Raw genomic sequence first — 54,380 nt, forward strand, 5'->3', positions numbered from 1 at the left:
CGTCGACGAGCTGGTGCGCAAGGGGTACGTCGAGCGCCGGCCGCATCCCGAGGACGCGCGTGCCCGGCTGGTCGTCCTGACCGAACGGGGCTGGGTACCGCCGGTGTCAGGACGTCGTGCAGGTGCTGCCGTTGAGGGTGAAGGCGGTCGGGGACGGGTTGGTCGTGCCCTTCGTGCCGGTGAAGCCGATCGTGACCGAGCCGCCGGCCGGGATCGTGCTCGTGTACGACGCCGGGGCGACCTTCACCGCGCCGCCCGTCTGGGACGGCACCCCGCCCCACATGTTGGTGACCGTCTGGCCGGCCGTGAAGGAGAAGGCCAGCGTCCAGCCGTTGACCGCGGCCGTGCCCGTGTTGCGGACGGTCACGTCGGCCTGGAAGCCGCCCGGCCACTCGTTGACGGTCCGGTAGGCGACCGCGCAGGTCCCGGTGGGCGGGTTGGACGTCGTGAGCGTCACCGTCGCGGAGCGGGGCGAGCGGTTGCCCGCCGCGTCCTTGGCGTAGACGGCGAGGGTGTACGCCGTGTTCGGGGTCAGGGAGGTCAGGGCGGCCGAGGTGGTGGTGGAGGCGGCGAGCGTGGTCTCCGTGGAGCCGCTGACCCGAACCACCTCGTACGCCGTCACGCCGACGTTGTCGGTGGCGGCGGGCCAGGTCAGCTGGGCCGAGGTCGAGGTCACCGCGGAGGCCGTCGGGGTGCCGGGGGCCGTCGGGGCCTGCGTGTCGGAACCGCCGCCGCCGAAGACGGTGGCCTCCTTCGAGGTCTGGGCGATGCCGTTGGCGCCGTGGAAGATGCGCTGGCCCCAGGAGCTGAGCTGGTTGGGGTCGAAGCCGATCGACAGGTCCAGGATCGGGTCCGTGTTGCCGCTCCAGGACCAGGCGAGGTAGCCGAGGTCGAGGTTCTGTGCCGCGGCCATCATGGTGTCCTCGTCCGGGTCGCCCCACTGGTCCGCGGGTCCGCCGAACTCGCCGATGAGGATGGGCAGTCGGGCCGCGACGAAGGCGTTGAGGTAGTCGGTGATCTCCGCCGCGGTGTCGAACACGCTGTACATGTGGATCGAGAAGATGAGGTTGCCGGTGGTGTCCGCCGCGTACACCGACTGGGCGTTGGCGCGCATCACGCCCTGCCAGTCCTGGCCCCAGTTCGGGGCGTCCACCATGATCGTGTGCTCCAGGCCGGCCGACCGCAGCTTCTTGATCGCGGCGATCGTCGGGGCGGTCCAGCCCGCCGGATCGGTGTTGCCCCAGGGCTCGTTGCCGATGTTGACGATGACGTAGTCCTCCTGGCCGGCCAGGACGTCCTTCAGGCCGATCCAGTAGTCCGCCGCCGAGTCGAGCGTGGCGGCCGCGGCCTCCTCGCCGTAGCCCGTGGTGTCGTGCACCTCCAGTACGCAGATCAGGCGGTTCGCCTTGCACGAGGTGATGACGGCGGCCACGTCCTGGGCGCTGTTCTTCGTCCAGCGGTGGCCGTTGGACAGGACCACCCGGACGCTGTTCGCGCCGAGGGCCTTGATGTCGGTCAGGGACTGGGTCTCGCCGGGGTACCAGGTGTGGGCGTGGTTGACGCCGCGCATCACGAAGTCGTTGCCGTTCGCCTCCAGCAGACGGCCGTCGCTGATGTGCAGGCCCGCCGCCTGGGCGGCGGGTTCCTCGGCGGCCTGGACGGGGGTCGCGCCCAGGACGAGCAGGCCCAATAGGGTGGCCAGCGCGGTCAGCAGCCTCGCCGGCACCGAGCTCATGGGTGTTCTCACTGCGACTCCAGAGAAATGAGACACGGGAAAGCTTCGGGAGATGAGCATGGGAGCGCTCCCACACAGCGCCACCCTCCATGAACCCATCCCGCCAGGGACACGTCAAGACACTGGGCGTCGCTCGATTCCCACGGGTACCGGTGCGGTGCGCAGTCCTCGGGCGAGAACCGCCGTCACAGCCAGGGACGACACCGCCATGACCGTCATCGCCCGAGCGGGGGTGGTGAGTTGGGCCACCGAGCCCGCGAGCGCCGCGCCCACGCCCTGAAAGGCCAGCATCCCGGCGGAGTGCAACCCCAGTGCGTGGCCGCTCAGTTCGTCCGGGGTCAGGGCCATCAGCCGCTCCTGCTGCACCAGGCTCGCCCCGAACCCCACGGAGGCCAGCGCCGCCGCGGCCCCGGCGAGCGGCACGGACGGGCCGAGCGCGAAGAAGGCGTACGGCGTCGCCAGGAGCACCAGCAGCGGCACCCCCAGCCGGGTGCGGGGGCCCGGTGGGAGCAGGCGGCCCACGGTCACGTCCCCGGCCAGCATGCCCAGCGCCGCGCAGGCGAACAGGGTGCCCGCGGACTCGGGGGCGTAGGAGACGAAGAGCGACTCGCAGCCCACCACCAGGCCGTTGGGGACCCACAGGGCGAGGAGGACCGTACGGCGGGGCCGCGAGGACCACAGCAGGGCGTTGGCCCGCCAGGTCTCCGCGACCGAGGGTCGGCCCGCGGCGCGCGGGGCGCGGGCGGTCAGGCCGAGGCGGACGCCGGCCGCGGCGGTCGCGTACAGCAGCGCCGACAGGGCCAGGCAGATCCGCGGGGACAGGGTCGCGACCAGGGCGCCGCCCATCGCGAAACCGGCGATCTGGGTGGTCCCGCCCATCATGTTGAACAGCGAACGCCCGCGCAGATAGCCGTCCTTGGCGAGGATCTCGTTGAGCAGGCCCCAGCGCACTCCCCCGCCCAACGAGGCGATCAGGCCCTGGGCGAGCAGCACCGCGAAGACCGACCAGATCGGCAGGCCGGGTGCGGCGAGCAGGGCCGTGGTCGCGGCGAAGGCCAGTGAGAGGCCTGTCAGGGCCGCCCTCGGGGGCAGGCGGTCGGCGCCGGAGAGGAAGAGGGAGGCGCCGAGCACCTGGGCGAGGGACGGGCCGAACATGCTCACCGCGGAGAGCAAGGGGGACTCGGTGGCGCGGTAGACGAGGGTGGCGAGGGCCAGGCCGCCCATGGTCTGGGCGGCTGTGTGGGCCGCGGAGGAGAGGAGGAGGGGGGTGAATTCGGGGGTTCGGAGGAGGGAGCGGTAGGTGGTGGCGTTCTCTGCGGGTGTGGTGGCGGATGTGGTGACGGGTGTGGTGACGGGTTCGGGGGCGGGTTCGGTTTCGTGCATGGGCGGAGTCTTGGGTGGGGTTTCGGTGGGGGGTTAATGTTTCGCGCTGACGCGAAAGGTGGGGCGGGGTTTTGGGGTGGTGGCAGGTCGACGCGGACACGCTCGCGCGCAGTCGGTTCGTGTTGTCGCCGTTCGCCGAGACCTTCGCGAGTCTGAAGCTGCTGCACGCCGGGGTGGGCGCCCATCCCGGGGAGCGGGACTGGCTGCGTGCGCACCTGCCCGGGTACCGGGCCCTGCTGGCCGCCGACCCCGTGACCGCGCTGATCGTGCGCTCCGGACTCGGGCCGGAGTGGATCGCCGACTTCCTCACGCCCACGCCGCTGGACGGGGAGAGCTTCGAGGACGGGGTCGCCCGGGTGGGCTCGGCCTCTCCCGAGGCCGCGCGCGCTCATCTCGCCATGTCCCTCGGCGGTCCGCTGCCGGCGGGGCTCGACCGGGACGATCTGCCCCGGCGGGCGGCCGGGCTGCTTCGGTACGTCTGGGAGGAGACCGTGCGCCCGGACTGGGAACGGCGGCGGCGAATCCTGGAGGCGGACGTGGTGGCCCGGACCGTGCAGGTGTCGCGGAGCGGGTGGGCGGCTGTGCTGGACTCCTTGCGGCCGGGGACCCGGTGGCTCGGGGAGAGCCGGTTCCAGGTGAACCGGCAGGAGTATCCGCCGCGGGAGATCTCGGGGGCGGAGTTGGTGTTCGTACCGGTTACGCCCAGGACGGGGTGGGTGTCCTGGGAGGAGCGGGAGCGGTACGCCGTGGTGTACCCCTGCACCGGGGTGCTCGCGGAGTCCTCCGGGAGGTTGGGTGGGCGAGGGGTGCCATCCGGGCTCGGGGCGTTGGTGGGGGGTGCTCGGGCGGGGGTGTTGGTTTTGTTGGGGGCGCCCATGAGTACGAGTCAGCTGGTCGCTGTTACCGGGCAGGGGTTGGGGTCTGTGGGGCGGCATCTTCGGGTGTTGTTGGATGCGGGGCTGGTGGAGCGGGGGCGGGCTGGGCGGGCGGTTCTGTACGTGCGGACTGCTGCGGGGGATGTGTTGGTGGAGGCGGCGGGGGCGGGGTCGGTCGGGCGGTGACCTGGGGTTCGGGTGCGGGTCGGTCGGGCGGGCGGTCACCCGGGGTCCGGGTGCGGGTCGGTCGGGCTGTGGCCCGGGGTCCGGGCGAGGTGGGGTGGGTCGCGCAGCCCGGCGCTTGCGGGGTGCCGCTGCGCCCACCCGTGCCGCCCCAGCGGCACGACTGCCCGCAGCTATGTGGGAAGCAGAGGCGGCCGCTGCCCACAGCTATGTGGGAAGCAGAGGGCCGCCGCCCGCAGCTATGTGGAAGCAGAGGGCCGCCGCCCGCAGGTATGTGGAAAGCAGAGGGCCGCCGCCCGCAGCTATGTGGGAGCAGGGGGCGGGCTAGCATCGCCGTATGACTGTAGACAGCAGCAATGGTGTTCCTCTGGAGGTCGAGATCGGGGCCCTTCAGGGGGGTTCCGCGGAGCTCGGGCAGTACGGCGGGCAGGTTGTGCTCGTGGTGAATGTGGCTTCCCGGTGTGGGCTCACGCCTCAGTACTCGGGGCTTGAGCGGCTGCACGCGAAGTACGCGGAGCGTGGGTTCACCGTGCTCGGGGTGCCGTGCAACCAGTTCCTCGGGCAGGAGCCGGGCAGCGCCGAGGAGATCGCCGAGTTCTGTTCGGCGACGTACGGCGTGTCCTTCCCGATGACCGAGAAGGTCGAGGTGAACGGCGAGGGCCGGCACCCGCTGTACGAGCGTCTGGTGGGCTTCGCCGACGCCGAGGGGCACAGCGGCGACATCCGCTGGAACTTCGAGAAGTTCCTGATCGGCCGGGACGGCCGGGTCGTCGCCCGGTTCTCGCCGCAGACCGAGCCGGACGCGGCCGAGATCGTCGCCGAGCTGGAGCGTCAGCTCGCCGCTTGACCTTCCCCCTGGGGCAGACCCGAGCTTCCTGTCACCGGGCGGACCGCGCCCGGCGACGGAGGATGGCGGCGTGGACACGGGCGAGGAACTTCTCACCATCGGGGCGTTCGCCGCGCGGGCGCGGCTGTCGACCAAGGCGCTGCGGCTGTACGACCGGCTGGGGCTGCTGGCCCCGGCACTGGTCGACGAGGTCAGCGGGTACCGCTACTACCGCTCCGGCCAGGCCGAGCGGGCCCGGCTCGTGGCGCTGCTGCGTCAGCTCGACATGCCGCTCGCGCGGATCGCCGAGGTGATCGACGCGGCGGACGGGAGCGCGGCGGCCGAGCGGCTCGACGCGTACTGGTCGGGCGTGGAGGCCAGGATCGCGGCCCAGAGGACGCTCGCCGAGTACCTCCGTGGACGACTGTCGGGGAGGAGCTCCGAGATGTACGAGAAGTTCGCGGTGGAGACGGTGGACGTACCGGCGCGGGTGGTGATCGCCGAGAAGCGGCACACCCTGGCGGACGAGCTGCCGGCGTGGATCGGGGCGTCGCTGGAGCGTCTGACGACGGCCGCCGGGGAGTGCGGCGGGGTCACGGCCCCGCCGTTCGTCGTGTACCACTCCGAGGTGTCGGCGGAGAGCGACGGACCCGCCGAGTCCTGTGTGCCGGTGGCGGACGAGGCGGCGGCCCGGGCCTGGGCTGCCGGGCGCGGGCGGAGCTGGGAGACGGTCGTACGGGTGGAGCCGGCCCGGCGGCTGGCGTACACCCGGATCGTCAAGGCCCAGGTGAGGTACCCGCAGATCCTCGCCGCGTTCGAGGCGGTGGAGGAGTGGGTCCGGCGCGAGGGTCTCGCCCTCGACGGGCCGTGCCGTGAGGTGTACTTCGCCGACTGGGCCGCGGCGGGCGCCGACGACCCGGTGTGCGACATCGCCTTCCCCGTGCGGCCCGTGGAGTGAACGACCGTGCCCGGCGGCCTCGTCACGGGGGCGCCGGGCACAGCCGAGCCCCCTCGGCAAGGACGGCGAGCTGGTCGAGAGGGCTCTTGCTTGCTGCTTGTGTAGTTGTCGGTCGTCTTCGGCCGTGGCTCAGGGAAGCTGCCCCCTCACGCCTTGACCGAGGACACGAAGGCGTTCCAGGCGTCGGTGGGGAACGCCAGTACGGGACCGTCGAGGACCTTGGAGTCCCGGACGGCCATTGCCGACACGACAGGGGACTTGATCTCGACGCATGCGCCATTGCCCTGCGAGTACGAGGACTTGACCCATGTGTCCGTGACACCCTGCTTGATTGCCATTTTCGCTCCGGTGACCAGTTGCTGAGTTGCTGTCCGCGTGCCGCGCGGGTGGCTTGAACTTCGCACGGCACGTTTGCGCCAACGCTGTTGCTCGGTGGCGTGATCGACGCTACTCGCCAACTTCGGTGTCCGGAGCGACTATTCACCCGACCGGGTGGCATATTCCATTGGCGGCTTCCGCAGGGACTGGTCGACGGTGTATCTTCCGGCGCCACACTCAGCGTGCGTAGTCCTTGGCGGCGTTCGCGATGAACTCCCGGCTCTGGTCGACGTTGTGGGCCTGCGCCCGCAGGTGCTCGTACATCACGCTGTACTTCTGCACGTCCTGCGCCTTCTCCAGGTACAGGTCGCTGGTCACGCCCTCGATGTAGACGACGCTGGAGTCGGCGGCGTCGGGGAACTCCAGGATCGCGTACTGGCCGCTGACACCGGGATGGGCTCCCATGGTGAACGGGATGACCTGCACGGTGACATGGGGCAGCCGGGACATCTCGATGAGGTGCTCCAGCTGCTCGATCATGACGTGCCGGCTGCCGACCTCGCGGCGCAGCGCGGCCTCGTCCAGCACGGCCCACAGCCGAAGCGGGTTGTCGGGGGCAGAGATACGTTCCTGTCGGCGCAGGCGCACCTGGACGCGCTTGTCGATGTCGCCCGGCGCCACCTCGGGCAGGGCGCCCTGGATCAGCGCCTCGGCGTAGCTCTTGGTCTGGAGCAGCCCGGGCACCACCTGGGGGTCGTACACCCGCAGGCTGGCCGCGTCGGTCTCCAGGCCGATGTAGACGCTGTACGGGATGTCGCCGAAGGAGTGCCACCAGCCCTGCTGGCGGGAGTCCTTGGCCATCTGCATCAGGGAGTCGACGATCCGGACGTCCTCGACCTCGTAGACCCCGCACAGGTCGCGCACGTCGCGCTGGCTGATGCTGCGGCGGCCGTTCTCCAGGCGGCTGATCTTCGACTGGGAGACCAGCAGCCGCTCCGCCACCTCCTCGGCCGTCATGCCCTTGAGCTCGCGGAGCCGGCGCAGCTCCTGGCCGAGTCGGCGTCGCCTGACAGTGGGATTGACATTGGACGCCACGGGACGTGCACCTCCGGCTGCGTACTGCTTGCGACTTTGCGTATCTGCTGTTGAGCAGATTGCCACCAAGGTGCTTTCTACCGCTGGGAAACGGTGGATATGCGCTGCATACACGCCAGTTCGGGCCGTAACTTCACGGGGTCCGCACATGCGGCCGCGCGGGGCGGCGGGACCGTGTCGTCGTCCGGACACATACGATCCCGCCACCCCGCGCGGACCAGCGGCTCCCGAACCGGGCCTTGGGGTGGTGCGCTGCCTTGCCGCGGCCGCGTCGTGGAACTGCGGCTCAGTGAGCCACGACGCGTGCCATCGAGCCTCGGCGTGGTTGCATCGGAACGCCTCGAGCGGGTTCCGGTGCCGCCCTGCCACCCGGGGCCGGCTGGCGGCCCGCCGGGGCGGGGCTGCGTCGCGGCTGCGCCGCGACACCGTTCTGGACGTCCATCACCGCGTGCGCGACGAGGCCGCCCATGGGGTCGTGCCTGATCAGGTCCCGCAACCGGGAGCGTGAGGAGCGACCCTCGTTGCCCGGGTACAGGTGCTTGCCGAGACCGACCGCGTGCGCCAGTGCGGCGAGCGCCGCGGTCCGCGGGTCCGGCGGTACGCCGGTGCGGATCGCGGAGTCCAGCCGGGCCCTGATCTCCCGGCTGATGTCGGTGTCCGTCGCCTGGTAGCGAGTCGTCGGCAGCACCCCGCACATCTGTCCCGGAACGGCGGCGACCATGCCGCACCGCTCCAGATGCGAGAGGTACGTCTGACGCAACCCCAGCCGGGGCCCGCCGATCCAGTGGACCGCCCGTACGGGAGCGCCACGCCTGCGCAGCAACTCCAACGCACAGTCCAAAGTCGGATCTCCTGTCGGCCGTGGTGCCACCACGGCGATACGATCCCCGTCTGGGGCTATCCGTCCGGCCAGCGCCAGCTCCACTAGCTGCGCTCCGGCCAGACCGAGGTCGAGCGACTGCGGCTGTGCAGTGGTACCCGTGGCCGGGTCCAGTGCCAGCAGCAGAAGCTCCTCCGGAATTGTTCTGCGGCTCCTGCCCATCCATGCCTCCCCGCGTGGATGAAAGACAGGGTGACCCCTCTCACATTGGTCTGTCGAGGGTGCGTGACCTGTTCGTAGTGGAACCAGTAGGTATGTCGTTCTCGTCTACCGCATCAGCCGGGGCCGCACACAGGACACTGGTACATGGTTCGGACAGTGCCGGGAAGCGGTGTCCGATGCGGCGGCGGTTCAGACGGATCACGGATCAGACGGTTTAGGAGGCATCGGTGGCGGGCGAGTCCCCCGACAGTTCGAAGCAGCGCGAGTCGTCGGCAGAAACGACGTCGGGGAGCGCGGGTCCGGTTCCGGAAGCCAGGAACGAATCCTCCGACCCCCGTCTGGCCATGTCCCGCGGTGGCGCGTCCCGCGGGGGCGTGGACACGGCGACCCGGGTGCTGTCGGCGCGTGATCTGGCGGACGCCAGGGCCGTTCCGGAGCCGTCGGGGGCGTCGGACGAGTCCGAGGAGCCCGAGGAGTCGAAGAAGCCTGTGGCCGAGGGCGGCCCCGCGAGCGACTCCGGGCCCGTGAGCGGCTCCGAGCCCGCATCCGATTCCGAGACCGACGCGGGCGCCGAGGACGAGGCCGACCCGGATTCCGGCGGCGAGCCGGCCGTACCCAAGGCCGGGAACGACCGTCTGCGGGCCGCTGTGGCCGCCTGGGTGGCGACGGGCGACGAGAAGGAGCCGCCGACCGCCGGGGAGGCCCCTGAAGCCGCGGACGGGCCTGAGAGCGGCTCTGAGGCCACGGACGGGCCCGCGGACGGTCCAAAGGACGCCGAGGCGGAGCCGGAGGCCCTGGAGGGCTCCGAGGACGCCGAGGCGAGCGAGCCCGGCGCGCGGGCGACCGAGGCGGACGCCGACGACGACGCGCCCGCCGACGACGAGGCTCCGGAGGACAGCGCGTCCACCGGCGGGGAGGTGGAGGACGACACCGACACCGAGACCGACACCCGGAGTGACGCAGCGGCCGAGCCCGAGGTTGAGGCCGAGCCGGAATCCGACGCGGACGCCTCGGACACCGAGCCGGACGAGAACGCCCCCAAAGCCCCGGCCACCGCCGACGCGGACACAGGCGCGGACACGGACGCGGACACGGACGCCGACAAGGTCACCGACACCGGTGACACCGACGCGCCCGCCCCCGCCCCCCGCGCCAAGGTCGTGGACCAGCCGACCACCGCCATCCGCCTCCGCCCGTCCGCGGACCGGACCGGCACGGCCGAGCCCGGCACGGACAAGCCCGGCCCGGGCAAGGGCACCGCGGACAGGCCCGCCGCCGACGAGCCGGCCGCAGGCAAGTCCACCGCGGCCGAGCCGGCCGCGCCCAAGCCCCCCAAGCCCTCCGCCCCCGCGACCCCGCCCCCCGCCGGCCCGCCCCCCGTGGACCGCGCCACCAGCCGCTTCGTCGCGCTCAAGCCCGACGTCACCGCGCACGTCCCGCAGGTCGGGCCCGAGCGCACCACCCAGCAGCCGCTGCCGCCCAAGCCGCCGCTGGACCTGCTCGCGGAGCTGACCAACACCCCGCCGCCGCCGGAGACCCCGGTCCGCACTCTGGTCAGGCGGGTCAAGATCTGGACGCCGCTGGTGCTGCTGCTGGTGATCGTCTTCGCGATCGCGCAGGCCGTGCGCCCGGTGCCGACGCCCACCCTGGAGCTGACCGCGAAGTCGTCGTTCACCTTCGAGGGCTCGAAGGTGGACATCCCCTGGCCCGCCGACGGCCAGGCCGCGCTCGATGTGCAGGGCATCGGTTCGTTCGGCTCCTCCGGTGAGCAGAAGCCCGTCCCGATCGCCAGTGTCGCCAAGGTCATGACCGCCTATGTGATCCTGCGCGACCACCCGCTCAAGAGCGGCGCCGAGGGTCCGAAGATCCAGATCGACCAGACCGCGGAGGAGCAGTCCGACGCCGGTCAGGAGTCGACCGTGGACGTCACCGCAGGTGACGCCATCACCGAGCGGGAGGCGCTGGAGAGCATCCTGATCGCGTCCGCGAACAACGTCGCCCGGCTGCTCGCCCGCTGGGACGCCGGCTCGGAGAAGGCGTTCGTGGCGAAGATGAACGCCGCCGCCGAGGACCTCGGCATGAGCGACACGACGTACACGGACCCCTCGGGGCTGAACGACACGACGGTCTCCACGGCCGTGGACCAGGTGAAGCTGGCCAAGGCCGCGATGGAGCAGCCGGTCTTCCGCGAGGTCGCCGCGATGATGTCGTACGACGACTACAAGGGCCAGAACCACGGCAACTGGAACCAGCTCGTCGGCAGCAACAACGTGGTCGGCATCAAGACCGGCACCACCACCTCCGCCCTCGGCAACCTGGTGTTCGCCGCGAAGAAGGAGGTCGACGGGGAGATGCGGACCATCGTCGGGGCCGTGGTGCGCCAGCCGGACTCGGGCAGCGGCATCCTGGCCGCCGCGCTGAACTCCGGCGACCAGCTGATCCGGGCCGCGCAGGGCGCGCTGGAGTCGGCGACGCTGCTGAAGAAGGGCGACGTCGTCGGATACGTCGACGACGGTCTCGGCGGCCGTACCGCGGTCGTGGCGACCGAGGACGTCAAGGCGGCCGGCTGGGCGGGTCTGAAGGTGGAGCTGGACTTCACCGCGGACGCCGTGCCGCACGAGGCGAAGGCCGGCACCAAGGTCGGCACGCTCACCGTCGGCGACGGCGGTACCGCGGGTGCCGTCAAGGTGCCGGTGGCCCTGCAGAGCGATCTCGTCGAGCCCGGGTTCACCGCGAAGCTGACCCGCATCACCTGAGCGGCACCTCCTCGCAGCCCGCCGTCGGCCGCCCCACCCCGGGAGCCGCGCGGCGGGCTGCGTGCTAGCGTCACGAACCGGGTCGGCCGCCGCTCACAAGGCACGGCCAGGAAAACCTCAGGGACACGGCCGACAACACGCGGGAAACAGCGCGCGGCCGGAACAGAAGACCGGACACCACGGGAGAGCCTCAACAGTGGCCGCTGCGGAGCCCACACGCGCCGACGACGCCGATCCGGAACCGGGGAACGGCCCGCGAATACGCGTGCCCGCGCCGCGTTACGAGGAGCCCTCCGGCTCCCCCGACGAGGACCCGCCCACCGGGGCGAAGGCCCTGCTGCTCACCGTGCGTGAGCGGCTGCTGCGCCACCCGGTGCTGTCCGTCACGGCGCTGGCCGGGGTCCTGCACATCGTCTGGTTCTTCACCTTCGCCAACAGCGGCGGCGACCTCGCGGCGCAGGACGCCTGGGCCGAGTTCGTCGGCCGGCACCCCGACTCGGCGTACAACCTGGCCTGGTACGGCGGGATGCACCCGGTGTCGTACAGCGTGGTCTCGCCGTATCTGATGTCGGTGCTCGGTGTGCGGACCACGATGATGATCGCCGGGACCGTCTCCGCCGGGCTGCTCACCCTGGTGCTGCTGCGCGGGCGGGCCGTCCGCAATCCGCTGTGGGCCTCGCTGGCCGGGGTGTTCGCGCTGCTGTGCAACGCGGCCTCGGGGCGGGTCACCTTCGGGCTCGGCATGATGTTCGCGCTCGGCACGGTGGCGGTCGTGTTCTGCTGGCCGTACCGCTGGCGCTACAAGCGGTGGGCGAAGGCGCTGTGCGCCGCGCCGCTGGCCACGCTCGCGACGATGGCCTCGCCGGTCGCCGGACTGTTCGTGGGTCTGGTCGCGGTGGCGATGTTCCTGCAGAAGCGGCGCCCGGGCGCCTGGGCGCTGGGGCTCGCGCCGGCCGCGGTGGTCGGCGTGTCGGCGTGGCTGTTCCCCTTCTCCGGCACGCAGCCGATGACGGTCGCCTCGGCGCTGCTGCCGTTCCTCTCCGCGGTCCTGGTCGCCGTCCTCGTCCCCAAGGAGTGGACGACGGTCCGGCTGACCTCGGCGGTGTACGCGCTGTCGGTGCTGCTGGTGTGGCTGATCAGTTCGCAGATCGGCTCCAACATCACCCGGCTGTCGATGCTGTTCGCGGGGGTGGCGCTGGTGGCGGCGCTGCCGTTCACGGTGCCGCGCTCGCGCAAGTGGTACGCGACGGTGCTGGCCGTGGTCGGGTTCACGGTGTGGATCGGGGTGAAGTCGGTGGTCGACATCGTGCACACCACCCCGGCCGCCTCCTGGGCCCGTGAGCTGGCGCCGCTGGTCAACGAGCTCCAGGAGGTCGGCGCCGAGAAGGGCCGGGTGGAGGTCGTACCGGCCCGCTCGCACCGTGAGGCGTCCGCGCTGGCGCCGTACGTGAACCTGGCCCGCGGCTGGAACCGGCAGGCGGACATGGAGCGCAACCCGCTCTTCTACGACGACACCCTGAACTCGGCGAACTATCTGGAGTGGCTCAGGCGCTGGGCCGTGCACTACGTGGTGGTGCCCCAGGACGAGCCGGACGGGGGCGGCGAGCGCGAGCGGGAGCTGGTGCAGCGCGGGATGCCGTATCTGAAGCAGGTGTGGGGCGACGCCAACTGGCAGCTGTTCGAGGTGATCGACCCGACGCCGCTGGCCGAGCCGAACACGGTGGTGGAGCGGGCCGAGCAGGGCGAGTGGACGATGCGGGTGAGCGAGCCGGGGCGGGTGCTGATCCGTATCCCGTACTCGCCGTGGCTGAGCATCGTCGACGCCGAGGGCAGGAAGCTCGACCCGCCGGAGGAGACCGAGGCGTCCAAGGACCGGTCCGACGGGGAACCGAGGACGTACGACAACGTCAACGGCTGCCTGATGGAGACCGAGGAGGACGCGCTCGGGGACCGGTGGACGATGCTGGTGGCCCCCGAGGCGGGGACGTACCGGCTGGCGGCGCCCTACGACGTGCCGCGCGGCACGCCCTGCCCGGACGAGCTGAAGTAGCTCCTCCCCCGTCTGACCCGCCTCCCTGGGCCGGCCGGGTCAGCGCAGCCGGTCCACGTACCGGTCGGTGCCGGGGACCGTGGGGATGAAGGGGGCGAGCAGTTCGACGCGGCCGAGGCCCTCGGTGCTCTCGGGGCCGAGGTCCGTGAAGTGCGGGTCCCAGCACTCCCCCGGCTCCTCCTCCAGGAACCACAGCAGGGTCAGCCGGGTGTCGACGCCCTCGACCTGCTTGACGTAGGTCATCCGGTCGCCGGGCAGAGGGGTGGGCCGGAAGACGGTCACCATGGCGGCCGGGGAGCCCGCGAGGCGCTTGGGCAGGTGCCGCGTGCGCAGCCACTCCAGCAGTTCGGCGCGCTGCCCGGCCGACTCCGCGTCGATCACCTCCAGCACCAGGCCCCGGTAGGGGTGGTCCAGTGCGTGGAGGTCGCGGGGGCCCGCCGCCCCGTCCCGGTAGACGGTCGTCTCGTGGTCCTGGAACGCGGTGAAGACGTGGGTGCGCTCGCGGTGGACGCGGGCGTCGCGGTTGAGACGCTTGTTGATCGCGACGGTCCACCTCATGTGGTCGTCGTAGCGGCCGGCGGTGATCCAGTAGGTGGAGAGGTAGCAGCCGGCGGTGACGGGCCGGGCGACGGCGGAGTCCTCGGGCCGGCGCAGCAGCTGGAGCTCGCGGGTGGCGACCCAGCGGCGGCCGGCGTACATCCACGGCATGGCCATGGCCCCGGCGTAGTAGTGGTCGTCCTCGTACCAGCGGTTGTAGGCGTACTCATGGCCCGGGTGGGGTTCGACCATGGTGATCAGGGCGTGGCCCGGGTGGACTCCGTACGGGCCGACGGAGGCCAGCTCGGCGTAGACCTCGCTGCGGGTGTCGTCGCTCATGCGGTTCCCCTTTCCTGCGGTCGCCCATACTCTGACGGACCGTCAGATTCAGCGCCAGGGTCGGGAGGGGTCGGGATGTCACCGTTGGCGGGCAGGACCGTGGTCGTGTCGGGGGTCGGGCCGGGGCTGGGGCACCAGGTGGCGGCTGCGGTGGTGCGGGACGGGGGGAACGCGGTGCTCGGGGCACGGACCGGGGCCGCGCTGGCCAGGAGCGCGCGGGCGATCGACCCGGACGGGGCGCACACCGCGTACCGGACGACGGACATCACCGACGAGGGGCGGTGCGAGGAGTTGGCGGGGCTGGCGGTGGAGCGGTTCGGGCGGATCGACGCGGTGGTGCACGTGGCCGCGCTGGACAGCCACTTCGGGGGGCTGGCGGACGCGGACTTCGCCACCTGGCAGTCGGTGCTCGACGTCAACCTGCTGGGGTCGCTGCGGATGACCCGGGCCTGTCTGCCGGCGCTGAGGGAGCGGGGCGGCTCGGTGGTGTTCATCGGCACGCAGTCGGCGGTGGCGGCGCCCTCGCAGGTGCGGCAGGCCGCGTACGCCGCCTCCAAGGGGGCGCTGACCAGCGCCATGTACTCGCTGGCGCGGGAGCTCGGGCCGCACCGGATCCGGGTCAACACCGTGCTGCCGGGGTGGATGTGGGGGCCGCCGGTGCAGGCGTACGTGCGGTTCACCGCGGAGTCGGAGGGGGTCGACCCGGCGGTGGTCCGCAAGCGGCTCTCGGACCGGATGGCGCTGCCGGAGCTGGCCACGGACGCGGATGTGGCCGACGCGGCCGCGTTCCTGGTGTCGGACCGCTCGAAATCGATCACCGGACAGTCGTTGCTGGTCAACGCGGGGGAGCTGATGCGATGAGTTCACATACATAAACCAGAACCATCATCGCGAATACTTTTACCTCCCTTTGACCTTACGCCAGCTTGTCGTGTCCACGAGGCAGCGCCCACGATGAGCGCCGGGCTGAACCCTGGGAGGGCGCACATGAACGGTCTCGACTGGGCCGTGCTCATCGGCTATTTCGGCGTGATGGTGGCGATCGGCATCTGGTCGCACAAACGCGTCGACAACGTGAGCGACTTCTTCACCGCCGGCGGGAAGATGCCCTGGTGGCTCTCCGGCATCTCGCACCACATGTCCGGCTACAGCGCGGTGATGTTCACGGGCTACGCGGGCATCGCCTACACCTACGGCGTGACCTCGTTCGTCACCTGGTCGTTCCCGATCGCCCTGGGCATCGCCATCGGGTCGAAGCTGTTCGCCCCGCGGATCAACCGGCTGCGCTCCCGGCTGCACGTCGCCTCGCCGCTGGAGTACCTGAAGAACCGGTACGACCTGAAGACGCAGCAGGCGCTGGCCTGGTCCGGGATGCTGCTGAAGATCGTGGACGTGGGCGCGAAGTGGGCGGCGATCGCCACGCTGCTGTCGGTGTTCACCGGGATCTCCCTGAACCAGGGCATCCTGATCACCGGTTCCATCACGGCCGTCTACTGCACGATCGGCGGACTGTGGGCGGACGCGCTCACCGAGCTGGGCCAGTTCGTGATCCAACTGCTCGCCGGTGTCGCGATGTTCGTCGCCGTGGTCGTGGAACTGGACGACAAGGGCATCGGGTTCTTCGGCGCCTGGGACGAGCCGGAGCTCCAGGGGCACGGCGAACCGCTGGTGGGGCCGTACGGCACGGTCTTCCTGCTGGCGTTCCTGTTCATCAAGCTGTTCGAGTACAACGGCGGCATGCTCAACCAGGCGCAGCGCTACATGGCGACCCCGAACGCCAAGGAGGCGGAGCGGTCGGCGCGGCTGTCGGCGGCGCTGTGGCTGATCTGGCCGCTGGTGCTGTTCTTCCCGATGTGGATGTCGCCGCTGCTGGTCGAGTCGCAGAAGCCGGACGGCTCGGACTCCTACGGCCTGATGACGGAACAGCTGCTGCCGCACGGTCTGCTGGGCCTGGTCATCGTCGGCTTCTTCTCCCACACCATGGCGATGTGCTCCTCCGACGCCAACGCCATCGCGGCCGTCTTCACCCGGGACTGCGCCCCGGTGATCTGGCGCCGGGCACGGGCCTGGAGCGAGGGGCAGGGGCTGCGGGTGGCGCGGGTCGCCACGGTGGTCTTCCTCGGCCTGTCGATGGCGGCGGCGACCCAGGTCAACTCGCCGACCTTCGGAGACATCATCACCGTGGTGATCAAGTGGGTGGCCGGTCTGATGGGCCCGATGGCGATCCCGATGATGCTGGGCCTGCTGCGGCCCTTCCGCCGCTCCGGTCCGACCGCGGCGCTCACCAGCTGGTCGATGGGTCTGCTGGCCTTCTGGCTGGTGAACTACCCGATCCACTGGAACGTCGACGCCGGGGTGCCGCTGCAGTACCAGGTGTCGGTGCCGCTGGCCGTGTCGCTGGTCCTCTACATCCTGATCGGCTTCCTGAAGCCGGAGGACACCCCGGAGCGGCTGGCGATCATCGACCGGATCAACTCCGACGACGACGGCGCGGCCGCCGCGGTGCCGGTGCCGCGGCCGGCGGACGGGACGGAGGACGTGGTGGTGACGCGGGTCAAGGACTGAGGCAACGGGCTGTCCGCGTACGGCGATGGCCCCGCTTCCCCGGCTTCACGGGGTCGCGGGGCCATCGCCGTGGCCGTCCGGGTCAGCCGCGCAGCACGCGGCCCTGCTTGTCGGTGCGGTCGTTGCTGGTGAGGAAGATGATGCCGTCGATCAGCGCCCAGATGCCGAGGCCGCCGCAGGTGAGGAGCTGGGCCACGCCCACGCCGACGGAACCGACGTAGAAACGTCCTATGCCGAGGGTGCCGAGGAAGATCTGGAGAAGCCCCGCCACGACCTTGGACTTGTCGGAGTAGGGGCGGCCGAGCGGGTCGACGCCGTAAGGGGCCTGGGGAGTGGGGACGGTCATGAGTACTGCTCCTGATGCTTTTGCGTGAGACTTCGGAACGGAATGTCCACATGGGCAGGAGGTACGTACGTCATGCGTCGATGCCTCGGCACGCTTGACGCGGCACGCGGCTGTTCCCCCTGTGAGGGGTGAGCATAAAGAGATCACGAGGCCCGGCGGGATACCTGCGAAAAGATCGTTCCGGTTCCGTGATCAGAAGCCCGGGTCAGGGCGCGACGAGATTGCGGGCCACGGTCCACACGACGGCGGTGGCGAGGATCGCGTACTGCGTACGCCGGCCGAAGCGGGGTCCCCAGCGGCGGCCGCGCAGGCCCTCCCAGGTCCAGCGGGCCAGCAGCGCGAGGGCGAACGGGGCGGTGAGCAGCAGGAGTCGGTTGTCCAGCCACGCCTGCGCGAAGTGACCGTGCATCAGGTCGTACACCATGCGGGTCCCCCCGCAGGCGGGGCAGAGCAGGCCCGTCGCCCAGCGGAACGGGCACTGCGGCAGCAGGTGTCCGGGTTCGTGCGGGTCGGTGGTGTAGAGGTACGCGGCACCGGCCGCCCCCGCCGCGAGGACGGCGAGGGGTGCGGCCTTCGTCGCGTCAGCCGCCACGCAGCACTCGGCCGTTGGAGTCGGTGGTCTCGTTGCTGGTGAGCAGGATGATGCCGTCGATCAGCGCCCAGATGCCGAGGCCGCCGCAGGTGAACAACTGGCCGAGGCCCATGCCTACGTGGCCTATGTAGAAGCGTCCGACGCCGAGGGTGCCGAGCACGAACTGGAGCACACCGGCGACGATCTTGGACTTGTCGGAGTAGGGGCGGCCGAGGGGGTCGTAGCCGTAGGGGGCGTAGGGGTCGCCGGTGAAGCTGCCGGGCGGGACGGCGCCGGGGTAGCTGCCGGGGGGGACGGCGCCGGGGTAGCCGCCGGGGGGCGGGTACCCCTGGTATCCGTAGCCCGGCTGCTGGTAGCCGCCGGGGGGCTGCTGGCCCTGCTGCGGGCCGCCGGGGTAGCCGTATCCCGGCTGCTGGCCCTGCTGCTGGGGGCCGCCGGCCGGAGGGGCGCCCGGGTAGCCGTATCCCGGCTGGGGCGGCTGCTGGCCTTGCTGCGGCTGGTCTTGCTCGGACACCTGGTTCTCTCCCCCGATGGGACACATGCGTGATCAGGTCATCTTGCAGCAGACGTCGACCGGGGGTAAAGCCGGTCAGGCCCTCGGGTACCGGGCCAGCCAGCCCGGGGAGGAGCCCGCGGGTCCGTGCAGGGCCGGGCCCTGGGTCATCTCCATGGCGAAGTCGTCGGCGAGTTCCAGGACCGTGGGGCGGCCCTCCAGTTCGGCCAGCCAGGCCGGCGGGAGGGCCGTCTCGCCGTGCAGGGCGCCGAGCAGCCCGCCGGTGAGGGCGCCCGCCGCACCGGAGGGGCCGTCGTGGTTGACCGCCAGACACAGGCCGTGCCGGACGTCCTCGCCCACCAGGGCGCAGTACACGGCCACCGCCAGCAGGCGCTCCGCGGTCCCGGGGCCCGCCAGCTCCGCCACCCGGTCCGGTGTGGGCATGCCCTGCCGGACCGCGCCGAGCGCGTGCTGGAGCGCGTCCGAGACGGGCTGGTGTCCGGGGCGGGCCGCCAGCAGCGCCAGCGACCGCTGCACCGCGCCGTCGAGGCTCTCGCCGCAGGCCAGCCCGTGCACGATCACCGCGTACGCGCCCGCCGTGAGGGAGGCGACCGGGTGGCCGTGCGTCTGGGCCGCGCACTCGACGGCCAGCTGCGCCACCAGTTGCGGCTCCCAGCCGACCAGCAGCCCGAACGGCGCCGAGCGGGCCGCCGCCTCCGGTCCGGCCTCGCCCGGGTTCTTCGGCGCCTCCGGCGTGCCCATGGTCTCGTCGCCGAGTCCGAGCAGCAGCGACCGCGCGGGGTCGCGCCGGGCGTAGAGCCACTCCTCCCGGGCCAGCCAGCCGGCGTCCTTGCGCCGCTCGTCCGGGCCCCAGTCGCGCTGGGTGGCCGCCCAGCGCAGGTACGCCCGGTGCAGGTCGGTCGGCGGGTGCCAGGCCCCGGTGTCCCGCCGGACCTGCGCCCGGATGAGCCCGTCGACGGAGAAGAGGCTGAGCTGGGTGAGGTGGGTGACCGCGCCGCGGCGCCCGTAGGCGACGCCCAGGTCGGTCAGTCCCTCGGCGCCGTGGGCGGCCCTGATCTCCGCGAGGCTCAGGGCGTTCACGGGCGCGCCGAGCGCGTCGCCGACGGCCACGCCGAGCATGGTGCCGCGCACCCTGCCGCGGAAGTCCTGCTGTTCGGAGCGGCCCCAGACGGCACCGGCTGTCGCACCCATCCAGACCTCCCCGGGGCTCCGTCCGTGCGTAGAGCTCAGCACTGTAATCGAACGGGAAAGGTCGGTTCGGGGTCAGGTGACGTATGCGTGGGGTGCGGCAGTGGTCATGAATTGATCGGTATCGCTCATCGATCGGGGGGTTCGTTCCGGGGGCGGGGCGGAGGGCCGGGCGGGACGGTTACCGGGGTGGGTGGTGGGGGGCTGCTGTTCCCGCTTCGTCCGCTGCGACCCGGGTGGATGAGCCCAGGGCTCGGTGGACCAGGGCTCGCTGTGCGCGGGCCCAGGTGTAGTCCGGGCGGGCCGCCAGTACGCGGTCCAGGTCGGCCAGCGCCTCCTCGTGGCGGCCCAGTTGGGCGAGGGTGGCGCCGCGGCTGGCCCGTGCCGAGGAGTACTCCGGGTCCAGGGCCAGCGCCCGGTCGAGGTCCGCCAGGGACTCGGGGCCGCGGCCGGCGGCGCGCAGGGCGTCCCCGCGCTCGCAGAGCCCCCAGGCCCAGTCGGGGTCCACGGTGAGCGCCCGGTCCAGGTCGGCGAGTTGCCGTTCGCTCTCGCCCAGCGCCCGCCACACCCGGGCCCGGCGAGCGAGCGCCCAGGTGTAGTCGGGGTTCAGTTCCAGTGCCCGGTCGAGGTCGGCCAGCGCCGCCTCGGGGTCGCCGGCGCGCAGCCGGGTGGCGCCCCGGGAGGCCCAGGCGAAGTCGAGCGCGGGGTCCAGGCCGATGGCGTGGCCGAGGTCCCGTACGGCTTCGTCGTGGTGGCCGAGGATGCGGTGGTACTCGCCGCGCACCGCGCTCCAGCGGGCGTCGTCCGGGGTCAGGGCGAGCGCCCGGTCGAGGTCGGCCACGGCGGCCTCGTAGTCGCCGAGTTCGGCGTGGGTACGGGCCCGGCCCCGGTGGGCGCGGGGGTCGCCGGGGTCGAGGGCGACGGCCCGGCCGAACTCGGCGAGGGCCTCCCGGTGCGCACCCGAGTCCCGCAGCGCGCCGCCGCGTACGGTACGGGCGCGAGCCTCGGCGCCGGCGTCCAGGCGGGCGCCGCGCAGCAGCCGGCCCAGCGCCGCCGCCGTACCGCCCTCGGCCAGCGCCCCGCCCAGCTCTGCGCCCCAGCGGGCGGCCTCCCCCGCCTCCGCGTCCGCGCCGGCGTCCGCCAGTGCCCCCGCCCACCGGGCCGCCGTGGCGTCCCCGGCGTCGCAGGCGGCGGCGAAGTCCCGCAGCACCTCCGCCGGTGCCTGCCGCCCGCACAGCCGGTGGTAGGACTCCGCGAGGCGCAGCTCCCGCCACTCCTCGTCCGCCCACAGCTCGTCCGGGGTCCGGCCCGCCTCGGTCTCGGCGCGCCACGCCCCGAACGCCTCGGCGAGCGCGTGCTGGCGCCGGGCCCAGCCGCGCGGGGAGCGCCGGCGTTCGCGACGCAGCATCGGCGCGCGGACGACGTCGTGGTAGCGGAGGCGTCCGTCGTGCTCGGTGACGAAGGGCAGGGAGCGCAGCCAGTCGTACAGTTCGTCGGCCTCGTCCTCGTCGCACTCGACGAGGGCGCGCAGGACGTCCGCGTCGAGCCGGCGGGGCAGGGCGCAGGCCAGGGCGACCCGGCGGCGGCGCCGGTCGGGCTCCCAGCGCAGGAACCGTTCGACGGCGCTCGCACTGGGGTCGCCGATCTCGTCCAGGCCGGCCGGTCGGGCCTCGGCCAGCGTGGAGACCAGGACCGGGAGTCCGCCGGTGAGCCGGAGGACCTCCTCGACCACCGGTTCGGCGACGACGCCGCGCGCGGCGAGCAGGCCGCGGGCCTCGGCGTCGGTGAACGGTTCCAGGGGCAGCACGGTCGCCGGTTCCAGGCCGCTCCAGCGGGCGCTGTCCAGGGGGTGCTGTCCGGCGGTGACCACGACGACGGCCGAGGGCAGGTCGCCGTACTCCTCGGGGCGGGTGAGGACGGAGTGGAGCCAGGGGTCGAGGAAGGGGCCGGTGCGTTCGTAGGTGTCGAGGAAGAGGACGATCCAGTCGAACGCGGAGGCGGCGGCGCGCAGTTCGTCGAGGAGGACGGGGGTGAGGGCGCGCTCCGGGGCGAGCACCAGGTCGACGTCCTCGGGGGAGCGGAAGCGGGCGCCGAGTCCGGCGCGCAGCCGGTCCGCGTTGCGCGCGAGCCGGTCCACGGGTACCGCGCGGGTGACGAGGGAGGCGCCCGGCACGGCCGCGTCCAGCAGGCCCAGGCCGAGTTCCACCGCCGCCCGGCCGCCCTCCGACGGCGCCTCCTCCTCGGCGGCGAGGAGGGCGAGCGCGGCGGCCTCCGCCTCGTGACGCCGCTCCCGGTACAGCGCCAGCCGTCGCTCCAGTTCCTTCAACCGCCGCCCCTGATCGCGGAACTGACGGCACATCGCCTCCAGCGCCTCGGGCACGCTCGCCGCGTTCTCGTCGACCCGGGCGGTCAAAGCGCCGCGCTCACGCGCCAGTTGGCCCAGCTCGCGGAGCAGGAAGGTCTTGCCGACCCCGGCGCCGCCGTGCACGTGGAAGCGGAAGCGGTGCCGCGGGTCGGTCGCCGGGATGTCGAAGTTCCCCACGAACAGGGCGCGTTCGCTCTCCCGGCCCACGAACGCCGTCCGTGCGCGCCGCTGGATCAGCTCCTGCAACGACGGTTCCGCCTGCGTCATGCGTGCGTCCCTCCAGTCCGGCCGGTCCGCGCTCCATTCTGGCTCAATCGATCTGGATCACACGGCCCCGGCCCGGGGAAGATGGCCGTCATGGCCTCGACACCCCCACCCGGCGCACTCCGCCTCACCGCGACCCTGCTCACCGCGAGCGTCGCCCTCTACATGGCGCTCGTCGCCTTCGGGAACATCACCGACTTCGGTACGAACCAGCAGTTCGTACGGCACGTCCTGGCGATGGACACCACGTTCAAGGACGACGACCTGATGTGGAGAGCCGTCACCAGCAAGGGACTTCAGGACGCGGCGTACGTCGCGATCATCGTCTGGGAGACCGTCGCCGCGCTCGTCCTGGTCTACGGCACCTGGCTGTGGGCCCGCGAGGGCGACCGCGGCGCCCGGCGCTGGTCCACCTACGGACTGCTCATGGTGATGCTGCTGTTCGGCGCCGGGTTCATCGCGATCGGCGGCGAGTGGTTCGCCATGTGGCAGTCCGGGGACTGGAACGGGCTGGACGCCGCCACCCGGGTCTTCCTCTTCAGCGGCCTGGTGCTGCTGGTCAACCACCTTCCGGGCACCCGGGACGCCTGACCGGGCCGGTCGTCTACTTCACGACCGTCACAGGCGTGCCCGCCGTCCCGAACTTCCACAGGGCCGAGCCGTCGCCCGCCCGCATCCGGACCCCGCCCGTGGTGGCGTCCTCGGCGGGGGGCGGCGGCGAGGAGCCGTCCACGGCGTTGGAGAAGGCGATGTTCACGCCGGACTTCGCCGCGAAGTACACGACGTGCTCGATCTCCACGCCGTCCGAGCCGGTGGTCGCCTCCGTGCGGGTGCCGACGGTGTAGCGGCCCGGGTCGGGGTCGACGGTGCCCGGCCACACCACGAACGTACGGCGGGCGGAGTCACTGGCGTCGACCAGCCACACCCGCCGCTCGTCGAGCGAGTACACGATCCGGCGGCCGGAGCCGGAGCCGTCGGGGACCTTGGCCGGACGGGCGGCCGACTCGGTGGGCGCCGGCGTGGCGGTGGCCGGGGCGGTGGCGCTCGGCCGCTCGGTCACGGCGGTGGGCCGCGTGCCCCGGTCGGCCTGGACGGCCAGGACGACGACCGCGACGAGAGCCCCCGCGGTCAGACCGGTCACCCAGGCCCAGGACGGTATTCGGGCAGGCACGGCAAGGTTCTCCTCAGCTCACCGACAGGGTCGGATCATCGTACTGCCAGCTCCTGGGCGTCCCGCTCTCAGTCCAGCACCGGCAGCAGCTCGGGCAGGTGCCCGTCCGACGCCGCCGCCGCGCTCCGCCGCTCCTCGGGGACCTCTCCGTAGAGGGTGGTCCGGGGCCGGGCCGGGCGGCCGGCCGCCTCGGCGACCGCGACGAGGTCCCGCACCGACTTGTAGGAGCCGTAGGAGGAGCCCGCCATCCGGGAGATCGTCTCCTCCATCAGCGTGCCGCCCAGGTCGTTGGCGCCCGAGCGCAGCATCTCGGCCGCGCCCTCGGCGCCGAGCTTGACCCAGCTGGTCTGGATGTTGGGGATCCACGGGTGCAGCAGCAGCCGGGCCATCGCCGTCACCGCCCGGTTGTCCCGGACGGTCGGGCCCGGGCGGGCGATGCCGGCCAGGTACACGGGCGCGTTGGTGTGGATGAAGGGCAGGGTCACGAACTCGGTGAAGCCGCCGGTGCGCCGCTGGATGCCGGCCAGCGTGCGGAAGTGGCCGAGCCAGTGGCGCGGCTGGTCGACATGGCCGTACATCATCGTCGAGGAGGAGCGGATGCCCAGCTCGTGGGCGGTCGTGATCACCTCGATCCAGGTGGCGGTGGGCAGCTTGCCCTTGGTCAGGACCCAGCGGACCTCGTCGTCGAGGATCTCCGCGGCGGTGCCGGGGATCGAGTCCAGGCCCGCCTCCTTCGCCGCCGTCAGCCACTCCCGGACGGACAGGCCGGTGCGGGTCGCGCCGTTGACGACCTCCATCGGGGAGAAGGCGTGCACGTGCATGCCGGGCACCCGGGCCTTCACCGCCCGCGCGATGTCGAAGTACGCCGTCCCCGGCAGGTCGGGGTGGATGCCGCCCTGCATGCAGACCTCGACCGCGCCGACGTCCCACGCCTGCTGGGCCCGGTCGGCGACCTGCTCCAGCGAGAGCGTGTACGCGTCCGCGTCGGTGCGGCGCTGCGCGAACGCGCAGAACCGGCAGCCCGTGTAGCAGACGTTGGTGAAGTTGATGTTCCTGGTGACGATGTACGTCACGTCGTCGCCCACGGCGGCCCGGCGGACGTCGTCGGCGATCCGGGTCAGCGCGTCCAGCGCGGGACCGTCGGCGTGCAGCAGGGCCAGCGCCTCGTCGTCGGTGAGCTTCGTCGGGTCGTCGGCGGCGGTCGCGAGGGCCTGGCGGACGTCGGTGTCGATGCGCTCGGGCACCATGCCGGGGGCGGCCGCCTCGCGGAGGGCGCCCCAGTCGCCGTACACCTCGTCGAAGTCGTCGCGGCGGTCGGCGGTGCGGCCCTCGGTGTCGATCGCGGTGTGCAGGTCGGTGCGGCCCGACGCCTCGAACGCCTCCTCCGGCTCCTGCCAGGGGTGCCCCTCGACGACCGCGTCCGGGAGGGCGAGCCCGGTGTGCGGGTCGGCCAGCGCCGCGACGTGCGGACGCAGCCGGGGGTCCAGCCAGGGCTCACCGCGGCGGACGAACTCCGGGTAGACGCAGAGGCGTTCGCGCAGTTCGAAGCCGGCCGCCCGGGAGCGCTCGGCGAGTTCCTCGATCTGCGGCCAGGGGCGTTCGGGGTTGACGTGGTCGATGGTCAGCGGGGACACCCCGCCCCAGTCGTCGATGCCGGCGCCGATGAGCCGCTCGTACTCGGAGTCCACGAGGTTCGGCGGGGCCTGGAGGCAGGCCGCCGGGCCCATCAGGTGCCGGGCGACGGCCACCGTGGCGACCAGTTCGTCCAGTTCGGCGTCGGGCATGCCGCGCATCGCCGTGTCCGGCTTGGCGCGGAAGTTCTGGATGATCAGTTCCTGTATGCCGTGGTAGGCGCGGGAGATCTTGCGCAGCGCGAAGAGGGACTCGGCACGCTCCTCGTAGGTCTCGCCGATGCCGATCAGGATGCCGGAGGTGAAGGGCACGGAGGAGCGGCCCGCGTCCTCCAGCACGCGCAGGCGCACGGCCGGTTCCTTGTCCGGGGAGCCGTGGTGGGGGCCGCCGGGCTCGGACCAGAGCCGGGTGGCCGTGGTCTCCAGCATCATGCCCATGGAGGGCGCGACGGGCTTGAGCCGCTGGAAGTCGGTCCAGGTCATGACGCCGGGGTTGAGGTGGGGCAGCAGGCCCGTCTCCTCCAGGATCCGGATCGAGATGGCGCGGACGTAGGCGATGGTGTCGTCGTAGCCGTGCGCGTCCAGCCACTCGCGGGCCTCCGGCCAGCGGTCCTCGGGCTTGTCGCCGAGGGTGATGAGGGCTTCCTTGCAGCCCAGGGCGGCGCCCTTGCGGGCGATGTCGAGGACCTCGTCGGGGGACATGAACATCCCGTGTCCGGCGCGGCGGAGCTTGCCGGGGACGGTGACGAAGGTGCAGTAGTGGCACTTGTCCCGGCAGAGCCGGGTGAGCGGGACGAAGACGCTCTTGGAGTAGGTGATGACGCCGGGGCGGCCGGCCTGGGCGAGACCGGCGTCCCGGACCCGGGCGGCGGACGCGGCGAGGTCGGTGAGGGCCTCGCCGCGGGCCTGGAGCAGCACGGCGGCCTCGGCGGTGTCGAGGGCGACTCCGTCGCGGGCTCGTTTGAGGGCGCGACGCATGGAGTTCTCGGTGGGGCCGGTTCCAGAGGTCGCGGAAATCGTCATTCCTTGAGCATACGTTCGGGGGATTTGGGGGCGGAGGGGGTCGGGGGTGGGGGTGCGTTGCCGGGTGCGGGTGCGGTGTGGGTTTTCGCGCCCACGCGGCGGAGCCGCATATCGACACAGGCCCGCGCCCGGGGGGTGGGTTTCGGGTGCGGGTGCGTTGTGGCTGGTCGCGCCCACGCGGCGGAGCCGCATGTTCGATACGGTCCCGCGCCCCTAGGGGGTTTGGTCCGCCCTTGTTCATAGGCGCTCGGTGAATGCGTCCAGCAGCCGCAGCTCGTTCAGAGGTACTCGGCGTATGCGTCCAGGGCTCGTAGTACCTCTGTTTCGCCTGCTGGGGGTAGTTGGGCGACGACCTCGTTGATTCCCAGGTCTGCGTAGTGCGCCAGTTTCCCGGGGGTCGGGTAGACGGCGTACGGGACGACCTGGAGGGCTGCGGGGTCGCGGCCCGCTTCGGTCCAGGTGGTGCGGAGCGCTGGGAGGGTTTCGGTCAGGCCTCGGCCGCCGATGGGCATCCAGCCGTCGGCGTAGTCGCAGACGTGGGAGAACAGCTTGGGGCCCGCGGCCCCTCCGATCAGGGTGCGCGGGCCGCTGACCGGTCCGCGCGGCTTCTGGGCCGGCTTGGGGTGGGCGTACGACGCCCGGACGCTCCCGAACTCGCCCTGGTACGCGGTCGGTTCCTCCGACCACAGGGCGCGCATCAACGCCATCCGGTCGCGGACGAGTTCGCGCCGGGTGCGCCAGGCGACACCGTGGTCGTCGGCCTCCTCCACGTTCCAGCCGAAGCCGAGGCCGAGGGTGAACCGGCCGTCGGAGAGGTGGTCGAGGGTGGCGATCTGCTTGGCCAGGGCGACCGGGTCGTGCTGGGCGACCAGCGTGATGCCGGTGCCCAGGCCCAGCCGTTCGGTCACGGCGGCGGCCTGCCCGAGGGCGACGAAGGGGTCGAGGGTGCGGCCGTACTCGGGCGGCAGGTCGCCGCCGGCCGGGTAGGGGGTGGTGCGCTCGACGGGGATGTGGGTGTGCTCGGGCAGGTACAGCCCGGCGAACCCGCGCTGTTCCAGCTCGCGGGCGAGCCGGACCGGGGTGATCGTCTCGTCGGTGAGGAAGATCGTGACGGAGAGGCGCATCCCCCATCTGTACCGGGAGCGGTGCGAGAAGTCGATACCGACTGGTCGGGATTGTGGGGTGGGCTTCCCGGCCGACGACGGGCCCTAGCAGTCCACGTCGGCGACGACGGCCGCGTGGTCGGAGGGCCAGGTGCCGTCCACCGGGCGGTCGCCGGCCCGGTGCGCCGCGCGTGCGGTCACCGGGCCGGCGAGCCGGATGTGGTCGATCCGTACCGGCTCCGGCAACGCCTTTTGCCGGTAGGGGAGTTCGGGGTGCCAGTCCCAGGTCGCCGCGTCCGCGGTGGTGCCCGACTCGGCCCAGGCGTCGCGGAAGCCGTCGGCGAGGGGGCGCAGTTCGGGTGAGCCGGGTTCGGCGTTGAAGTCGCCGGTGACGATCACGGGGCCGTCGCGGCGGGCGAACTCGGCCAACGCGGACGCCTGTCGGGCCCGTACGGCCGTGGCGTGGGGCGCCGAGGTCAGGTGCGCGGTGAGGAAGGACACCGGTCCCGTCCGGGCGTACAGGGCGAGCCGCCCGTCGTCGAGTTCGGCGGGCACGGGCAGCCGCAGCACGGCCCGCTCCCGTACCGGCCAGCGGCTCAGGACCGCGTTGCCGATGTCCGCGGACGGGTCCCCGATCCGCCGCCGCCACCGTTCCGGCGCCGGGGAGGGCGCCCAGGTCCAGTGCAGGCCCAGTTCGCCGGCGAGCCACTCGGCGAGGTTCTCCCCGTCGGCCGACCACACCTCCTGGAGCCCCACCAGGTCGGGCCGCAGGTCCCGCAGCACGGACAGGACGGCCTTCTGCCGCTCCCGCCAGGGCCCGAAACGCCACCACAGGTTCCAGGTCACCACGCGCACGGCCATCCACCCCTCGGTCATGGCACCGTCAAGGCGACCACACTCCCAGAGGAGCGGTGGCGCCCCGGTGACGACAGACGGAAGCCTGAGTGAACAGAAACGTCACGGCTGATTCACACCCTCAGTATGATGGCAGTATGACGGTGAACATGACGATGAGCCTGCCCGACGACGTGGCCGAATTCGTGAGATCCAAGGGCAACGCGTCCGCGTACACGGCCCGGATACTGCGCCGCCAGATGCTCGCCGAGGAACTCGAACAGTCCGCGCGTCTGCGCTCCGAGGCGGGGATCCGCACCGCGGTCGGCGATTCCGACGAGAGCGAGGACGAGACCCTGGCGCGCTGGGGCCGGGTGGCGGGGCGGTGAAGCGCGGCCATGTCTACGAGGTGACGTTCGCCGGGACTCCCGTGCACGTCCTGGTGATCTCCTCCGACGCGTTGAACGCGCAGAACAAGTACGCGACGTGCGTACTGGTCTATCCGCAGTACGTACGCGAGGCCACGCTCGTCGACATCCCGGTCGACGCGCCGTCGGTCGGCACGATCGTGCTCGGCGAGTTCCGCACCCTGTCCGAGGCACGCTTCACCCGGGATCTCGGCCCCGTGGAGGAGCGGCTCATGGAGGCCGTGGAGATCGGCCTCCGTGCCGTGTTCGACCTGTAGGGAACAGCGTGCTCACCCCGGCCAGACGATCGACTGGACCTCACTGTAGGCGTGCAGGGCGTAGGAACCGACGTCCCGGCCGACGCCGCTGCGCTTGAACCCGCCGAAGGGCGCCTCCATGTTCCGGCCGACCGTGTTGACGCCGACGCCGCCCGCCCGCAGGCGCCGGGCGACGCGGAAGGCGCGGGCCACGTCCGCCGACCAGACGTAGTCGATCAGCCCGTAGTCGGAGTCGTTGGCGAGGGCGATGCCCTCCTCCTCGTCGTCGAAGGGGATCACGGTGACGACGGGGCCGAAGATCTCCTCCCGGGCGACCGTCATCTCGTTGGTGCAGTCGGCGAGCAGCGTGGGCGCGACGTAGAACCCCCGCTCCAGCGGCGGGCGTTCGCCGCCGGTCACGACCACCGCGCCCTCCTTGCGGCCCAGTTCGACGTACGCCTCCACCCGTTCCCGGTGTGCCGCCGAGATCACCGGCCCGACCACCGTGTCCGGTTCCGTCGGGTCGCCCACCTTCAACCGGCGGGCGTAGGAGGCGAGTTGCTCGACGACCCGGCCGTAGACCGCGCGCTGTGCCAGTACTCGGGTCGGGGCGGTGCAGATCTGGCCGCTGTAGAAGGAGAACGTGGTGCCGATCCCGGCCACCGCGGAGCCGATGTCGGCGTCGTCGAGGACGAGCGCCGCGCCCTTCCCGCCGAGCTCCATCAGCTGCCGTTTCATGTCGCGCCCGCACACCTCGGCGATCCGCCGTCCGACCGCCGTGGAGCCGGTGAAGCTGACCATGTCGACGTCCGCCGAGCCGACCACGGCCTCCCCCACCTCGGCCGAGGACCCGGAGACCACGTTGACCACCCCCGGCGGCACCCCGGCCTCCTCCAGCGCCTCGGCCATCCGGTACACGGAGAGCGGGTCCTGCGGGGCGGGCTTGACCACCACGGTGTTGCCCATCGCCAGCGCGGGCGCGATCTTCCCGGCCGCGTTGGCCCAGGGGTTGTTGTAGGAGGAGACGCAGGCGACGACCCCGACGGGCTGCCGCACCGCGAGCGCGCCCATGACCCCGGCCCGGCCCATCGGCCCGGCCTCGTTGATCTGCGGCGGCAGCGCCCACTCGGCGCTCTCCACGCGGGCGTAGCGCCGGAAGCGGGCGGCGGCCACGCCGACCTGCATGGCGCGCGCGGTGCCGGTGGTGGCGCCGGTCTCGGCCCGGGCCAGGTCGGCGTAGGGCACGAGCCGTTCGCGGACGAGGTCGGCGGTGCGGGCCAGGATCGCGGCCCGCTCCTCGGGTGCCGTGCGCGACCAGGGCCCGAGTGCCTCGCGGGCCGCGGCGCAGGCGGCCCGCGCCTGGTCCGGGGAGGCTTCGGGCGCCGCGCCCACGGTGCCCTCGGTCGCCGGGTCGACGACGTCGTAGGAACCGCCCTCCGGCTCGGTCCACCGGCCGGCGATGAACAGGGCCTGGCTCACCGGGTGCTCACCGTGCGGGTGTCGCGCCCGGACCGCAGTACCCGGCCGGGAACGGCGCCGGTCACCCGGTCGTCGCGGATCGCCTCGACTCCGTTGACCCACACGGCGCGCACGCCGAGGGCCTTGGAGTCCAGCCGCGGGCTGTCGCCCGGCAGGTCGTGCACCAGGGTGGCCGGGGCGGCGTCGATCCGCTCCGGGTCGAAGAGCACCAGGTCGGCATGGAACCCCTCCCGCACCTGTCCCCGCTCCCGGAGCCCGAACAGCCGGGCGGGAGCGTCGGTCAGCATCCGCACCGCCTCCTCCAGGCCGACGAGTCTCCGCCCGCGCAGGCAGTCCCCGAGGAACCGGGTGGTGTACGGCGCCCCGCACATCCGGTCCAGGTGCGCCCCGGCGTCCGAGCCGCCGAGGAGGACGTCCTCGTGCTGCCAGGTCCGGGCCCGCAGTTCCCAGGACGCCGGGTCGTTGTCCGGGGGCATCGGCCACAGCACGGTGCGCAGTTCGTCGGCCGCGCAGATGTCGACCAGGCAGGCGAAGGGGTCCTGGCCGCGCTCGGCGGCGATGTCCCGCACGACGCGTCCGGTGAGCCCTCGGTTGGCCTCGCTGTAGGTGTCGCCGATGACGTACCGGCCGAAGTCGGCGAGCCGCCGGAAGACGCCGGCCTCCTTGGACGCGGCGCGCTCCAGCAGTTCGGTCCGGACGGCGGGGTCCCGCAGCCGGGCGATCCGTTCCGGCACGGGCAGCCCGAGCACCGGCCCCCAGCCGGGTATCAGGTTCAGCGCGCAGAACGTGCCCAGGGACATGTTCATCGGGGTCAGGATCGGCATGGTGAGCGCGACGACCCGCCCGCCGGCCTTGCGGGCCCGCTCGCTCGCGAGCAGCTGCCGGGGCACGCGTTCGGGCACGGCGGCGTCGATGGTGAGGACGTTCCAGTTCAGGGGGCGTCCGGCGGCGGCGCTCATCTCGGCGAAGAGTTCGATCTCGGCGTCGCTGAACTGGTCCAGGCAGCCGGCGACGATCGCCTCGATCTGGGTGCCCTCGTGTTCGCCGACGGCCCGGGACAGCGCGAGCAGTTCGGCCGGGCCGGCGTGCCGGGAGGCCACCGGGCGGCCGTCGCCGTCGGAGTGCGTGGAGGACTGGGTGGTGGACAGGCCCCAGGCACCGGCCGCCATGGCCTCGTGCAGCAGCCCGACCATGGCGTCGAGCTGTTCCCCGCTCGGCTGCCCGCCGACCGCGTCCTCCCCCATCACGTACCGGCGCAGGGCGCAGTGCCCCACCATGAACCCGGCGTTGACGGCGATCCGCCCCTCCAGGGCGTCCAGGTACTCCCCGAAGCCCCGCCAGCTCCAGGGCGCGCCCTCCTCCAGCGCGACCAGCGACATGCCCTCGACCTTGGACATCATGCGCCGCGTGTAGTCGGCGTCCTCGGGCTTCAGCGGGGCGAGGGTGAACCCGCAGTTCCCGCCGGCGACGGTGGTGACACCGTGGTTGAGCGAGGGCGTGGCGTACGGGTCCCAGAACAGCTGGGCGTCGTAGTGCGTATGCGGATCGACGAACCCGGGAGCGAGCACGAGCCCGGAACCGTCCTCGACGGACCGGGATTCTTCGGTGACTTCGGGCGCGATGACGGCCACCCGCCCCTCACGAATCCCGACGTCGGCGACATGGGCGGGAGCACCGGTCCCATCAACGACAGACGCACCCTTGATGACGTGATCGAGCACGGACCTTCACCTCCTGGCATACGGCACGACGACCTACCCAGGGGCGCGGGGCTGTGCCGATCTGCGGCTCCGCCGCGTGGGCGCGACCAGCCACAGCGATCCCGCACCCGCCGACCAAGATCAGACACCCCTCCGGAACCGCGTGGTCCGATGCACAGGATCCGTGTCGATCTTCGGAATCACGTGCTCCCCGATGAGCCGGATCGTCTGCAACGTCTCCTCCTTCGGCACCCCCACCGGCAGCCCGAAGCTCAACTGGTCCGCCCCCGCCTGCTCCCACCGCTTGCACTGCCGCAGGACCTCGTCCGGGTCGCCGCAGATGAGCAGTTCCTCCTCGATGAGGACCTCGACGAACTCCTCGGTGTACTCGGGCAGCGTCTCCGGCCACACCGGAAAGCCCTCGGGCCGGGGGAACGTGTCGTGGTACCGGAAGACCAGCGAGGGCAGGTAGTGCAGCCCGCCGCTCGCGGCGATCCGCACCGCCTCCTCGTGCGTGGGCGCGCAGATCGCGGTGGTCGTCACCATCACGTTGTCGTTGACGAAGTCCCCGATCGGCTCGGCGTCCACGATCGCCGTCTTGTACTGCTCCAGCACCCACTCCATGTCGGAGACCTTCTGCACGCTGAAGCCCAGCACCCCGAGCCCCTTGCGGGCGGCCATGGAGTACGAGGGCGGCGAGCCGGCGGCGTACCACATCGCGGGGTGGGACTTCCCGTACGGCTTGGGCAGGATCTTGCGCGGCGGCAGCGACCAGTGCTTGCCCTGGAAGCCGGCGTACTCGTCCTGGAGCCACATCCGGGGGAACTCGGCGATCGTCTCCTCCCAGATCTCCTTGGTGTGGTTCATGTCGGTGATGCCCGGCAGGAAGCCGAGGATCTCGTGCGAGCCGGCGCCCCGGCCGCTGCCGAACTCGAAGCGGTTGCCGGAGAGGTGGTCGAGCATGGCGACCTTCTCGGCGACCTTGACGGGGTGGTTGACCTGGGCGAGCGGGTTGAAGATGCCCGATCCCAGGTGGATCCGCTCGGTGGCGTGGGCCAGGTAGCCGAGGAAGACGTCGTTGGCGGACAGATGCGAGTACTCGTCCAGGAAGTGGTGCTCGGAGGCCCAGGCGTACTTGAAGCCCGACCGGTCGGCCTGGATGACGTACTCGGTCTCCTCCATCAGCGCCTTGTGCTCGGCGAGCGGATCGGTCTCGGCGCGCTTGCCGACGTATCCCTGTACGAAGAGCCCGAATTCCACGGCTGTTCACCGTCCCCGGTCCGATGTATCTGATGGGTCGTCAGATCGCTGACTGTGGCACCGTCCGCATGAGGCGTCAATAGCTGACGGACAGTCAGATAACCGCTACGCCGGCCAGCCAGCCGCCGTCGATCACGAAGGGCTGTCCGGTGATGTAGGAGGAGTCCGGCGAGGTCAGGAAGAGGGCGAGCCGGGCGACCTCCTCGGGCCTGCCGATCCGTCCGAGCGGCACGAGCTTGCGGTAGAGCCCGTCCAGCGCCCGCGCGGTCCCCTCGGTGTCCGCCTCCGGGTCCAGCAGGGCCGGGTTGGACATGGCGGTGTCGATGGCGCCGGGGCACATCGCGTTGACGCGGATGCCCCGCGCGGCCAGCTCCAGCGCGGCGACCCGGGTGAGCCCGACGATCGCGTGCTTGGTCGCGGCGTAGGTCCCGACCGCCGCCATCCCGGTCAGCCCGGTGTAGGAGGCGGTGTTGACGATCGTGCCGCCGTCCTCCATCTCGGGCGCGACCGTCCTGATCCCGAGGAAGCAGCCGACCTGGTTGACCCGTACGACCCGCATGAACTCGTCCAGCGGGGTGTCCACCAGGGAGTTGAAGGTCAGGATCCCGGCGTTGTTGACGAGTCCGTCGATCCGTCCGTGGGTCCGTTTCACGGTGGCGACGGCCGACCGCCAGTCCTCCTCCTCGCCCACGTCGAGCCGGACGTACAGCGCCCCGATCTCCTCCGCGAGGGCCTTGCCCGGTTCGTCGAGGACGTCGGCGACCACGACCTCGGCCCCCTCCTCCCGGAAGAGCCGCGCCTCCTGCTCGCCCTGCCCGCGTGCCGCGCCGGTGACGACGACGACCCGTCCGTCCAGTTTGCCCATGGGGTGACTCCTCTGCTCACAGATGGGGGCCCACACCGGCCCCGAACGCGGCTATCTGGTCGACGAGTTCGTTGCGGGAGCGACTGCGGAACCGCACCTGGACCTGGTCCACGCCCATCGCCCGGTAGGCCCGCAGCGACTCGGCGAGCCGCTCCGGTTCGCCGGTGAGCGTGCGGCGCCCGACGTGCCAGCCGGGGCTGCCGACGTAGAGGGGCTCGGCGATCGCGCCGACGGTGAAGGGGCCGTCCAGGCCCGCCTGTTCGCGCAAGCGCCGGATGCGGTCGAGCTGCGCGGGGAGCGCCTCGCGCGGATCGCCCTGCGGCAGCCAGCCCTCGCCCTTGAGGGCGGCCCGGCGCACGGCGGCGGGCGAGGACCCGCCGACCCAGAGCGGGACGTGCTCCTGCGCGGGCCTGGGGAGCTGGCCGAGCCCTTCGAAGTCGTAGAGCTTGCCGTGGTGTTCGGGGTACTCCTCGGGGCCGAGGGCGGCGCGCAGGGCGTCGATGGTCTCGTCGAGCACGGCGCCCCGCTGCCGGAAGTCCACGCCGAGCGCCGTGAACTCCTCCTCCACGTGTCCGGCGCCGACCCCGAGCAGGAGCCGGCCGCCGCTGAGGCGGTCGAGGGTCGCGTACTGCTTGGCGGTGACCAGCGGGTGTCTGAGGCCGACCACGGCGACATGGCTGAGCAGCCGGACCCGCTCGGTGACCGCGGCGAGGTGGGCGAGGGTGGCGACGGGGTCGTACCAGACCGTGCTCATCGCCGGTGCCAGCCTGCGCGGCACGGCGACGTGGTCGCAGGAGGCGATGTAGTCGAAGCCCGCGGCCTCGGCCGCGCGGGCCACCGCCACCAGGTCCCCGGGGCCGGCCGCCGCCTCCCAGGGCTCGGCGTACAGGGTGCTCTGGGACTGGACGGGGAGCTGGATTCCGTAGAACACGCCCGGCCTCCTCTCAGGCCCCGGGGCCGGGCCACAGCCCGTCGTCGGTGAGGCCGAGCAGCTCGATGGCGTTGCGGCGCACGATCCGCTCGACGACGTCCGGGGCCAGGTGCCCCATCTGGGTCTCGCCGACCTCGCGGGATTTCGGCCAGGTGGAGTCGGAGTGCGGGTAGTCGGTCTCGTAGAGGACGTTGCCGACGCCGATGGCGTCCAGGTTGCGCAGTCCGAAGGCGTCGTCGAAGAAGCAGCCGTATACGTGCTCGGCGAAGAGTTCCGACGGCGGCCGGTGCACCTTGTCGGCGACCCCGCCCCAGCCGCGGTTCTCCTCCCACACCACGTCCGCGCGCTCCAGGATGTAGGGGATCCAGCCGATCTGGCCCTCGGCGTACATGACGCGCAGGTTGGGGAAGCGTTCGAACTTGCCGCTCATCAGCCAGTCGACCATCGAGAAGCAGCAGTTGGCGAAGGTGATCGTGGAGCCGACGGCGGGCGGGGCGTCGGCGGAGGTGGAGGGCATCCGGCTGCTGGAGCCGATGTGCATGGCGACGACCGTGCCGGTCTCGTCGCAGGCGGCGAGGAAGGGGTCCCAGTCGTCGGTGTGCACGGAGGGCAGCCCGAGGTGCGGGGGTATCTCGGAGAAGGCGACGGCGCGGACCCCGCGGGCGGCGTTGCGGCGCACCTCGGCCGCGGCGAGCCCGGCGTCCCAGAGGGGGACGAGGGTGAGGGGTATGAGCCGCCCGCGCGCATCGGGGCCGCACCACTCCTCCACCATCCAGTCGTTGTAGGCGCGGATGCAGAGCAGCCCGAGTTCGCGGTCGCCCGCCTCGGTGAAGGTCTGGCCGCAGAAGCGCGGGAAGGTCGGGAAGCAGAGCGCGGACTGGACGTGGTTGACGTCCATGTCGGCGAGGCGTGCGGGGACGTCGTAGGAGCCGGCGCGCATCTGCTCGTAGGTGATGACCTCCAGTTTGATCTCGTCCCTGTCGTAGCCGACGGCGGTGTCGAGGCGGGTGAGGGGGCGGTGGAGGTCCTCGTAGACCCACCAGTCGCCGACGGGGCCGTCGGTGGTGCCCGGTGTGCCCATCACCGGCTTGAAGCGGCCGCCGAGGAAGGTCATCTCCTTCAGCGGGGCGCGGACGATCCTCGGACCGGTGTCGAGGTACTTCTTCGGGAGCCGGTCCTGCCACACCTGCGGGGGCTCCACCGTGTGGTCGTCGACGGAGATGATCAGGGGAAAGGTCGGTTTGGTCTCCATGGGCCTCACCGTAGCGCCGATCTGACGGTCCGTCAGCTAGTGGGTTCGGGGCGGAACCGTGCGCGGAGCTTGTGAGGGCCTTGTGGTGTACCGCACGTCCGGCTGTGAGCGCCGTCTCGCACGGCTGACGCATCCGCCAGGAACAAGGCAAACTGGCCTGGTTGTCATGACGTTCTGCAGGGGGACGGCGATGGACGGTGGACCGCGGGTGCCGGAGCAGCGGCGTGGCGGCTCGCAGGAGCCGGGGGCGCTGCGCTTCGGCGTGCTCGGACCGGTGCGCGCCTGGCGTGCGGAGGAGCTGCTCAACACCGGCTCCCCGCAGCAACGCGCGCTGCTCGCGGCCCTGTTGCTGCGGGAGGGGCGCACGGCGACCGCGGCCGAGCTGATCGACGCCCTGTGGGGCGAGGAACCGCCCTCCCAGGCGCTGGCGGCGGTCCGCACGTACGCCTCGCGGCTGCGCAAGATCCTGGACCCCGGGGTCCTGGTGAGCGAGTCCGGCGGGTACGCGGTGCGCGGGCTGCACGACGGCGCCCTGGACCTGTCGAAGGCCCAGGAGCTGGCGACCGAGGCGGAGAAGGCGCGCGGCACCGGGGACCTGTGCCACGCCCGGGAGGTCCTGAACCGGGCCCTCGGGCTGTGGGACGGCGAACCCCTCGCGGGCGTCCCCGGCCCGTACGCCGAGGCGCAGCGGGTCCGCCTGGAGGAGTGGCGGCTCCAACTCCTGGAGTCCCGGCTCGACATGGACCTGGAGCAGGGCTGCCACGCGGAGGCCGTCTCGGAGCTGACCGCGCTCACCGCCGCGCACCCGCTGCGCGAGCGGCTGCGCGAACTGCTGATGCTCGCCCTGTACCGCAGCGGCCGGCAGGCGGAGGCCCTCGCGGTCTACGCCGACACCCGCCGCCTGCTCGCCGACGAACTCGGCGTGGACCCCCGGCCGGGCCTGCGCGAACTCCAGCAGCGCATCCTCCGCGCCGACCCCGGGCTCGCCGAGCCCTCCGCGCCGCTCGCCGAGCCGGCGGCCGTGCCCGTGCGCCCCGCCCAACTGCCCGCCACCGTGCCGGACTTCACCGGCCGTACGGCCTTCGTGTCGGAGCTGAGCGAGGTGCTGGCGTCGGCGGACGGCGGGGTCATGGCGGTGTCGGCGCTGGCCGGCATCGGCGGCGTCGGCAAGACCACGCTCGCGGTGCACGTGGCCCACCAGGCCCGGCCCGCCTTCCCCGACGGCCAGCTCTACGTGGACCTCCAGGGCGCCGGCGCCCTGGCGGCGGACCCGGAGACGGTCCTCGGCTCCTTCCTGCGGGCCCTCGGCACGCCGGAGTCGGCGATCCCCGCCTCCCTCCAGGAGAGGGCGGCGCTGTACCGCTCGGTGCTGGACGGCCGACGGGTCCTGGTGCTGCTCGACAACGCCCGGGACGCCGCCCAGGTGCGGCCGCTGCTGCCCGGCACCTCCGGCTGCGCGGCGCTGGTCACGTCCCGGGTGCGGATGCTGGACCTGGCCGGGGCCCACCTGGTGGACCTGGACGTGATGTCGCCGGACGAGGCGCTGGCCCTGTTCACCCGGATCGTGGGCTCGGAGCGGGTGGCCGCGGAGCGGGACGCGGCGCTGGACGTGGTGGCGGCGTGCGGATTCCTGCCGCTGGCGATCAGGATCGCGGCGTCCCGGCTGGCGGCCCGCCGCACCTGGACGGTGTCGGTGCTGGCGGCGAAGCTCGCCGACGAGCGCCGGCGCCTGGACGAGCTCCAGGCGGGCGACCTGGCCGTCAAGGCCACCTTCGAACTCGGCTACGGCCAGCTGGAACCGGCGCAGGCACGGGCGTTCCGGCTGCTGGGGCTGGCGAACGGCCCGGACATCTCGCTGGCCGCCGCGGCGGCGGTGCTGGATCTTCCGGCCGAGACGACGGAGGACCTGCTGGAGTCCCTGGTGGACACCTCCCTGCTGGAGTCGGCGGCGCCGGGACGCTACCGGTTCCACGATCTGGTCCGGCTCTACGCGCGTGCGTGCGCGGAGCGCGACGAGCATCCGCCCACCGAGCCGGACGCGGCGCTGTCGCGGCTGCTGGACTTCTACCTGTCCACGGTCTCGGGGGTCTATCTGATCGAGCGGCCCGGCGACCGGCTCGTCGACCACCTGGAGGACAGCCGCCACCCGGGGCTGACCTTCGAGAGCCGGCGGGCGGCGCAGGACTGGCTGTACTCCGAGGCGGTCGCGCTGCTGGCCTGCGTCCGGCAGGCCGCGGGGACGGGGGCGCTGCGCCGCGCGGCGGACGTGCTGTGGGCGGCGGTCGACCTGGCCGAGTCGGGGGCCAACTCCAAGGAGTACGAGGCGGTGGCGGTGCTGCTGCGGGACGCCGCGCGGGCGGCGGGCGACCGGCGCGCGGAGGGGCGGGCGCTGACTGCGCTGGCCTTCGTCCACCACATCTCCGGCAGCAGGTTCGACATCGCGCTCCAGGAGGCGCAGCACGCGCTGGAGCTGGCCCTGTCCGCGGACGACCCGCTCACCGGCTGCTGGGCGTCCAACATCAGCGGTGTCGTCGCGCTCTACCAGAACCGGCACGACGAGGGCGAGGCCCACTTCACCCGCGCCATCGAGAACTTCCGTGCGCTCGGGGACCGTCCGGGGGAGGCGAGCGCGCTGTGCAACCTCTCGCGCATCCACCTGGCGACCTCCCGCACCTCCAGCGCGGAGGCGCTGGCCCGGCAGGGCACGGCCATGTACGACGACATGGGCCACGCGCTGAAGGGCGCCAACGGGCGGTACGCGCTGGCGCTCGCCCTGACCGAGAGCGGGCGGCTGAACGAGGCGGCCGACTGCCTCCACCAGGCGCTCCAGGTCTTCCGGGACAGCCGACAGCGGCTGTGGGAGGGCATGACCCTGTTCCGGCTCGCCGAGGTCGACCTGGCCGCCCGGCGCCCGGCGCAGGCGGCGGCCAAGGCGGAGCTGGCGCTGACGGAACTGCGCGGGATCGGCGGGGAGTGGCGGCGCGGGAACGTCCTGACGGTCCTCGGCCACGCCCTGGACGGCATCGGCCAGCTCGACCGGGCCCAGGTGTGCTGGCGCGAGGCGCTCGACATCTTCGAGACGCTGGGCGCCGCGGAGGCGGACGGGATCCGGGGTCTGCTGACCCCGACGGCGACGGTCTGAGGCGGTGGGGCCGGGGGCCCGGGTCGACCTCGGCGGTCTGAGGCGGTGGGGCCGGGGGCCCGGGTCGACCTCGGCGGTCCGGGGCGCCTGGGGTCTGAGGTCCGGGGTTCGCCGACCCCGGCTGCGGCGGTCCGACACCCCCGGCGGGACGCGCTCCGGTCCGGGCGTTCATCGTTCGTTTATCGCCACCGGGCAGTCTCAGCTGTGCCGGGCCGTCGCGTCGGGGGGCAGACGGAACGGCAGGTGGCCGGGCCCATAGGGTGAACCGGCCCCGCGGGATCCGCCCAGCAGTCCACGGGGGAGTTTGCCGGGCGGATCCCGCGTCCTTTCCGAACCACGAGTTCTTTTCCTTCAGGGGAGCCAGCGACATGAGCGACGAGACGAGCACCGAGAACGTCCACGCGACGGGCGAGCCGACCGAGGCCGGCACCGAGAACGTGCACGCCACCAGCGAGCCCATCACCACCAAGAACGTGCACGCGACCAGCGAGCCGCTGAAGCTGAAGGCCGACCCGCTGAAGCTGGGCGACGACGCCGACAAGGACACCGTCGAGGCGACCACGGACAACGTCCACGCCACCGACAACCCGGCCTGACGGGCCCACACACCTGTCCCGCACGGGGATCGGCCGCGGCGGCGCGGAGGGGGAGCCGCCGCGGCCGAGGTGTGTCCGGGGGCGGGATTCGGCCGTGGGAGTCATCGTCAACCTCGCGATTACCCGTCAAATCCCAGGTTTCACAGTGGCTTTGTGTGCGGCCACTGTCAGAACCGGCCAACCCTCCCCATCCTCTGACATGAACCTGTCGCCCGACCAGCGGGCCGGCAGCCTCATGGAGGTGTGGGATGCACCGCAGACTCGGCACCGCACTTGCAACCTCAACCGTGGCCCTGGTCACCGTCGTCGCCACCGCGTCGGCCTCCAGTGCCGCTCCCGCCGACAAACCGCAGGTCCTGTCGAGTTGGACGCAGACCAGCGCGTCCAGCTACAGCGCCTGGGCGGCCGCCCGCGCCAACCAGGGCGCCTGGTCCGCGTACGGCTTCGACTGGTCCACCGACTACTGCTCCTCCTCGCCCGACAACCCCTTCGGCTTCCCCTTCAACGTCTCCTGCGCCCGCCACGACTTCGGCTACCGCAACTACAAGGCGGCCGGCACCTTCAGCGCCAACAAGTCCCGCCTCGACAGCGCCTTCTACGAGGACCTCAAGCGGGTCTGCAACGGCTACGGCGGCGCCACGAAGACGGCGTGCGACAGCACGGCCTGGACGTACTACCAGGCCGTCCGCGCCTTCGGTTAGGACCGCGGCGGGCCCTGGGTGCACGGGCGACGGAGGGGCGCCGGATCAGCCGGTCACCGGCGTCCCTCCCAGCTCCCCCTTGACCACCTTGCCGCTCGCGTTCCTCGGCAGCTCGGTCACGAACTCCACCGACCTGGGCACCTTGTAGTTGGCCATCTCCCGGCGCGCCCACGCCATCAGGTCGTCCCCCGTCAGCGGAGCGCCCGGGCGCCGGACCACGTACGCCCGGCCCACCTCGCCGAGCCGCGCGTCCGGCACCCCGACCACCGCCACGTCGGCCACGTCCGGGTGCAGGCCGAGGAGTTGCTCGATCTCCGCCGGATAGGCGTTGAAGCCGCCGACGATGTACATGTCCTTGATCCGGTCCGTCACCCGCAGGTTGCCGTCCGCGTCCAGGACCCCCACGTCGCCCGTGCGCAGCCAGCCGTCCGGGGTGAGCGTCCCGGCCGTGGCCACCGGGTCGCGCCAGTAGCCGGACATGACGTTGAAGCCGCGCACCAGGACCTCGCCGGGTTCGCCGGGGGCGGCGGATTCCACCCGCACCTCGGTGCCCGGTATCGCGCGGCCCGAGGTGGAGGCGATGACCGCCGGGTCGTCCCCGCGGCGGCACATGGTGACGATGCCGCTCGCCTCGGACAGGCCGTAGGCGGTCAGGACGGTGGCGACGCGCAGTTCCTCGCGCAGCCGCTCCACCAGCCGCAGCGGCACCACCGCCGCACCGGTGACCACCAGGCGCAGCGCCGAGAGGTCGTAGGCGCCCCGCGCGGGGTGGTCCAGCAGGGACTGGAGCAGCGTCGGCGGGCCGGGCAGCACCGACACCCGCTCGGCGGCCAGGTTCGCCAGCACCGTGTCCACGTTGAACACCGGCTGCGGGATCATCGTGGCCCCGCGCGTCAGACAGGCGATGATCCCGGCCTTGTAGCCGAAGGTGTGGAAGAAGGGGTTCACGATCAGGTAGCGGTCCCCGGGGCGCAGGCCCGCCAGGTCGCTCCACACCTCGTAGGCGCGCAGGGTCTGGGCGTGGGTGATGACCGCGCCCTTCGGCCGGCCGGTCGTGCCGGAGGTGTACACGAGGTCCGACGGCCGGTGCCCCTCGACCGACTCCCAGCGCCGACGCACCCGTTCCGCCCCCACCCCCTCCCCGGCGGCCAGGAAGTCCTTCCAGGTCGAGAAGTCGGCCGGGGCGTCGTCCGCCAGCACCACCACCCGCAGGGCGTCCAGCCCGCCGCCCGCGGCCATCGCCCGCCGCAGCGAGGCGACGTAGGAGGTGCCGAGGAAGGTCCCGGTGACGAACAGCGTGCGCGCCCCGCTGCGGCGCAGCACGTCCGCGGCCTCCGCGCCCTTGAACCGGGTGTTCAGCGGCACCAGCACCGCGCCCGCCGACACCGCGCCGAGCGCCGCCACGATCCAGTCCAGGGTGTTCGGCGCCCAGATCGCCACCCGGTCCCCCGGCCGGACCCCGTCCGCCATGCAGGCCGCCGTCGACCGTTCCACCCGGGCGCCGAGTTCGGCGTAGGTGATCCGCGTACGGCCCTCCACGACCGCCTCGGCGTCCGCGTACCGCTCGCAGGCGTACCGGACGAGTCCCGGGACGCTTCCCCATTCGGTGTCACCGCGCACAACAGCCCCCAGACCAGTAGCTGACTGTCCGTCAGATTAGCTGTAACCTGACGCACTGTCAGCAGACGGGGAGGGGCCACACCATGGCTGGGCTCAAGGACGCGACCGCGATCGTCGGCATCGGACAGACCTCCTTCGCCAGGCAACTGCCCGAGGACGAACGCACCTTGGCCTGCCGGGCCGTCCTCGCCGCGCTCGCCGACGCCGGCATCGCCCCCGGCGAGGTCGACGCCCTCGCCTCGTACACCATGGAGGAGACCGACGAGGTGGAGCTGGCCAAGGCCGTCGGCCTCGGCGACCTCACCTTCTTCAGCAAGGTCGGCTACGGCGGCGGCGGTTCGTGCGCCACGGTCGCCCATCTCGCCGCCGCGATAGCCGCCGGACAGGCCACCGTCGGCGTCGCCTGGCGCTCCCGCAAACGCGGCTCGGGGTCCCGCCCCTGGACCAACACGGCCGTACAACTGCCCACCCCGGCCCAGTGGACCCGCCCCTACGGCCTGCTGCGCCCGGTCGACGAGATCGCCATGCTCGCCCGCCGCCACATGCACGAGTACGGCACCACCCGCGACCACCTGTTCAACGTCGCCCTGGCCTGCCGCAACCGGGCCAACCAGAACCCCGCGGCGATCATGTACGACCGCCCGCTCACCCGCGAGATGTACATGACCTCCCGCTGGATCAGCGAGCCCCTGTGCCTGTACGACAACTGCCTGGAGACGGACGGCGCCCTGGCCTGCGTGGTGACCACCGCGGAACGCGCCCGCGACTGCGCCCGGCGGCCCGTCTACGTGCACTCCGCCGCCCAGGGCCTGCCCGCCCAGCACCACGGGATGGTCAACTACTGGAACGACGACCCGCTCACCGGCCCCGCCTGGACCGCCGCCCGCCACCTGTGGAAGAACGCCGACCTCACCCCCGAGGACATCGACGTCGCCCAGATCTACGACGCCTTCACCGCGCTCGTCCCGCTCTCGCTGGAGGGCTACGGCTTCTGCGGGCGCGGCGAGGGCGGGGCGTTCACCGAGGGCGGCGCCCTGGAGATCGGCGGCCGGCTGCCCCTGAACACCGGGGGCGGCGGACTCTCCGAGGCCTATGTGCACGGCTTCAACCTGATCAACGAAGGCGTGAAACAGCTCCGCGGCACCAGTACCGCCCAGGTGCCCGGCGCCGCCACCTGCCTCGTCACCGCCGGCGAGGGAGTGCCCACCTCCGCGCTGCTGTTGAGGAGTTGACGACCAGGATGCTCGCCCCCGTCACCGACGCCGACGGCGCCCCGTTCTGGCACTACGCCGAACGCGGCGAACTCCGCGTCCAGTCCTGCGGCGACTGCGGTGAACCCCGCTTCCCGCCCCGCCCCTGCTGCCCGCACTGCCAGTCGTTCGCCGTGGACTGGCGGCCACTGTCGGGACAGGGCCGGATCTGGTCCTGGGTCGTCCCGCACCCGCCGCTGCTCCCCGACTACGCGGCGCTGGCGCCGTACGACGTGGTGCTGGTGGAGCTGGCCGACGCCCCGCGGATCCGCCTCGTGGGCAACCTCGTCGCCGCCCCCGGCGCCCCGCTCGGCTCCTTCGACCCGGACCGGATCCGCATCGGCGCCCGGGTCCGGGCCGTGTTCGAGGGCGGGCTGGTCCGCTGGACCCCGGAGCGGCCATGAGCGTGGACATCACCGCCGACAAGGACACCGGCGTCGCCGTGGTGACCCTGAACCGGCCCGAGCGGCTGAACGCGATCGACCTCGCCACGGCCGCCGAACTCGCCGACGCCTGGCGGGCGTTCCGGTTCGACGACTCGGTGCGGGCGCTGGTGCTCACCGGCGCCGGGGAGCGGGCGTTCTGCACGGGCATCGACCGGGACGCGGTCGTGCCGCAGCCCGGCTCGCCGTACATGCAGGACGATCCGCTGCTCGGGATCGGGCCGAAGTCCAACGACCTGTGGAAGCCTGTGATCGCCGCGGTGCGCGGCATGGCCTGCGGCGGGGCCTTCTACCTGCTCGGGGAGTGCGACTTCCTGATCGCCGACCCGACCGCGGAGTTCTTCGACCCGCACACCACGTACGGCATGGTCAGCGCCTACGAGTCGATGCTCATGGCGCGGCGCATGCCGGCCGGCGAGGCCGCGCGGATGATGCTGATGGGCACCGCCGAACGGATCTCCGCCCGCCGGGCCCACGAGGTGGGCCTGGTCTCCGAGGTCACCGAGCCCGGCGCCGACCTGGCAGCGGCGCTGCACTGCGCGGGCGTACTGGCCGACTCTCCCCCGGCCGCCGTCCAGGGCACCGTCCGGGCCCTGTGGACAGCCCGCGAGGACGCCCTCGCCCGCTCCTTCGCCCAGGCCCCCCACCTGATCGCCCTGGGCAACCTGCCCCCCGCCGAACAGACGGAACTGTTCAGGACCCGGCGGGCGGGCACCCACCGGGTCAGATGACCACCGGTGCCGGTCCCACCCCGGCACCGGGCTCACGTCGTCCGTGTCACTCCGTCGTCGCGTACGGCTCGGCCTCGCACTCGGCGACCTTGGCCGCGACGCCGCCGTTGGAGAGGTCCACCTGGACCGTCGCCGTCTCGCCGGCGGCGACGAACTCGTCCGCGGTCCGCTGCTCCACCAGGTTGGCGGAGGCGTCCAGGAAGTCGACCGTCACCGTGAAGTACGAGCCGTAGGTGTTGGGGTTGGTGACCTCCAGCGTCGCGTACGGGTTCTGTGCGGTCGCGCAGCTGATCAGCTCGACCGTGCCGTCCTGCAGCACCTCCGCGCTGCCGGACCCGGACGAGGAGCCGGTGTCGGCGTCGTAGTCGGAGTCGTAGTCGTCATCGTCGTGGCCGCCCGAGCCTCCCGACGTCGACGACGAGCTGTCGTGGTTCTGGCTGGAGCTGCTGCAACCGCCGCCCCCGCCTCCGTCACCACCGCCGCCGCCGTGGCCGCGCCCCGACGAGAAGCCCGTCAGGGCCAGCACCACCATGGCCGTCACCGCTGTGAACCTGATTCTGCGCCCCCGAAGATCCATGACAGCGACCCTAGCGATCACCTGTCACGGCCATGTCACCGCATGGCGACCGGAGCGTCCCCGGCGTAGCGTCTGGGTGGGAGCGGCGTCAGGGCCGCTCCCGGCAGCGACGGCCGCCGCCCGGACCCCTTCCGTGCGACCGGTACGCGACGGCCGTCCCCCTGCCCCGTCAGGCCGTGCGCGCGGTGCCCGTGCCCTTCTCGGCGTCGAGGGCGTAGACGCATCGGTCCTTGCTGCACGCGTACACCACGCCGTCCCGGACGACCGGGGAGCCGGTGATCTCGCCGCCGGTGGCCAGCTTCCAGCGCAGCCGCCCGTCGTCGGCCTTCAGCGTGTACAGCAGGTGGTCCGTGGAGCCGAAGTGGATCCGGCCCTCGGCGACCGCGGGCGCCCCCACGATGTCCCCGCCCGCCTGGAAGCGCCACTTCGGCGTCCCGGTGACCGCGTCCAGCGTGTACAGGCCCTTGCCGCTGCCGACGTGCACATGCCCCGCGGCCACCAGCACCGGCTCGGTGGAGGACCGGGACTCGGTGGCGATCCGCCAGCGGTCGCGGCCGTCGGTGGCGTCCAGCGCGTACACCGTGCCGAGGTAGTCGGCGAGGTACACCCCGCCGCCGGTCACGGCCGGGCCCGGCACGAAGGCGGGCGGCGAGAGGAAGGCCGCCGGGGCCTCGAAGTGCCAGCGGACCTGGCCGGAGGCGACGTCCAGCGCCAGGACCCGGGTGCCGGCCGAGACGTAGACGAAGCCGTCGGGCGCGGTCGAGATCCGCACCGGGACCCCGCCGCAGGAGGCCGCGTCACCGATCGGGTACGACCAGCGCTCCTCACCCGTACGGGCGTCCAGCGCGCGCAGCCGGGCGTCCTGCCAGACGTAGACCGTGCCCTCGTGCAGGGCGGGGCCCGCCTCGGGGGACTCGAAGTCGGTCTGGGCGCCGCTCAGCTCCCACAGCCGCCGGCCGGTGGACGCCTCCCACGCCTGGACCCCGCCGCCACGGGTGCCGGTGACGACCGTGCCGCGCTCGGCCTTGAGCGAGTACACCCAGGCGTCCGTCGGCAGCCGCCACAGGTCGGCGCCCTCACGGCAGTCCAGGGCGAAGAGCGTGGGCCCGTCGGAGGCGTGGATACGGCCGTCCGCGACCGCCATCGACCAGGCGACGTCACGCGTCTTGAAGCGGCGCCGGCCGGTGCCGACGTCCAGCGCGTGCACCTCGAAGGAGGTGACGTAGACCAGGTCGCCGGCGACCGAGGGCGTGCCCCACACGTCGTTCGACATCCGGAAGCGCCAGGGCCGCCAGCCGCCCGCCGCCTCCGGGGGCGCGGCCGGAACGGGCGGCGCGGCGGGGCCCACGACCGGGTCGGCGCCGTTGACGCCGGGCCGGGGCTTGGTCCAGGAGGCGACCAGGCCCGCCTCCGGCGGCGGCGCCTTCACGGCGGCGGCGCGGGCGTCGGCGACGCGCGGGCCGGGGCCGATGGGCACCTGGGCGCCGGCCAGCCGCACCGGGCCGGTGTCGGGGGCGCCGACCGGCACGGGGGCCGGGACGACGGGGTCGTGGGCGGGCGGCGGCGGCATCATCCGGCCGCCGCTGCGGCCCCCGGAGTGGGGTGCGGGCTTGGCCGGGGGGCGGCCGTTGCGGCGGCCCTCGATCAGGCCGACCGCCCGCTCGGGCAGCCACGCCGACGCCGTACCGCTGTCGTCGGAGCCGGAGCCGAAGAGGTGGGGGGCGAGCTGGGCCTGGAGGTCGGCGGGGTTGGGCCGGCCGGTGGCCTCCATCTGCATACAGGACTCGATCAGCGGGCGCAGCTCGTCGGGGAGCCCTTCGAGGTCCGGGCCCTCCCTGAGCAGCATGAAGACCGTCTCGACCGGGTTGGCACCGTGGAAGGGCGGGTGACCGGTCGCCGCGAAGACCAGCATCGAGCCGAGCGAGAAGACGTCGCTGGCGCCGGTGACGCTGCGGGAGTCCTTGGCCTGCTCGGGTGACATGTAGGCGGGGGTGCCGACCGCGACGTTCGTCATCGTCAAACGGGTGTTCGACACGCCGGAGGCGATACCGAAGTCGATCACCCGGGGGCCGTCCTCGACCACCAGGACGTTGGAGGGCTTGAGGTCGCGGTGGACGAGACCGGCGCCGTGGATGGACTGGAGCGCCTCCGCGACACCCGCCGCCAGCCAGCGCACCGCCTGGGCCGGAAGGGGCCCGCACTCGTTCACTATCTCCTCGAGGGAGGGCGCGGGGACGTACGCGGTGGCCAGCCACGGCACTGCGGCGCGCGGGTCGGCGTCCACGACGGCCGCCGTGTAGAAGCCGGAGACGGCGCGGGCCGCCTCCACCTCGCGCGTGAAGCGGACGCGGAAGAGCTGGTCCTCGGCGAGCTCCGTACGGACCGTCTTGATCGCCACGCGCCGGCCCGACGCCGAGCGCGCCAGATAGACCAGCCCCATGCCGCCGGCCCCCAGCCGTCCCAGCACCTCGAACGGCCCGATCCGCCGCGGATCGTGCTGCGTCAGCTGATCCACCACTTGCCTGCCACCTCCCCGTACGGGCCGCGTCACCCACGTATGTACGCGACCCCGTGCAGCGTCTCACCACCGCACCGCCATGGCGGCACGCACCCCGATTCTTCCTGTCCCCGGGCGTGGTTGCGAACCCGGCGGCAAATCGGGGTGTCTCCCTGCGAATGCTGACAGAAAACCTCAGTCGGAGCGTTCCAGCACCGCGAACGAGGCACCTTGATTGTCGGTCACGACGGCCACCGTGCCGTACGACGTCTCGAAGGGTGGAGCCTGCACCCGTCCGCCCAGGCGCAGCACGGTGGCGACGGCGGCCGCGCAGTCGGCCACCCGGAAGTGGACGAGGAAGTGCGGGGGCATCTCGGCGAAGAACACGTCGGAGACGGGGGCGCGGCCGAAGTCGGGCTCGGCGTCGGGGCCGAACAGGGCGTCGTGGAAGAGCCCGCCGTAGAAGGCGTTGGCGGCCTCGGTGTCCCGGGCGTACAGCTCGGCCCAGACGAAGGCGCCCTCCTCGTGGCGGCGGCCGAAGCCGGTGTGGGCACCCGCCTGCCACAGGCCGAAGACGGCGCCCTCGGCGTCGGTCACCAGAGCGGTCGTCCCCTCCTCCCCCACGGGCACCGGCGCGGTGACGATCTGCCCGCCCTCGTCCCGGATCCGCCGGGCGAGCGCGGTCGCGTCCGGGGTGGCGAAGTACACGGTCCAGACGGTCGGCATCCGCCCGTCCGTCTTGGGTACCAGCGCGGCGACCCGCTCCCCCTCCAGCAGCGCGTACGGCTCCTCACCCTCCGGGAAGTCCCACCCGAAGAGGTCCGAGTAGAACCGTTTGCCCGCCTCGACGTCGGGGAGCTGGGCGTCCACCCAGCACGGGACGCCCTCCACATACCGGGATGCCCTGTTTTCGGCCATGTCGTCAAAGTAACGGGCGCTTGAGCACGCCGCAGACCAGGCACACCAGGCTCCCGGCGCCCGTGCACCCCATTTGCAGTCGGCCGAATCGCGCTCCCATCACCCCTCGGTAAGCTGACGGCATGACAGGACAAGTGCGTACCGTCGACGGCCGCGTGGCCGGCCGGCGTGGGCAGGCGACCCGGCAGAAGCTGCTCGACTGCCTCAGCGAGATGCTCAGCTCCTCCCCCTACCGGGACGTCAAAGTCATCGATGTCGCCCGGAAGGCGGGCACTTCGCCCGCCACCTTCTACCAGTACTTCCCGGACGTCGAAGGCGCCGTTCTGGAGATCGCCGACCAAATGGCCGCCGAGGGCGCCGGGTTGACCGAGCTGCTCCAGGGGCGGTCCTGGGTCGGCAAGTCGGGCTGGCAGACCGCGCAGGAACTCGTGGACGGATTCCTGGAGTTCTGGCGGAAGAACGACGCGATCCTGCGAGTGGTCGACCTCGGCGCGGCCGAGGGCGACAAGCGTTTCTACAAGCTGCGGATGAAGATCCTGAACTCGGTGAACAACTCCCTCGCGGACGCGGTCGCGGAGTTGCAGGCCAAGGGCAAGGTCGACAAGGACGTCAACCCGGCCGCGATCGCGGGTTCGATCGTCGCGATGCTCGCGGCGGTGGCCTCGCACCAGAAGGGCTTCCAGTCCTGGGGCGTCAAGCAGGCCGAACTCAAGCCGAATCTGGCGCTGTTGGTGCATCTGGGTGTGACGGGCAAGAAGCCCGCGAAGTAGCACCCCTCCACTTCCCGGGCCCAAGTCCTGTCTGGCAGGCGGCCGTCCACCCGGTGGGCGGCCGCCTGCCGCGCTACGCGGGCAGCGGACGGTCCCGTACGACGTGCTTCATCACCAGCGTCGAGGTCAGCCGCTGCACACCCGGCAGGGTGGCGAGGCGCTCGTCGTAGAGCCGCCGGAAGGCGGCGAGGTCGGCGGTGGCCACCCGCAGCAGGTAGTCCGGTTCCCCGAACAGCCGCTGGGCGTCCCGGACCTGCTCGATCTCGCCGACGGCCCGCTCGAACCCGGCGACGGTGTCGCGGTCCTCCTGCCGCATGGAGACGAAGACCAGCGCCTCGAAGGCCAGTCCGACGGCGGCCGGCTCCACCACGGCCCGGTAGCCGCTGATCGCCCCGGACCGCTCCAGCTCCCTGAGCCGCCGGTGGCACGGCGAGACGCTCAGCCGCACCCTCGCGGCCAGCTCGGTGACGGTCAGTCGGCCGTCCCGCTGGAGCTCGGCGAGAATCTTCCGGTCCACGTCGTCCATGGGGCAGATCCTCCCCCAGTGGCGGAACCGGCCGCCGACCCGGCCCCTGGCACACGACGCGCCCTACGGCTCGCGGGGCTCGATCCTGAACAGCCGTATCTCCCGCTCCACCCGTGCCTGATAGGTCGCGTACGGCGGCCAGAAGGCGAGGGCCGCCCGCCAGGCCGCATCCCGCTCCTCGCCCGCCAGCAGCCGGGCGGTCACGGCGATGTCGGCGCCCTTCCAGTTGATCTCGGCGTCCGGACGGGCCAGCAGGTTGGCCGTCCAGGCGGGATGGCCGGGCCGGCCGAAGTTGGAGCCGATGAGGATCCAGCTCCCCCGCTCCGGCTCCGGCATACAGGCCAGCGGGGTGCGGCGCGGCAGTCCGCTGCGGGCGCCGGTGGAGGTCAGGACCACCCCTGGCAGCAGCTGTGCGCTGAGCAGCACCCGGCCGCGGGTGAGCCGGTGCACGGCCCGGTCGAGCGCCGGGATCACATGCGGGGCGACCCTGGCGAAGCCGCGCGTCGACGACAGCCGCTGCACCGCCCGTACCCCGATCACACCGTCACCTCCGGCGCCTCGAAGAGCCGCGCGGTGTCGGCCGCGCGGGCCCGCAGCCGGTGCGCCGGCCCGAACAGCAGCTCGTCGCCCGCGGCCCGCTTGAAGTACAGGTGCGCGTCGTGCTCCCAGGTGAAGCCGATGCCCCCGTGCAGCTGGATCGCCTCCCCGGCGGCGGCGCGCAGCGCGGTCAGCGCCTCGGCGAGGGCGAGCCCGCCGACGCGTTCGGCGTGGGCGGTCGCCCAGGCGGCGTAGTGGGCGGCGGACCTCGCCGCCCGCACCTGGACGTACACGTCGGCCAGCCGGTGCTTGACCGCCTGGAAGGAGCCGATGGGCCGCCCGAACTGCTCCCGCGCCCGCACATGGGTGACGGTCAGCTCCAGCGCCCGCCCCGCGGCGCCGACGGCCTCGCAGGCCAGGACGGCGGCGGCGGTGTCCCCGACCCCGGCGAGCGCCCCGGGCACGTCGGCCCCCTCCTCCCCCAGCAGCTCCGCGCCGGTCTCGCGGAACTGCACCGCGGCCAGCGGCCGGGTGGCGTCCAGGGCGGTGCGCCGCACCCGGACGAGCCCGGCGGCGTCCCCGGGGACCAGGAACAGGTCGGTGCGGGAGCGGGTGAAGCCGCCGGTGTGGGCGGCGACGAGGAGGATTCGGGCGCTGTGCCCGTCGAGGACGTGCTCGACCTCCCCGTACAGCCGCCAGCCGTCCGCGGTGCGCCGGGCCTGGACCCCGCCCGAGCGTCCGCCGCCGGCCCAGTCGCCGTCGTTGGCGCCGGTCAGGGCGAGACAGGCGGGCGGGGCGGCGAGGGCGGCGGTGAGCGAGCCGTCGGCGATCCGGGGCAGCAGGGCGGCGCGCTGGGCCCCGGTGCCGAGGGCCAGGACCAGCGGGGCGGCGAGGACGGCGGTGGCCAGCAGCGGCGAGGGCGCCAGGGCCCGCCCGGTCTCCTCCGCCGCCAGGGCGAGTTCGGTCGCCGAGCAGCCGACGCCGCCGTACGCCTCGGGCAGGGCGAGGCCGGGCAGGCCGAGCCGGCCGGCGAGGGCGGCCCACAGCGCCGGGTCGTGTCCTTCGGGGCTGTCGACGGCGGCGCGCAGCTCCCGCGATCCGCACCGCCTGTCCAGCAGTTCGCGCAGAGCGCGGCGGATCCTGTCCTGTTCGGGGGTGAAACCGGCGTCCATCGCTGCCCCTTCCCACCAGATCTGACGGTCCGTCATATTAGGAGGGCCGGGTCGAGATGCACAGAGGGAGAGGCCAGTCATGACCGCCGGAAACCGGAAAGTCGCCGTGGTCGGGGTCGCCCTCGCCGACTGCGGCCGCGTGGACGACGCGACGCCCCACTCGCTGCACGCCCAGGCGGCCCGCCGGGCGCTCGCCGACGCCGGGCTCGACCGCTCGCTGGTCGACGGCTTCGCCTCGGCCGGCACCGGGGTGCTCGCGCCGGTCGAGGTCGCCGAGTACCTGGGCCTGCGCCCGACCTGGGTCGACTCCACCTCGGTGGGCGGCGCGACCTGGGAGGTGATGGCCGCGCACGCGGCGGACGCGATAGCCGCCGGGCACGCCGAGGCGGTCCTGCTGGTCTACGGCTCCACGGCCCGCGCCGACATCAGGGCGGGCCGCAGGACCGGGAACCTCTCCTTCGGGGCGCGCGGCCCGCTCCAGTTCGAGGCGCCCTACGGGCACACCCTCGTCGCCAAGTACGCGATGGCCGCCCGCCGGCACATGATCGAGTACGGCACGACGATCGAGCAGCTGGCCGAGGTGGCGGTGCAGGCGCGGCAGAACGCGGCACTGAATCCGGAGGCGATGTTCCGGGACCCGATCACGGTCGACGACGTCCTGTCCGGGCCGCTGATCGCGGACCCCTTCACCAAGCTGCACTGCTGCGTCCGCTCCGACGGCGGGGCGGCGGTGCTACTGGCGGCCGAGGAGTACGTACGGGACTGCCGCCGGGCGCCGGTGTGGGTGCTGGGGACCGGCGAGTGCGTCTCCCACTCCACGATGTCCGAGTGGGAGGACTTCACGGTGACCCCGGCCGCCGTCAGCGGCCCGCTGGCGTTCCGGCGGGCGGGGGTGCGGCCGGCCGAGATCGACGTCGCCCAGGTCTACGACGCCTTCACTTACATGACGCTGGTGACGCTGGAGGACCTCGGCTTCTGCAAGAAGGGCGAGGGCGGGGCGTTCGTGCAGTCCCGGGAGCTGCCGGTGAACACCGACGGCGGCGGTCTGTCGGCCCAGCATCCGGGCATGCGCGGGCTGTTCCTGCTGGTGGAGGCGGTACGGCAGCTGCGCGGGGAGGGCGGGGCACGGCAGGTGCGGCGCACCGACGGCGACCTGCCGCGGCTGGCGGTGGCGTCCGGGACGGGCGGCTGGTTCTGCTCGTCGGGGACGGTGGTGCTGGGGCGGTAGGCGGGGCGGGTGCGGAAGCCCGGGCACGCGGGTTCGTGGTGCCCGGGGCTCCACGAACCCGGGTTCGGGCCGACAATCGGTGCATGGGAACCGATCTTCATGAGCTGCTGAGGTCGCTGCGGGTGTGGGACCCGGAGGTGACCGCACTGGCGCCCTTCGACCCGGAGTCGGCGCCGCCCGAGCCGCTGCCGCTGTTCGCGGACTGGTTCGCGGAGGCGGTGGCGGCCGGCCAGGCGGAGCCGCACACCATGTCGCTGGCGACGGCGGACGAGGAGGGCAGGCCGGACGTACGGACGGTGATGCTGCACGGGGCCGACGCGGCGGGCTGGGCCTTCGCCACGCACTCCGGCAGCCGCAAGGGCCGGCAGCTCGCGGCCCGCCCGTACGCGGCGCTGGGCTTCTACTGGCCGGTGCTGGGGCGGCAGGTGCGGGTGCGGGGGACGGTGACCGCGGCGCCCTCGGCCCAGAGCCAGGCGGACCTGCACGCCCGCTCGACGGGCGCGCTGGCGGCGGCCCTCACCGGCCGGCAGAGCGAAGTCCTCTCCTCCCTCGCGGAGTTGGCGCGGGCCTCCGAGGAGTCCTGGGCCCGCGCCCGGGAGAACCCGGACGCCCCGGTCGCGACCTGGACCCTGTACCGCCTGCGCCCGCAGGAGGTGGAGTTCTTCCAGGGCGAGGAGCGGCGCCGCCACGTACGCCTGACCTACCGCCGCACCGAGGACAACTGGACCCGCGAACTGCTGTGGCCCTAGGGCCTGTCGAACTACTTCGCGCCGGACGCGAAGTCGTACACCTCGAAGTCGGCCACCGCCCGGTACCCCAGCCGCTGGTAGAGGCCGTTGCTGGTGTCGTTGGCGAGGTCGGTGAAGAGCAGGACCTCCTCGGCGCCGGCGCGCACCGCGGCCCGGCTGACCTCCACCGTGACCGCCCCGGCGTATCCGCGTCCGCGCAGGTGGGGCGGGGTGTAGACGGGGGCGATACGGACCTGTCCGGCGACCGTGGGGGTGACCCCGCACATGGAGACCGGGGTGCCGTCGGGGTCCTCCCAGAAGCTGATGCCGCCGTAGGAGACGCGGTGGTCGGCCCAGACCTCCACCTCGCCGGCGGGGTGGTCGCCGACGCTCTCGGTGAACTCCGTGTACCAGCGGATCAGCAGCTCGCGGTCCTTCTCGTCGGCCACTCTGGCCCGGCCCGGGGGTACCGGCTGCGGCATCATCAGCATGCCGAGCCGGTGCAGCCGCTGGCGCTGGCGCAGGGCGGCCGCGGCGCCGGTGTGGCGCTGCCAGGAGCGGACGAAGCCGGTGGTGGTCTCGCGGGTGCCGATGATGCCGGGGACCGGGTGGCCGGTGGCGACCAGGTGGGCGGCGAGGGCGTCGGTCTCGTCGGCGGTGAGCGGGGTGACGTTGAGCCGGTAGGGCGGGGTGCGGAAGTAGGCTCCGCGGACCTCGCCGTCGCGTTCCATCACCCCGAACACGGGCGGCTCGTCACTGCCGTAGGCGCGCAGCCCGCGCACGCGCAGGGACTCCGTCACCGTCAGGGCCACGGTGTGCAGATCGGGGCGCGACCGCAGGAAGCCGCCCGCGTGGGCGAGGAAGCGGTCGAGGTCTTCGGTGACGTACCAGTCGTCCGAGCGCATGGCTCATGATCCCGCTCCCGCCGCGGACTTGGCCATCTTTTGGCGAGGTCAGCCCACAGCCTTGACGCGGACGCGCCGGAACCACTAGGGCGTGTTTCGGAAGTCCCGTCGTCCGCCCGAAGGGCGGGCCCCGCGGCGTCTGGTGCGTGCGATCGCAAGGCGCCGGAGCGCCCTAATAGCGGAGCTATTCGGGCG

General features: G+C 72.7%; 48 protein-coding genes and 1 pseudogene. 20 read left to right on the forward strand and 29 right to left on the reverse strand.

All coding sequences use genetic code 11. The features are described from left to right. A pseudogene (locus tag ABT296_RS38790) lies at positions 1 to 166 on the forward strand (MarR family transcriptional regulator); the annotation flags it as partial. On the opposite strand, the gene ABT296_RS32100 reads toward ABT296_RS38790, so the two are convergent. Next, complete coding sequence (locus tag ABT296_RS32100; RefSeq protein ID WP_351932490.1) at positions 107 to 1,735, reverse strand: cellulase family glycosylhydrolase; 1,629 nt, start codon at positions 1,733 to 1,735, stop codon at positions 107 to 109. The pseudogene ABT296_RS38790 and the gene ABT296_RS32100 sit on opposite strands and share 60 nt — an antisense overlap. A gap of 114 nt (positions 1,736 to 1,849) precedes the next feature. Then, positions 1,850 to 3,118, reverse strand: a complete 1,269-nt coding sequence (locus ABT296_RS32105; RefSeq protein ID WP_351932492.1) for an MFS transporter — start codon at positions 3,116 to 3,118, stop codon at positions 1,850 to 1,852. A gap of 71 nt (positions 3,119 to 3,189) precedes the next feature. Between ABT296_RS32105 and ABT296_RS32110 the strand changes: the two genes are divergently transcribed. From ABT296_RS32110 to ABT296_RS32120, 3 genes are all read left to right on the forward strand, one after another. After that, positions 3,190 to 4,179: an ArsR/SmtB family transcription factor gene (locus ABT296_RS32110; protein ID WP_351932494.1), complete on the forward strand. Its 990-nt coding sequence runs from the start codon at positions 3,190 to 3,192 to the stop codon at positions 4,177 to 4,179. Between the two features lie 334 nt (positions 4,180 to 4,513). After that, positions 4,514 to 5,023, forward strand: a complete 510-nt coding sequence (locus ABT296_RS32115; RefSeq protein WP_351932496.1) for a glutathione peroxidase — start codon at positions 4,514 to 4,516, stop codon at positions 5,021 to 5,023. A 70-nt stretch (positions 5,024 to 5,093) separates the two neighbouring features. Next, complete coding sequence (locus tag ABT296_RS32120; RefSeq protein ID WP_351932498.1) at positions 5,094 to 5,960, forward strand: MerR family transcriptional regulator; 867 nt, start codon at positions 5,094 to 5,096, stop codon at positions 5,958 to 5,960. A gap of 146 nt (positions 5,961 to 6,106) precedes the next feature. Here ABT296_RS32120 and ABT296_RS32125 read toward each other — a convergent pair whose 3' ends face one another. The 3 genes from ABT296_RS32125 to ABT296_RS32135 form a co-directional block, all read right to left on the reverse strand. Next, complete coding sequence (locus ABT296_RS32125) at positions 6,107 to 6,298, reverse strand: DUF397 domain-containing protein (RefSeq protein ID WP_351932500.1); 192 nt, start codon at positions 6,296 to 6,298, stop codon at positions 6,107 to 6,109. A gap of 217 nt (positions 6,299 to 6,515) precedes the next feature. After that, a complete protein-coding gene (locus ABT296_RS32130) occupies positions 6,516 to 7,373 on the reverse strand; it encodes a helix-turn-helix domain-containing protein (protein ID WP_351932502.1) in 858 nt (285 codons plus the stop codon). 286 nt (positions 7,374 to 7,659) lie between these two features. Continuing rightward, the gene (locus ABT296_RS32135) at positions 7,660 to 8,415 is read right to left on the reverse strand and encodes a GOLPH3/VPS74 family protein (protein WP_351932504.1); all 756 of its coding nucleotides are present in this window, start codon (positions 8,413 to 8,415) and stop codon (positions 7,660 to 7,662) included. Positions 8,416 to 8,789: 374 nt separating this feature from the next. Between ABT296_RS32135 and ABT296_RS32140 the strand changes: the two genes are divergently transcribed. Beyond that, entirely contained in the window at positions 8,790 to 11,171 is a 2,382-nt protein-coding gene (locus ABT296_RS32140) for a D-alanyl-D-alanine carboxypeptidase (protein ID WP_502977377.1), read from the forward strand. Positions 11,172 to 11,367: 196 nt separating this feature from the next. Next, positions 11,368 to 13,221 carry a DUF8823 domain-containing protein gene (locus tag ABT296_RS32145; RefSeq protein WP_351932508.1) on the forward strand — a complete coding sequence of 618 codons (1,854 nt, stop codon included), beginning with the start codon at positions 11,368 to 11,370 and terminating at the stop codon, positions 13,219 to 13,221. 39 nt (positions 13,222 to 13,260) lie between these two features. Here the strand turns inward: ABT296_RS32145 and ABT296_RS32150 are convergent, their stop codons facing one another. After that, positions 13,261 to 14,097: a hypothetical protein gene (locus ABT296_RS32150; RefSeq protein WP_351932510.1), complete on the reverse strand. Its 837-nt coding sequence runs from the start codon at positions 14,095 to 14,097 to the stop codon at positions 13,261 to 13,263. Positions 14,098 to 14,172: 75 nt separating this feature from the next. Between ABT296_RS32150 and ABT296_RS32155 the strand changes: the two genes are divergently transcribed. Both ABT296_RS32155 and ABT296_RS32160 read left to right on the forward strand, forming a co-directional pair. After that, positions 14,173 to 14,958, forward strand: a complete 786-nt coding sequence (locus ABT296_RS32155; protein WP_351932512.1) for an SDR family oxidoreductase — start codon at positions 14,173 to 14,175, stop codon at positions 14,956 to 14,958. Between the two features lie 126 nt (positions 14,959 to 15,084). Next, positions 15,085 to 16,662, forward strand: coding sequence for a sodium:solute symporter family protein (locus ABT296_RS32160; RefSeq protein WP_351932514.1), 1,578 nt, complete (start codon positions 15,085 to 15,087; stop codon positions 16,660 to 16,662). A gap of 82 nt (positions 16,663 to 16,744) precedes the next feature. Here ABT296_RS32160 and ABT296_RS32165 read toward each other — a convergent pair whose 3' ends face one another. From ABT296_RS32165 to ABT296_RS32185, 5 genes are all read right to left on the reverse strand, one after another. Then, the gene (locus tag ABT296_RS32165) at positions 16,745 to 17,008 is read right to left on the reverse strand and encodes a TM2 domain-containing protein (protein ID WP_351932516.1); all 264 of its coding nucleotides are present in this window, start codon (positions 17,006 to 17,008) and stop codon (positions 16,745 to 16,747) included. A 205-nt stretch (positions 17,009 to 17,213) separates the two neighbouring features. Beyond that, entirely contained in the window at positions 17,214 to 17,600 is a 387-nt protein-coding gene (locus ABT296_RS32170) for a DUF2752 domain-containing protein (protein ID WP_351932518.1), read from the reverse strand. Further along, positions 17,590 to 18,141 (reverse strand): TM2 domain-containing protein, encoded by a 552-nt coding sequence (locus ABT296_RS32175; protein WP_502977378.1) that lies wholly within the window; start codon positions 18,139 to 18,141, stop codon positions 17,590 to 17,592. Before ABT296_RS32175 ends, ABT296_RS32170 begins: the two co-directional genes overlap by 11 nt. A gap of 48 nt (positions 18,142 to 18,189) precedes the next feature. Then, positions 18,190 to 19,305 (reverse strand): ADP-ribosylglycohydrolase family protein, encoded by a 1,116-nt coding sequence (locus ABT296_RS32180; RefSeq protein WP_351932522.1) that lies wholly within the window; start codon positions 19,303 to 19,305, stop codon positions 18,190 to 18,192. A gap of 178 nt (positions 19,306 to 19,483) precedes the next feature. After that, positions 19,484 to 21,934, reverse strand: coding sequence for a tetratricopeptide repeat protein (locus ABT296_RS32185; RefSeq protein WP_351932524.1), 2,451 nt, complete (start codon positions 21,932 to 21,934; stop codon positions 19,484 to 19,486). Positions 21,935 to 22,024: 90 nt separating this feature from the next. Between ABT296_RS32185 and ABT296_RS32190 the strand changes: the two genes are divergently transcribed. After that, a complete protein-coding gene (locus tag ABT296_RS32190; protein ID WP_351932526.1) occupies positions 22,025 to 22,522 on the forward strand; it encodes a DUF2165 domain-containing protein in 498 nt (165 codons plus the stop codon). A 13-nt stretch (positions 22,523 to 22,535) separates the two neighbouring features. Here ABT296_RS32190 and ABT296_RS32195 read toward each other — a convergent pair whose 3' ends face one another. The 4 genes from ABT296_RS32195 to ABT296_RS32210 all read right to left on the reverse strand — a co-directional run bounded on the left by ABT296_RS32195 (position 22,536) and on the right by ABT296_RS32210 (position 27,735). Beyond that, positions 22,536 to 23,102 carry a hypothetical protein gene (locus tag ABT296_RS32195; protein ID WP_351932528.1) on the reverse strand — a complete coding sequence of 189 codons (567 nt, stop codon included), beginning with the start codon at positions 23,100 to 23,102 and terminating at the stop codon, positions 22,536 to 22,538. A gap of 68 nt (positions 23,103 to 23,170) precedes the next feature. Continuing rightward, on the reverse strand, positions 23,171 to 25,756 hold the full coding sequence (locus tag ABT296_RS32200) for a bifunctional FO biosynthesis protein CofGH (RefSeq protein WP_351932530.1): 2,586 nt from the start codon (positions 25,754 to 25,756) through the stop codon (positions 23,171 to 23,173). A gap of 278 nt (positions 25,757 to 26,034) precedes the next feature. Then, positions 26,035 to 26,880, reverse strand: a complete 846-nt coding sequence (locus tag ABT296_RS32205; protein WP_351932532.1) for an LLM class F420-dependent oxidoreductase — start codon at positions 26,878 to 26,880, stop codon at positions 26,035 to 26,037. An 84-nt stretch (positions 26,881 to 26,964) separates the two neighbouring features. Beyond that, entirely contained in the window at positions 26,965 to 27,735 is a 771-nt protein-coding gene (locus ABT296_RS32210) for an endonuclease/exonuclease/phosphatase family protein (RefSeq protein WP_351932534.1), read from the reverse strand. Between the two features lie 116 nt (positions 27,736 to 27,851). Here ABT296_RS32210 and ABT296_RS32215 point away from each other — a divergent pair, with 116 nt between their 5' ends. Both ABT296_RS32215 and ABT296_RS32220 read left to right on the forward strand, forming a co-directional pair. After that, entirely contained in the window at positions 27,852 to 28,082 is a 231-nt protein-coding gene (locus tag ABT296_RS32215) for a hypothetical protein (RefSeq protein WP_351932536.1), read from the forward strand. Beyond that, a complete protein-coding gene (locus ABT296_RS32220; RefSeq protein WP_351932538.1) occupies positions 28,079 to 28,378 on the forward strand; it encodes a type II toxin-antitoxin system PemK/MazF family toxin in 300 nt (99 codons plus the stop codon). Before ABT296_RS32215 ends, ABT296_RS32220 begins: the two co-directional genes overlap by 4 nt. Before the next feature lie 12 nt (positions 28,379 to 28,390). Here ABT296_RS32220 and ABT296_RS32225 read toward each other — a convergent pair whose 3' ends face one another. The 6 genes from ABT296_RS32225 to ABT296_RS32250 form a co-directional block, all read right to left on the reverse strand. After that, positions 28,391 to 29,836: an aldehyde dehydrogenase family protein gene (locus tag ABT296_RS32225; RefSeq protein WP_351932540.1), complete on the reverse strand. Its 1,446-nt coding sequence runs from the start codon at positions 29,834 to 29,836 to the stop codon at positions 28,391 to 28,393. Further along, positions 29,833 to 31,557 carry an N-acyl-D-amino-acid deacylase family protein gene (locus ABT296_RS32230; protein WP_351932542.1) on the reverse strand — a complete coding sequence of 575 codons (1,725 nt, stop codon included), beginning with the start codon at positions 31,555 to 31,557 and terminating at the stop codon, positions 29,833 to 29,835. Before ABT296_RS32230 ends, ABT296_RS32225 begins: the two co-directional genes overlap by 4 nt. A 120-nt stretch (positions 31,558 to 31,677) precedes the next feature. After that, entirely contained in the window at positions 31,678 to 32,796 is a 1,119-nt protein-coding gene (locus ABT296_RS32235) for an LLM class flavin-dependent oxidoreductase (RefSeq protein ID WP_351932544.1), read from the reverse strand. A gap of 94 nt (positions 32,797 to 32,890) precedes the next feature. After that, positions 32,891 to 33,661 carry an SDR family NAD(P)-dependent oxidoreductase gene (locus tag ABT296_RS32240; RefSeq protein ID WP_351932546.1) on the reverse strand — a complete coding sequence of 257 codons (771 nt, stop codon included), beginning with the start codon at positions 33,659 to 33,661 and terminating at the stop codon, positions 32,891 to 32,893. A gap of 16 nt (positions 33,662 to 33,677) precedes the next feature. Then, on the reverse strand, positions 33,678 to 34,592 hold the full coding sequence (locus tag ABT296_RS32245; RefSeq protein ID WP_351932548.1) for a TIGR03619 family F420-dependent LLM class oxidoreductase: 915 nt from the start codon (positions 34,590 to 34,592) through the stop codon (positions 33,678 to 33,680). Between the two features lie 13 nt (positions 34,593 to 34,605). Then, positions 34,606 to 35,844 carry an amidohydrolase family protein gene (locus tag ABT296_RS32250; protein ID WP_351932550.1) on the reverse strand — a complete coding sequence of 413 codons (1,239 nt, stop codon included), beginning with the start codon at positions 35,842 to 35,844 and terminating at the stop codon, positions 34,606 to 34,608. A 190-nt stretch (positions 35,845 to 36,034) separates the two neighbouring features. Between ABT296_RS32250 and afsR the strand changes: the two genes are divergently transcribed. From afsR to ABT296_RS32265, 3 genes are all read left to right on the forward strand, one after another. Beyond that, entirely contained in the window at positions 36,035 to 38,986 is a 2,952-nt protein-coding gene (gene afsR, locus ABT296_RS32255) for an SARP-family global regulator AfsR (protein WP_351932552.1), read from the forward strand. A 368-nt stretch (positions 38,987 to 39,354) separates the two neighbouring features. Continuing rightward, positions 39,355 to 39,582: a hypothetical protein gene (locus ABT296_RS32260; protein WP_351932558.1), complete on the forward strand. Its 228-nt coding sequence runs from the start codon at positions 39,355 to 39,357 to the stop codon at positions 39,580 to 39,582. A gap of 248 nt (positions 39,583 to 39,830) precedes the next feature. Continuing rightward, positions 39,831 to 40,283 (forward strand): phospholipase, encoded by a 453-nt coding sequence (locus ABT296_RS32265; protein ID WP_351932560.1) that lies wholly within the window; start codon positions 39,831 to 39,833, stop codon positions 40,281 to 40,283. Positions 40,284 to 40,328: 45 nt separating this feature from the next. On the opposite strand, the gene ABT296_RS32270 is transcribed toward ABT296_RS32265, so the two are convergent. Continuing rightward, positions 40,329 to 41,903 (reverse strand): FadD3 family acyl-CoA ligase, encoded by a 1,575-nt coding sequence (locus tag ABT296_RS32270; protein ID WP_351932562.1) that lies wholly within the window; start codon positions 41,901 to 41,903, stop codon positions 40,329 to 40,331. Between the two features lie 83 nt (positions 41,904 to 41,986). Here ABT296_RS32270 and ABT296_RS32275 point away from each other — a divergent pair, with 83 nt between their 5' ends. From ABT296_RS32275 to ABT296_RS32285, 3 genes are read left to right on the forward strand one after another with little or no spacing between them, the layout of a single operon-like run. Beyond that, positions 41,987 to 43,135: a lipid-transfer protein gene (locus ABT296_RS32275; RefSeq protein WP_351932564.1), complete on the forward strand. Its 1,149-nt coding sequence runs from the start codon at positions 41,987 to 41,989 to the stop codon at positions 43,133 to 43,135. A gap of 8 nt (positions 43,136 to 43,143) precedes the next feature. Continuing rightward, positions 43,144 to 43,557 (forward strand): Zn-ribbon domain-containing OB-fold protein, encoded by a 414-nt coding sequence (locus ABT296_RS32280; protein ID WP_351932566.1) that lies wholly within the window; start codon positions 43,144 to 43,146, stop codon positions 43,555 to 43,557. Continuing rightward, positions 43,554 to 44,327 carry an enoyl-CoA hydratase/isomerase family protein gene (locus ABT296_RS32285; RefSeq protein WP_351932568.1) on the forward strand — a complete coding sequence of 258 codons (774 nt, stop codon included), beginning with the start codon at positions 43,554 to 43,556 and terminating at the stop codon, positions 44,325 to 44,327. The genes ABT296_RS32280 and ABT296_RS32285 overlap by 4 nt, the downstream gene beginning before the upstream one ends. 46 nt (positions 44,328 to 44,373) lie before the next feature. Here the strand turns inward: ABT296_RS32285 and ABT296_RS32290 are convergent, their stop codons facing one another. The 3 genes from ABT296_RS32290 to kbpA form a co-directional block, all read right to left on the reverse strand. After that, positions 44,374 to 44,904, reverse strand: coding sequence for a hypothetical protein (locus tag ABT296_RS32290; protein ID WP_351932570.1), 531 nt, complete (start codon positions 44,902 to 44,904; stop codon positions 44,374 to 44,376). Between the two features lie 169 nt (positions 44,905 to 45,073). Continuing rightward, entirely contained in the window at positions 45,074 to 47,422 is a 2,349-nt protein-coding gene (locus ABT296_RS32295; RefSeq protein ID WP_351932572.1) for a serine/threonine-protein kinase, read from the reverse strand. Between the two features lie 174 nt (positions 47,423 to 47,596). Then, complete coding sequence (kbpA, locus tag ABT296_RS32300) at positions 47,597 to 48,319, reverse strand: AfsK-binding protein KbpA (RefSeq protein ID WP_351932574.1); 723 nt, start codon at positions 48,317 to 48,319, stop codon at positions 47,597 to 47,599. A gap of 134 nt (positions 48,320 to 48,453) precedes the next feature. On the opposite strand from kbpA, the gene ABT296_RS32305 reads away from it, so the two are divergent. Further along, on the forward strand, positions 48,454 to 49,089 hold the full coding sequence (locus ABT296_RS32305; protein ID WP_351932586.1) for a TetR family transcriptional regulator: 636 nt from the start codon (positions 48,454 to 48,456) through the stop codon (positions 49,087 to 49,089). Between the two features lie 73 nt (positions 49,090 to 49,162). Here ABT296_RS32305 and ABT296_RS32310 read toward each other — a convergent pair whose 3' ends face one another. From ABT296_RS32310 to ABT296_RS32320, 3 genes are all read right to left on the reverse strand, one after another. Then, positions 49,163 to 49,615 carry an Lrp/AsnC family transcriptional regulator gene (locus ABT296_RS32310; protein ID WP_351932576.1) on the reverse strand — a complete coding sequence of 151 codons (453 nt, stop codon included), beginning with the start codon at positions 49,613 to 49,615 and terminating at the stop codon, positions 49,163 to 49,165. Between the two features lie 63 nt (positions 49,616 to 49,678). Continuing rightward, positions 49,679 to 50,155, reverse strand: a complete 477-nt coding sequence (locus ABT296_RS32315; protein WP_351932578.1) for a nitroreductase family deazaflavin-dependent oxidoreductase — start codon at positions 50,153 to 50,155, stop codon at positions 49,679 to 49,681. Next, positions 50,152 to 51,324, reverse strand: coding sequence for an acyl-CoA dehydrogenase family protein (locus ABT296_RS32320; protein ID WP_351932588.1), 1,173 nt, complete (start codon positions 51,322 to 51,324; stop codon positions 50,152 to 50,154). The genes ABT296_RS32315 and ABT296_RS32320 overlap by 4 nt, the downstream gene beginning before the upstream one ends. A 79-nt stretch (positions 51,325 to 51,403) precedes the next feature. Between ABT296_RS32320 and ABT296_RS32325 the strand changes: the two genes are divergently transcribed. Both ABT296_RS32325 and ABT296_RS32330 read left to right on the forward strand, forming a co-directional pair. Then, entirely contained in the window at positions 51,404 to 52,552 is a 1,149-nt protein-coding gene (locus ABT296_RS32325) for a thiolase C-terminal domain-containing protein (RefSeq protein WP_351932580.1), read from the forward strand. An 83-nt stretch (positions 52,553 to 52,635) separates the two neighbouring features. Continuing rightward, on the forward strand, positions 52,636 to 53,301 hold the full coding sequence (locus ABT296_RS32330; RefSeq protein ID WP_351932582.1) for a pyridoxine/pyridoxamine 5'-phosphate oxidase: 666 nt from the start codon (positions 52,636 to 52,638) through the stop codon (positions 53,299 to 53,301). Between the two features lie 11 nt (positions 53,302 to 53,312). Here ABT296_RS32330 and ABT296_RS32335 read toward each other — a convergent pair whose 3' ends face one another. Beyond that, positions 53,313 to 54,185, reverse strand: a complete 873-nt coding sequence (locus ABT296_RS32335; protein ID WP_351932584.1) for a GNAT family N-acetyltransferase — start codon at positions 54,183 to 54,185, stop codon at positions 53,313 to 53,315. Positions 54,186 to 54,380 lie beyond the last annotated feature (195 nt).

Origin of the sequence: Streptomyces sp. NPDC000983 (assembly GCF_040299205.1) — a bacterium.
In the GTDB taxonomy this organism is placed as follows: Bacteria; Actinomycetota; Actinomycetes; order Streptomycetales; family Streptomycetaceae; genus Streptomyces.

What these genes read in the sequence shown, in the direction of transcription:
- ABT296_RS32100 (WP_351932490.1), bottom strand. Translation starts at nt 1,735, where the DNA reads ATGAGCTCGGTGCCGGCGAGGCTGCTGACCGCGCTGGCCACCCTATTG.
- ABT296_RS32105 (WP_351932492.1), bottom strand. Translation starts at nt 3,118, where the DNA reads ATGCACGAAACCGAACCCGCCCCCGAACCCGTCACCACACCCGTCACC.
- ABT296_RS32115 (WP_351932496.1), top strand. Translation starts at nt 4,514, where the DNA reads ATGACTGTAGACAGCAGCAATGGTGTTCCTCTGGAGGTCGAGATCGGG.
- ABT296_RS32125 (WP_351932500.1), bottom strand. Translation starts at nt 6,298, where the DNA reads ATGGCAATCAAGCAGGGTGTCACGGACACATGGGTCAAGTCCTCGTAC.
- ABT296_RS32135 (WP_351932504.1), bottom strand. Translation starts at nt 8,415, where the DNA reads ATGGGCAGGAGCCGCAGAACAATTCCGGAGGAGCTTCTGCTGCTGGCA.
- ABT296_RS32150 (WP_351932510.1), bottom strand. Translation starts at nt 14,097, where the DNA reads ATGAGCGACGACACCCGCAGCGAGGTCTACGCCGAGCTGGCCTCCGTC.
- ABT296_RS32155 (WP_351932512.1), top strand. Translation starts at nt 14,173, where the DNA reads ATGTCACCGTTGGCGGGCAGGACCGTGGTCGTGTCGGGGGTCGGGCCG.
- ABT296_RS32160 (WP_351932514.1), top strand. Translation starts at nt 15,085, where the DNA reads ATGAACGGTCTCGACTGGGCCGTGCTCATCGGCTATTTCGGCGTGATG.
- ABT296_RS32165 (WP_351932516.1), bottom strand. Translation starts at nt 17,008, where the DNA reads ATGACCGTCCCCACTCCCCAGGCCCCTTACGGCGTCGACCCGCTCGGC.
- ABT296_RS32175 (WP_502977378.1), bottom strand. Translation starts at nt 18,141, where the DNA reads ATGTGTCCCATCGGGGGAGAGAACCAGGTGTCCGAGCAAGACCAGCCG.
- ABT296_RS32180 (WP_351932522.1), bottom strand. Translation starts at nt 19,305, where the DNA reads ATGGGTGCGACAGCCGGTGCCGTCTGGGGCCGCTCCGAACAGCAGGAC.
- ABT296_RS32185 (WP_351932524.1), bottom strand. Translation starts at nt 21,934, where the DNA reads ATGACGCAGGCGGAACCGTCGTTGCAGGAGCTGATCCAGCGGCGCGCA.
- ABT296_RS32190 (WP_351932526.1), top strand. Translation starts at nt 22,025, where the DNA reads ATGGCCTCGACACCCCCACCCGGCGCACTCCGCCTCACCGCGACCCTG.
- ABT296_RS32200 (WP_351932530.1), bottom strand. Translation starts at nt 25,756, where the DNA reads ATGACGATTTCCGCGACCTCTGGAACCGGCCCCACCGAGAACTCCATG.
- ABT296_RS32205 (WP_351932532.1), bottom strand. Translation starts at nt 26,880, where the DNA reads ATGCGCCTCTCCGTCACGATCTTCCTCACCGACGAGACGATCACCCCG.
- ABT296_RS32210 (WP_351932534.1), bottom strand. Translation starts at nt 27,735, where the DNA reads ATGACCGAGGGGTGGATGGCCGTGCGCGTGGTGACCTGGAACCTGTGG.
- ABT296_RS32215 (WP_351932536.1), top strand. Translation starts at nt 27,852, where the DNA reads ATGACGGTGAACATGACGATGAGCCTGCCCGACGACGTGGCCGAATTC.
- ABT296_RS32240 (WP_351932546.1), bottom strand. Translation starts at nt 33,661, where the DNA reads ATGGGCAAACTGGACGGACGGGTCGTCGTCGTCACCGGCGCGGCACGC.
- ABT296_RS32250 (WP_351932550.1), bottom strand. Translation starts at nt 35,844, where the DNA reads ATGGAGACCAAACCGACCTTTCCCCTGATCATCTCCGTCGACGACCAC.
- afsR (WP_351932552.1), top strand. Translation starts at nt 36,035, where the DNA reads ATGGACGGTGGACCGCGGGTGCCGGAGCAGCGGCGTGGCGGCTCGCAG.
- ABT296_RS32260 (WP_351932558.1), top strand. Translation starts at nt 39,355, where the DNA reads ATGAGCGACGAGACGAGCACCGAGAACGTCCACGCGACGGGCGAGCCG.
- ABT296_RS32265 (WP_351932560.1), top strand. Translation starts at nt 39,831, where the DNA reads ATGCACCGCAGACTCGGCACCGCACTTGCAACCTCAACCGTGGCCCTG.
- ABT296_RS32275 (WP_351932564.1), top strand. Translation starts at nt 41,987, where the DNA reads ATGGCTGGGCTCAAGGACGCGACCGCGATCGTCGGCATCGGACAGACC.
- ABT296_RS32280 (WP_351932566.1), top strand. Translation starts at nt 43,144, where the DNA reads ATGCTCGCCCCCGTCACCGACGCCGACGGCGCCCCGTTCTGGCACTAC.
- ABT296_RS32285 (WP_351932568.1), top strand. Translation starts at nt 43,554, where the DNA reads ATGAGCGTGGACATCACCGCCGACAAGGACACCGGCGTCGCCGTGGTG.
- ABT296_RS32290 (WP_351932570.1), bottom strand. Translation starts at nt 44,904, where the DNA reads ATGGATCTTCGGGGGCGCAGAATCAGGTTCACAGCGGTGACGGCCATG.
- kbpA (WP_351932574.1), bottom strand. Translation starts at nt 48,319, where the DNA reads ATGGCCGAAAACAGGGCATCCCGGTATGTGGAGGGCGTCCCGTGCTGG.
- ABT296_RS32310 (WP_351932576.1), bottom strand. Translation starts at nt 49,615, where the DNA reads ATGGACGACGTGGACCGGAAGATTCTCGCCGAGCTCCAGCGGGACGGC.
- ABT296_RS32320 (WP_351932588.1), bottom strand. Translation starts at nt 51,324, where the DNA reads ATGGACGCCGGTTTCACCCCCGAACAGGACAGGATCCGCCGCGCTCTG.
- ABT296_RS32325 (WP_351932580.1), top strand. Translation starts at nt 51,404, where the DNA reads ATGACCGCCGGAAACCGGAAAGTCGCCGTGGTCGGGGTCGCCCTCGCC.
- ABT296_RS32330 (WP_351932582.1), top strand. Translation starts at nt 52,636, where the DNA reads ATGGGAACCGATCTTCATGAGCTGCTGAGGTCGCTGCGGGTGTGGGAC.
- ABT296_RS32335 (WP_351932584.1), bottom strand. Translation starts at nt 54,185, where the DNA reads ATGCGCTCGGACGACTGGTACGTCACCGAAGACCTCGACCGCTTCCTC.